The organism is Agrobacterium deltaense RV3 (assembly GCF_900013505.1).
Taxonomy (GTDB): Bacteria; Pseudomonadota; Alphaproteobacteria; order Rhizobiales; family Rhizobiaceae; genus Agrobacterium; species Agrobacterium leguminum.
Map to the genome: position 1 here is coordinate 2805708 of NZ_LT009745.1, position 57234 is coordinate 2862941.

A 57234-nucleotide genomic window follows, 5' to 3' on the forward strand; every position below is an offset into this window, starting at 1 on the left:
CACGAACACTTCGCCGAAACGGGCAGCGCGGAACCTGAATGCGCCGTCAATGAGTGTATCGTTATCGCTTGCCGCGCCCCATGTCGCGTTCACGAACCCGGCAGATCCCGACGGCAAGGCGGAGAAAAAAGCCTCGTAGGTGGAAAGATCAATTGCCGCTTCCTGCTGTTCGACACAGTCGAGCAGCGCCCGCGCGGTCTTAGGAATATCCTTGACCGTATAACCGGCCCCGGAAAGATCGTGCAGCATTTCGAGAACGCTTTGCGGCACATCGAGACCCACGGCATAACCGGTTCGCCCGGGTGCCGCACCGGGATAATCGGGCATCAGAATGACGATGCGGCGATCCCGTGGAAGGGCATTCCTCAGCCGCAGGAAAGCGGCGATGCGATTTGCCACCTGCTCGACGCGATCAGCCTCGGGTACATTGAGCAAACTCGCGCCGCCATCCACGCGCGCCTGTTTGAAAGAAATCGCACCGGCGAGAATCCGGCCATCCAGTTCCGGCAGGACGACATGCATGGCAAGATCGGAAGGATTGAGACCCCGCGCATTTTCCACCCATCCGTCGCGCCGCGTCGTCGCCATCACCACCTGAAACACCGGCACGCCGAGACGGTCGAACAGCGTTGCGCCGTTTTCATCCGTCTGGCTGGCGAAGGCGGTGGCGGCAATGATGGCGGCGGGCTTCAGATCGGGTAGCACCGTTTCGAGGAAGCGGATCGCCTCGCCATCCTTCAGGCCACTGACAAAAATCGGCAAGGGTGCAAAACCGCGCCGCGAGAGCGCCTTAAAAAGCGCGTCCACCGGTGCTGCATCTGCCGCCAGAAGCATGGAACGATAAAACAGAATGGGCAGAACGGGCGCATCGTCGGGAAAACCCGCGCAGGCTTCCGCCCTATCCACAACGCCCCTGCCGGGCCGGTAAAAACCGGCTTTCGGCAGCGGCTCGGCTTCGATATCCGGCCATGCCTCGCCTCTTGCAAGAGCGGCGAGGCCAAGAGCAAGCCGGTCCATATTCTCCTGCCCACCCTCGCGAAAGAAGGAGAGGACCGAGGCCAAAATTCGCCGATCGACGGTCGAGGCCGCTTCGAGTTTCTCGTCCCTTTCGCTGCACTCACCCGGCAAAAGCAGAAGCTTGATGCCGCGCCTGCGCGCAAGAATGGAAAGCTGATCGACACCGTAACGCCAGCGTTCCGCACCGCCGAGAATCCGGATAAGAATAACCTTGGCATGTTCCGCCGTCTTTTCGATCCAGAGATCGACCGACATGGGATGTCGAAGCTCGGCGAGGCTGGCGGCTGACAGGGAGGAGAGCACAACCTGTGTTCGCCGCCAGGCCTGTTCCAAGCCGGCCAGATCGCTTGCCGAAAAAGACAGCATCACCACATCCGACCGGGGCTGGTTGAGATCAACCGGCTCGATCAGGTCGTCCAGAGACGAGGATGTGGTAGCGAGAATGTGCATCGTCAGGCGGCCAGCATCTGTTCGATCTTTTCGCGGTTGATGCCCTTTTCGCCGATGACGACGAGGCGGCTGCGGCGTTCCTCACCCGCAGCCCAGGGCCGGTCGTAATAATGGTTGACGCGGCTGCCGACAGCCTGCACCTGCAGCCGCATAGGCTTTGCGGAAACCTCGATAAAGCCCTTGATGCGCAGGACATTTTCCGCAGCCGCCGTCTCGGCGATACGGGCTGCCAGCGCGTCCGGATCGGTCACGGCCGGCAGATCGATGACGAAGCTGTCGAAATCGTCATGCTCGTGGTCGAGTTCACCGTCATGGTGGGTACGGCGATTTTCGATGTCCTCTTCCACCGCAAGGCCAAGGCCGATCAGCACGGCGGGGTCGATGGCGCCATTGGAGGCCACGACGATCTTTGCCGCCTTCGGCAGATGTTCGAGAACATGCGCCTTGGCCTTGTTGAGGCCGGCATCGTCAAGAAGGTCGGCCTTTGTCAGCACGATAAGATCGGCGCAGGCAACCTGATCTTCGAAAACCTCTTCGACCGGGTCATCGTGATCGAGCGCCTCGTCATTGGCCCGCTGGGCGGCGAGAGCTTCCATGTCGTGCGCCACCTGCCCTTCGGCAAGGGCGGCGCCATCCACCACGGCCACGACGGCATCCACCGTCACCCGGCTCTTGATCGCCGGCCACTGGAAGGCCTGCACCAGCGGCTTCGGCAGGGCGAGGCCCGAGGTTTCGATGAGGATATGCTCCACCTTCGGCTGGCGGCTCAGAATCTGTTCGATGGCGGGCTGGAAATCATCCGCCACCGTGCAGCAGATGCAGCCATTGGCCAGTTCGACGATGTTTTCTTCCGGGCAGCTTTCAATACCGCAACCTTTGAGAATCTCGCCATCGATGCCGATATCGCCGAACTCGTTGACGATGATCGCCAGCCGCTTGCCGTCCAGCTTTTCGAGAAGGCCGCGCAGCAGCGTGGTCTTGCCAGCCCCCAGAAAGCCGGTGACGATGGTGCAGGGAACGCGGTCCAGAAGGGTGCTCATGATCTCTCCTCGGTAAAATCGAATGGGGGAATGCGCGCCACCATGCCGCGCTTTAGGGGGTCGGGGCGGCCGCGCCAGGGCATCAGGCCGTCGGGGGCGGCAGCCAGCAGCCGTGCGCCGGTCAGCAAATCTTCCGCGTCACCGGTCGTCAGCCCGCCGAAGACATAGGACCAGCCATTGGCGCTGCGCAGCACGGCACTAAGCCCGCGCTTGCAATTGGCGAGGCAGTTGACGGAACGAACGGTGACGCCCGTTTCCTCCGCCTTTGCGAGGACGGCATCGGCGAAACGCGAACCGGGGCGCGGTTCGGCATTGGGATCGGCTTCATCGCGACAGCTTCTGCAAACGAAGACGGTCACGCCGGACGCCGTTTCGTCCTGCGTGTTTCCGCCTGCACATGAAGATGTCGCTGAAATATCCAAACCGTATCGTTTCCCGCGCCTTGCAAAAAATCTCGGGGGTGCGGATGTCGAATACGGTATGCGGACAGGCGCAAACCGGATGTTCGATCTAACCGACTGACCGGAGCACCCCGCCCGGCAGACGTTTTTCCTGAAACGGCAGGTCTCCTGGCTCGCGGCTTTACACCCTGACACCGCCTTCCCGAACCCTTGAGGTGTCCAGTGGCTTTACGGTGCGGGCTTACCGCTTACAGTTGCGGGGGCAGCCACGGAATGACCCGGTAGTCGGGCTTGAACCGTGTTCCCTCTTAGCTTTTCCCGTTGCCGGGAAAAGACCGTCAGTTCGTTACCCTTAGGCTGAACGGGCGTGGGGGTCAATGCCGTGGCCCTGTGGCCCGCACATTGCCGGGTGCGGCAAATTGGGTATAGTCGCCGCTCCGAATGGCGGGGGCACCGGGTCCCGCGCCGCTGGATGAAAAGGAAAACGCGATGACACGCGACATCAGCGACAGCGAAGCCGAACGTCACCGGCAGAAAATGGTCAACCGCAAGACGGTGCAGGACGCCGAAGTTGCGGAAAAGACCATCGAAAAAGGTCTGCTGATGATCAATACCGGTCCCGGCAAGGGCAAATCCACCGCCGCATTCGGCCTTGCCCTGCGCATGCTCGGCACCGGGCGGCGGGTCGGCGTCGTTCAATTCATCAAGGGCGCATGGTCGACGGGAGAACAGCAGGCGCTGACTTTGTTCGGCGACAGGGTCGTGTGGCGCACCATGGGCGAGGGGTTCACCTGGGACACGCAGGATTTGAAACGCGACATCTCAGCGGCGGCAAAGGCCTGGGAGGAAGCCCAAATCCTGATGGCCGACGAGACCATCGGCCTGCTGATCCTCGATGAGCTGAACATCGCACTCCGTTACGATTACCTGCCGCTGGAGGACGTGGTCGAAACGCTTTCCAGCCGCAGGCCCGATCTGCATGTCATCGTCACCGGCCGCAATGCCAAGCAACCGCTCATCGACGCGGCCGATATGGTGACGGAAATGACCCTCGTGAAACATCACTTCAAGGCGGGCGTAAAGGCGCAGGCAGGGATAGAATTCTGATATGGCTGCACGCGCGCTGATGTTTCAGGGAACCGGCTCGGATGTCGGCAAATCGCTGATGGTGGCCGGCCTTGCCCGCGCCTTCGTCAGGCGCGGCCTGTCCGTCATGCCGTTCAAACCGCAGAACATGTCGAACAATGCGGCTGTGACCGCCGATGGCGGCGAGATTGGCCGCGCGCAGGCGATGCAGGCTCGCGCAGCGGGCGTGCCGCTTTCCGTGCATATGAACCCGGTGCTCCTGAAGCCACAGAGCGAGACCGGCGCCCAGGTGGTGGTGCAGGGCAAGATTGCCGGCAATGCCAAAGCGGCCGATTATCAGCACATGAAGGCCGGGCTTATGCCGCGTGTGCTGGAAAGCTTCGAGCGCCTGAAACAACAGGCCGATCTGGTGCTGGTGGAAGGCGCGGGCAGCGCCTCCGAAATCAACCTGCGTGCCAATGACATCGCCAATATGGGTTTTGCCAGAGCTGCGGACGCGCCTGTGATACTGATCGGCGATATCGACCGGGGCGGCGTCATCGCCAGCCTTGTCGGCACGAAAGCCGTACTCGAAGCTGAAGACGCGGCGATGATCGAAGGTTTTATCGTCAATCGCTTTCGCGGGGATCCGGCCCTGTTTTCAGACGGCATGCGAATAATTGCGGAAAAAACCGGCTGGGCCTCTATCGGGCTCCTGCCGCATTTTTCCGATGCCGCGAAGCTGCCGGCTGAAGATGCTCTCGGGCTTTCCGGCCCGGCTGAACGGAAACCTGGCGCGAAGATCCGTATCGCCGTACCGATCCTGCCGCATATTTCCAATTTCGACGATCTCGATCCGCTGGACATGGAACCGGATGTCGAACTGATCCGCGTGCGGCCGGGCGAAACCATTCCCGCCGATTGCCGGCTGGTGCTGCTTTGCGGCTCGAAAGCCACCATTGCCGATCTTGCCGTGCTGAAAAATACGGGGCTCGACATCGATATCAAGGCGCATGTGAGACGCGGCGGCCATGTTCTGGGCCTTTGCGGCGGCTACCAGATGCTTGGAAAAACCGTTGCCGATCCCGAAGGCATCGAAGGACCGCCGGCAACAGTCGACGGGCTCGGCCTGCTGGATGTCGACACTGTTCTGACGGGCGACAAAAGGCTGGTTTCCGTTACAGGGAAAAGTTTCGACGGAATTGATTTATCCGGCTATGAAATGCATGTCGGTGAAACCACGAGCGGAACCGACAGCTTACCGTTTTCGAAAATTGATGGGCATGAAGACGGCGCTGTGTCGCCTGACGGCCGTATCTTCGGCACTTATATTCACGGCCTGTTTTCAGATGACCGCCAACGCGGCGCGTGGCTTGAGCGGCTTGGCGGACAGAACACGGAACTGAACTACGATGCGCGGGTGGACGCCGTTCTTGATCGCCTCGCGGCGCATATGGAACAGCACCTCGATCTCGACCGTCTGCTTGCTATAGCGCGATAAGGATCGCCAGAAGTCCCAGCAGGCCGATCAACAACAGGTCGGCAACCCGCGCAAGCCGCAGCGCTGCGCGAATATCGCCGGCGACCAGCGCCGACCTGCCGCCTTCGCCCATGAAACGCGCCTCGATCATCTGCCCGCCATAGGAGCGCGGCCCTGCGAGCGCAAAGCCAAGAGCGCCGGCCAGCGCCGCCTCCGGCCAGCCGGCATTGGGGGAACGGTGATGATGGGCATCGCGACGTATCGCGGCAATGGCCCCGCCGGGTGATGCACCCTTAACAAAAAACGCGGCAACTACGAAAAGACCGCCGCTCAGCCGTGAGGCCGGCAGATTGACCAGATCGTCCAGCCGGGCGGAGGCCCAGCCGAAGGCCTCATGGCGGGGCGAGCGATGGCCGATCATGCTGTCGGCCGTATTGATCGCCTTGTAGGCCGCGCCGCCCGGCAGGCCCAAGAGACCGAGCCAGAAGGCGGGCGCGACGATGCCGTCGGAAAAATTCTCAGCCAGACTTTCGATCGCCGCCCGGCAAATTGCCGCCTCGTCCAGCTTTTGCGGATCGCGCCCGACGATCATCGATACCGCCTTACGGCCACCTTCCACACCCTCGCGCTCCAGCGCAGTGGCGACAGCCTCCACATGCTGCTCGAGACTTTTCTGCGCTGGAAGCGAAGCGCCAAGCACGGCAACCAGCAAAAGGCCGAAGGGCAAGAAAATCAGAACGGATTGCGCTAACCATGCGACAAACAGCGTGAGCCCGACAAAAACAACGAGAGCCGCCACGCCTGCCCCCTTGCGCTGTGAAAATGACGCGCTGTCCCGGTTCCATTTTTTGTCCAGCAGCGCGATAAGCGAACCGATCCAGGTGACGGGATGGCCGATGCGTTTGAACAGCCAGTTCGGATAGCCGGTCAGGCGTTCGATGACGAGCGACAGGAAAGCGAGAGCAAAGAACATGGGCGAGACAGTACCAGAAAAGGCGAAAGCTGCGATCCGTCACGGCGGCAATCTCGGTAGGGCGCGTCTTATGTTTCCTGAAGCGCCGGAACCATGGATCGACCTTTCGACCGGGATCAATCCGCACTCCTATCCGCATTCGCCGATCCCCGCCAGCGCATTCGCGCGCCTGCCGGAACCGGACGCCGCCGAAGAATTGAAACATCTGGCCGCAACCCATTTCGGTGCGCCCTCCGCCCGGCTTGTGGCGCTTTCTCCCGGCACCCAGATGCTGATGCCATTGCTGGCCCAGATCGCTATCGCCCGCGGGGCCAAGAGCGGCGCCGTGCTTTCACCAGCCTACGCGGAACATGCCCGGACCGCACGCTTGGCCGGACTGGCTATGACCGAGGTGGAAAACATCGAGGCGATGTCGGCTTATGACTACGCCGTGGTGGTCAATCCCAATAATCCCGATGGCCGCATCACGGATCGCGCCGCATTGTTGTCGCTGGCCGAAACCATGCGGCGCAAGGGTGGACTGTTCGTCGTGGACGAAGCCTTCATCGAGACGGGGCTTGTCGAAAGCCTCGCAGATGCCGCCGGTCAGGAGGCGCTGGTGGTCCTGCGCTCCTTCGGCAAGTTTTACGGCATGGCGGGCGTTCGGCTGGGTTTCGCGATTGCGCATCCCGATATCGCTGCTGAACTCGAGGCGAAGCTCGGCCCCTGGGCTGTTTCCGGCCCGGCGCTGCATATCGCGATGCAGGCTCTTGCGGACGGGGAGTGGCAATCGTCCATGCGTCTGCACCTTGCCGAAGACGCCCGGCGCATGAACGCCATGCTGGAGAAAGCGGGGCTGGCAATTGCCGGCGGCACAACGCTGTTTACTCTGGTGCGGGATACACGCGCCGCAGACCTGTTCAGCCATCTTGGCCGACATGGCATTCTGGTCCGCATTTTTGATGAAAGGCCGAACGACATGCGTTTCGGCCTTCCCGGTAGCGAAACGGAGTGGCAGCGGCTCGAGGAGGCGCTGTCATCCTTTGACTATTCCTCGAAGGTATAGGTCTCAATCGACTCCGGCTTCATTTCGATGGAGAAGCCCGGCAGTTTCGGCGGCATGTAAGCGGCATTTCTGATATCGCAAGGCTCGATGAAGTGCTCATGCAGGTGGTCGACATATTCGATCACGCGGCCTTCCTTCGTGCCTGATACGACCAGATAGTCGATCATCGACAGATGCTGCACATATTCGCAAAGGCCGACGCCGCCGGCATGCGGCCAAACCGGCAGATTGTATTTGGCGGCGATCAGCAGCACCGCCAGCACTTCGTTCAAACCGCCCATGCGGCAGCTGTCGATCTGCACCACATCGATGGCACCTTCGGCGATGAACTGCTTGAACATGATGCGGTTCTGGCACATTTCACCGGTCGCCACCTTAACGGACCCGATGGCCGCGCGGATCTTGCGATGGCCGGCGACATCGTCCGGGCTGGTCGGCTCTTCGATGAAGAATGGCTTGGCGAAAGCGAGCTTCTTCACCCAGTCGATTGCCTGATCCACTTCCCATACCTGGTTGGCGTCGATCATCAGGTAACGGTCGGGACCGATCACCTCACGGGCAATGGTGAGGCGGCGGATGTCGTCTTCCAGATCGCGGCCGACCTTCATCTTTACATGGTTGAATCCGGCATCGATGGCTTCCTGGCAAAGGCGGCGCAGCTTGGCGTCGTCATAACCGAGCCAGCCGGCAGAGGTCGTGTAGCAGGCGTAACCTTCGCTCTTCAGCGTCTCGATACGTTCCTTCTTGCCGCTTTCGGCTTTTTTGAGGATCGCAAGCGCCTCGTCACGGGTTAGCACATCGGTCAGATAACGATAGTCGACGATATCGGCGATTTCTTCCGGGCTCATATCGGCAACGAGCTGCCAGACCGGCTTGCCCGCCTTCTTGGCCAGCAGATCCCACACGGCATTGACGACGGCGCCGGTGGCGAGATGCATCGCGCCCTTGTCCGGCCCGATCCAACGCAGCTGGCTGTCGCTGGTCAGATGCCGCCAATATTTGCCGGGGTTCTCGGTGACGGTGGCAAGATCGGTGCCAACGACCAGATGACGCATCGCTTCGATGGCCATGCAGCAAATGTCGTTACCGCGGCCGATGGTGAAGGTCAGCCCGTGGCCTTTGAGACCCGGCTCATCGGTATCGAGAATGACATAAGCCGCCGAATAATCCGGGTCGGGGTTCATCGCATCCGAACCGTCGAGGCTCTGAGAGGTCGGAAAACGCAGGTCGAAAACACGCAGATCAGTAATTTTGGTCATGGCCGTTCACTCGCGGTCAGTGTCAAAGGAAATCGTTCAATCGTGGTGGAAGGTTTCTTCCATCATCGCCCACCACTCGCCTTCCTTCCGGCTTTCGAGCGGTTGCTGGCAGGGAATGGTGAAGGACCACCATTCCTGGTTCTTGGGGCTCGCGGCCATCTTCGCCATGTCGGCGCTGATATCGCTGCCGTGATATTCCCAGTAGCCGAAGAGCAGATTTTCCGGCTCGCGCAGGAAGATCGTGTAGTTGCGGATATTGCAGTCGCTGATAAGCGCCAGAATTTCAGGCCACACAGCCGCATGCAGCCTTTTATACTCCGCGATCATCTCCGGTTTGACGCCTATGACCATGCCCATGCGCTGCATGAAAAACTCCGTTATTGCTTGATGGTGGCGAGCGCAGCGCGCAGCTTCGACTGTGGCAGGCTCAATCCCAGCCGTTCCGCTGCGGCAATGATCGGGGCGAAGCGGCGACGCTTCTTTTCATCGTGGTTGCCGGCGATATCGGAGAGCCGATGCGCCAGAAAGGGGTTGCGCAAACGCTCCCGCAGCACGCCAATATAGGCCTGCGCATCATCTCCCATGCCTTCAGCGGCAAAGACCGGCAAAACCTCGTCCCGCCAAAGCGTCTCCAGACCCGCAACGAGAGCATCGTCGGCCATTGCCTGACGCACCGTCTCGTCCTTCGCACGCGCATCCTGCAACCAGCGTTCCGCCAGATAGGAATGGCCGAGATTGAGCAGGAAAAGCTTCAGCTTTTCATAGTGATCGAGATCGTCCGTCAGCACCACGGCAGGGTGCGTGCAGGGAAGGACAAGCCCGTCCTGCTTCTCGATTGCCCATAGCGCATAGGGTTCCGCCACCGCACCCACCGGGTCGATAGGCTCGGAGACGATGCGATCCACCAGACTATTGGCAAAACGGCACTTCTCATTCAGATAAAAGGCAAAACCCGCCGGCAATTGCCACTCATCGGCAAGCCGGCGAATGACCTGTTTCAGCTTTTCGCCATTGCGCGGCACGAGTTCGCAGGGGAAGATGGACACAGGTGCTTCCGGATTGCGCTGAAAACGCTCCAGCAGCAACATGCAGAGTTTCGCCGGAAAGCTTTTCGGTACAACCGTGAAATCGCCAGCAAGCCCGGCATTATCCGCCGAATCCAGCTCATAACCGCGATCGCCCGTATTGGACAGAATAACCTCGGCCTTGCAGGCAAGGCGGCGCACTTCGGCCCAGTCGGTCGCAGCCGTCAGCGCCCGCGCGACAGCCCCGCCCTGAATTTCCTCATCCACTTCCTGCCCATCGCGGATGCCACGAATACGCACGGGGTAGGGGGCGCCGCTGTTCAGCGCCGCAACACGCTTCTGGCTCTCCGCATTGCCGGTCGTCTGGACAATCGCGATGCGCCCGAGAGCCTCGCCCTTGTCCAGCGCCTGCGAAACAAAGAGATCCGCATGCGCCAGAAGAAAGCGGCTGGTGCCGAATTGCAGGATGGGCGTATCGGGCGTCATGCGACCTCCACCATGCCCTTGATAACTCCGGCCTTCGGATCGGTCAGACCAGCGAATCTGGAGGGCACATCGGCAAGCGTCATGCGATGGGTGATCAGCGCTTCCGGTACCTTGCCTTCCCGCAGCGCCTGCAGGACGCGTTCGAAATCCTGAGGCGTGGCATTGCGGCTGCCGAGCAGCGTCGTCTCCCGCTTGTGGAACTCCGGATCGTTGAAGCTGATATCGCTGGCGACGATGGAGACCAGCACATAGGAACCGCCATGGCCGACAAAGGAAAAGCCGCGCTCCATGGCTTTCGGATTGCCGGTCGCATCGAAGACCGCATCGAAAAAATCGCCGCCGGTGATGTCGGAGAGGCGATCCCTGTCGCCCTCGCCGAGCGCCACCGTGTGTGCGACGCCGAGGTGCTCCTTACAGAAATCCAGCCGGTCGGTGCGTCCGTCGATCATCGTTACTTCGCCGCCATCGAGAACCGCAAAAACCGCAACCGCCATGCCAATCGGGCCGGCGCCGACGATCAGAACCTTCTGCCCCTTCTCGACTGCGCCACGGTGCACCGCATGCGCACCGATAGCCAGAAATTCGGTCATCGCCGCCTGGTCGAGGCTCAGCCCCTCCGCCTTCAACACGAATTGCTGCGGCACGCTCAGATATTCGACCATGCCGCCATCGCGATGAACGCCCAGCACACCGATATTGCGGCAGCAATTGCTCTTGCCCTTCAGGCAGGCGCTACATTCGCCGCACGAGATATAGGGAATGACGGTGACCACATCGCCGGCGGACAGATGGCTGCCTTGCGGCGCTTCTTCCACCGTGCCGGAAAGCTCATGGCCCATGATACGGGGATAGGAAAGATAAGGCTGGTTGCCGGTGAAGATGTGCAGGTCCGTGCCGCAAACCCCGATGCGGCGAATACGCACCAGCACTTCACCTTCGCCACGGACTGGTTTCGGCAGTTCCTTGGAGACGAGTTGACCTGGGGTTTCGCAGAAAATCGCCAGCATGCATCACCTGTGGGAAAGGGAATAAAAACGGATGGCGTTACCGCCGAAAACTGCCGCATGGTCCTCTGCCGGCACGATATCGCGGCAGAAATCCAGCCATGCCTGATAATCGCCCGCCAGCCGCAACACCGGCCAGTCGCTGCCAAAAATCACGCGGTTGCCGCCAAAGAGTTCCAGGATGGTCTCGGCATAAGGCCGTACCGCTTCCGGCCGCTGCTCACCGCGCTCGGTCAGCAGACCGGAGAGTTTACAATGGACATTCGGGAGAGCCGCCAGAGCGGCCATATCCTTACGCCAGTCGCTGTAGTGACCGGTAGCAATCAGGGGCTTCGCGCCATGGTCGATGACGACCGCCAATTGCGGATGGCGGCGGGCAAAGGCGAGGAGATGCGGCAGATTAGGCGGCAGGACCAGCGCATCGAACGTCAGACCATGTTTTACCAGCGCCGCCACGGCGGGATCGAGTGCCGGATCATCGATCCAGGCGACATCCTCCATGCCCTGCAACATCGGGCGGACACCCTTGAATGCCGGATGTTTTGCCCGACGGGCGATTTCACTCGCTGCATCGGCGGATTTCATGCCCACCCAGCCGACCACACCCTTGATGAAATCGGTCTTTTCCGCCAGGTCCAGCATGAAATCCGTGTCGGCCGCCGTCTCCATCGTCTGAACTAGCACGGTGCCGGAAACGCCGGCAGCGGCCAGCAAAGGCGACAGGTCGGCGGGGAGAAAATCCCGGTAGATGGCGGCGAGCGACGGCGGCGGCCACTGCCCGGCGCGATCTTTCATCAGCCAGAAATGCTGGTGAGCGTCGATGAGCATTGACTCAGGCCTTCCCGCCGGGCACCGGCGCGCCTTCAGCAATCAGGCCGCGCCTGTGCAGTTCGGACCAGAATTCATCCGGGATAGACTGCTCGAACCATTCGATATTGGAGGCGAGCTGCTGCGCATTGCGCGCACCCGAAACGACCGTGACCGACGCCGGATGGGCAAGCGGAAATTGCAGCGCGGCCGCCTGCAGCGATACGCCGAGTTCCTCGCAAACACCCTGCAGCGCATCGACACGCGTGAGAATATCGGCAGGCGCGTCGGCATAATTGAATTTGCGGTTGCCGGCCAGAATGCCCGAATTGAATGCACCGGCGACAACGAGGGCGACACCGCTTTCAGCGCAACGGTTCATGAAAGCAAGGCTCTGCTGCTCCAGCAGCGTATAACGACCGGCGAGCATGGCGACGTCGATATCGAAGACATCCATGGCGTCGCTGACGATTTCCCACTCATTGACGCCGAGGCCGACGGCCCCCGTCGATCCTTCCTCGCGCAGCTTGCCAAGCGCGCGGAAGCCACCGCCGGTGGTCAGCTGCTCCCAGTAATGCTGGTGCTTTTCGCCATGGGTGAAGGAGCCGATATCATGCACATAAAGAATATCCGGCTTCAGAACGCCGAGCCGTTGCTGGCTTGCTTCGAAGGAACGCAGGATACCGTCATAGGAGTAATCATAGACCGGGCGGAACGGCAGGGGCGCTATATAGGCATCCTCCTCCGGACCCACGGTCTCGTCAGGCACCATCACACGGCCGACCTTGGTGCTGAGCGTATATTCGCTCCGGTCATGCTCCGTCACCATTGTGCCTATGCGACGCTCCGACCGCGTATAGCCATAAAACGGCGCGGTATCGAAATAACGCATGCCGCTTTCCCATGCCTTGTCGAACGCACCCTTGGACTCTTCATAGGGCGTGACGCGGTAGAGATTACCCATCTGGGCGCAACCGAGGCCCATGACGGTGACGTCGACGGTGCGGCGCGGCAATTTACGTGTATCGGAGACTTTCATCGCAGGGACTTTCCAGCTTGTCTTTGGAAAGACGCGCCGCCGCAAAGCGGCGCGTCATCACGCAATCAATAAAGAACGTTCTTGGCTTCCGGCTTTTCGATATTGTCCTTGGTGACAACAACGACGCCGGTGTCGACGAACTTTTCGACCTTTTCCTTGCCGATGAGCTTGGAAATGGTCTCTACGCCCTTTTCACCCATCTGATAGGAACCCTGAACCACAATACCGGCCAGCGTGCCATCCTTGACGAAGCCCTGAAGGTCCTGGTTGCCGTCGAAGCCGATGGCGACAACCTTGCCGGCCTTGCCGCTCTGCGCGAGCGCGCGACCGACGCCGATTGCCGTCGGCTCATTGGCGCCGAAAATGCCCTTAAGGTCGGAATTGGCGGCCAGAACGTCGGTCGTCTGGTTCAGCGCGGTCGCCATCTGCGACTGCGAATAGAACGGTCCAACGATCTTCAGGTTGGAGTTCATCTGGATGTAATCGGTGAAACCGCCGACACGGCCGATTTCCGAACCGGCACCGGCGACATAGGACATGACGGCGATCTTGCCTTCCTTGCCCACCTTGTCGATCAGCGCCTGCGCTGCCAGTTCACCGGCTTTCTTGTTATCGGTCGCCAGGAACGACTGGTAATATTGCTCCGAGCCCTTCGCGAGCTGCGAGTCGATCAGAACCACCGGAATACGGGCTTCCCAGGCCTTTTTCACGGCAGGCACCAGCGCGTCCGGATCGGAAGGTGCAAGAACAATGCCTGCGACCTTACGGTTGATGGCGTTTTCGACCATGTTGACCTGGTCGGCAATGGCGGACTCGGCAGCCGGACCCTGGAAGGTCATGGTGTTGCCGGAAGAGTTCTTCATTGCCGCATCAGCGCCCTTCTGGACGTTCTGCCAGAAGGTGGAGTTGACGGTTTTGACGATGACGGCGATTTCACCGGCCTGCACGGTGGAAACGCTCCACAGCGCAATTGCGGATGTCAGAAGGGCAGTCGCAATTTTCTTCATTTCTTCCTCCGTGATGTCGGCATACCGGGCCTCCCCTTGCCGATCTTTTTTGCGGAAAGGGTCCGCAGGCCCTTGATCAGCGGCGGTTGCGCAACTGGTCGATCCAGACGGTGACCAGAATGACGAGGCCGATGATGATCTGTTGTGTGAAGGCGGAGACGCCATTCATGTTGAGACCGTTGCGCAGGATGCCAATGACGAAGGCGCCGATGGCCGTACCGGAAATCGTTCCCACGCCGCCGATCAGCGATGTGCCGCCGATAACGGCGCTGGCAATGGCGTCCAGCTCGTACATCACACCCTCGTTCGGCTGGGCGGTGACGAGGCGAGACATCAGCACGCAGCCCGTCAGCCCGGCGAGCGTGCCGGACAGGATGTAGGTGAAATTTGTGACGCGGGCGACATTGACGCCGGAAAGGCGCGCGGCTTCGGCGTTGGAACCGACAGCGTAAATGTGACGGCCGAGGATCGAGCGGTTGAGCATGAAGGAAACCGCAAGCGCAATCACCACCATCAGGATGACGGGGTAGGGGATGCCGGGAAACACCACATTCGGAAAGCCGTCGTCACCGATGGTGACGATGCGGAAGAGGGCGCCATTGCCGAGTTCGCCGAAAGATTCGCCAAGCCCGGAGACGGCGCGCGCACCGGTGATCTGCAGCGCCACGCCACGGGCGATCAGCATCATGCCGAGGGTGGCGATGAAGGGCGGCAGCTTGAAACGGGTGACCAGAAGACCGTTGATGAGACCGCAGAGCGACCCCGTGAGAATACCGAGCAACATGCCGACCGGCACCGGCATGCCGAGTTCCTTCACCGCAAGGGCGGCGACGACACCGGCAAGCGCAAGCACCGAACCGACGGAAAGATCGATGCCGCCGGTGATGATGACACAGGTAGCCCCGATGCCGAGCAACGCGATGGACGTGACCTGCAACGCAATCGTCATGCCGTTATTGACGGTGAAGAAGGCGCTGCTGGTGGCGGAAAAGACCGCGACAAGCGCAAAGAGGCTGCCAAGTGCGGCAAACTTCTGGATAATGTCCTTCTGGCGGTCGCTGACTGCGAAGCTCTTCTTGGGTTCTGCAATATTGGCCATGTCGTTCCTCACTGCGCGGTCCGGCCGTAACCGGACGCATACCGCATGATTTCTTCCTGATTGGTCTTGGCGGTTTCGAGCACGCCCGTAATCCGGCCCTGGTGGAAAACGGCGATACGATCCGTCAGCCCAAGAATTTCCGGCAGTTCCGAACTGATGAGAATGACGCCGATGCCCTGCGCGGCGAGCTCGTCCATGATCTTGTAGATCGCGAATTTCGCGCCGACATCGATGCCGCGTGTCGGCTCGTCGAAAAACAGCACGCGAGATTGCCGGAACAACCATTTGCCGATGATGATTTTCTGCTGATTGCCGCCGGAAAGCAGCCGCACCGTCTGCCCGATCGAGGGAGTACGGATATTCAGGAGATCGACGTAGCGCTTTGCCACATCGTCATGTTTCTTGAAATCGATCAGCCCGAAACGGTTGGAAACCTCGCCGAGATTGGCAAGCGTCGTATTGGCCGCCACCGACATCTTGATGGCGAGGCCATCGCTTTTGCGGTCTTCCGAGAGATAGGCGATGCCCTCCTCGATGGCGTCCTGCGGCGAGCTGATCGAAAGCTCCCGCCCGTTGAAAACGATCCTGCCAGCATCAAGCGGATCTGCGCCGAAGATGGCCCGGGCGACTTCGGTGCGGCCAGCACCCATCAGCCCGGCAAAGCCAAGGATTTCGCCACGTCGCAGCGAAAAACCGACGTCGTGGAACACGCCGCTGCGTGTTAGGCCCTCGACGGAAAAAATAACATCTTCCGTGGGGCGCGATGTACGCTCGGGGAATTTGTCTTCCAGCGAACGCCCGACCATGCGCGTGACGATGTCGTCAACGGTGATCGAAGCGAAATCGTCGGTCGAAATATAACGTCCATCGCGCAGAACCGTCACACGGTCGACGATTTCGGCCATTTCATCGAGACGGTGGGAAATATAAACGATTCCGACACCGGATGCCTTGAGATCGCGAATGACCTTGAACAGGAGCCGGGTTTCCTGCTCGGTCAGCGAAGACGTCGGCTCATCCATGATGAGCACTTCAGCGTCAAGAGAAAGCGCCTTGGCGATTTCCACCATCTGACATTGGGCAACTGAAAGACCGCGGACGATCTGGTCGGGGTCGATGTCGACACCCAACCGGTCGAGACAGCGCTTGGCATCGAGGCGCAGCTTCTTGCGGTCGACGAGGAAACCGCGACGCGGTTCGCGCGCAAGATAGATGTTTTCGGCGACGGAAAGATGCGGAACGAGGTTGAGTTCCTGATGAATGATGGCGATGCCGGCAGCTTCGGACTCCAGCGGCGATGCATATTGCACCTTCACGCCTTTATGAAGGATGGTGCCGTCGCTCGGCTGATAGACGCCGCTGACGATCTTCATCAGCGTCGATTTTCCCGCACCATTCTCACCGCAGACGGCATGCACCTCGCCGGCGCGCAGATCGAAATGCACGTTCGACAGTGCTTTGACGCCGGGAAATTCCTTGCTGATATTATCCAGGCGCAGAAGCACCGCGCGCTGTCCATGCGCCATCTGTTCAGGCGAAAAATCGCCCCGAATTGTCGATGCGCCCTGCGACATCTGGAAACCTCCCACCCGTATCCCCGCTCCACCGGGGCCATGAACAGGCCAAATGGTTAGGCCGGTTTTTCAGAATGGTCAAGCCAATTAGGCCAAAATTTGCGAAGCCATATCCAAAGCGGAAGCGCCACATGAAACAATAACCAATAATAAATGATTTATTTCATATGCTTAAGTAATTCCTTGCGTATTGAGACGCATGGCGTTACGGTAAGGCCAAATACGAATTGCAGACAGGACTCGTCGAAAAACACATGAGTGGTCAGGCCAAAATAGCGGAACCGCGCAGGCTTTATCAGCAGATTGCGGACCAGATACGCGAACTCATCGATATGGGTGAATTCCTGCCCGGCACGCGGCTTCCCGCCGAACGCGAACTGGCACAGAAGCTCGGCGTATCGAGGCCTTCCTTGCGCGAGGCGCTGATTGCGCTTGAAATCGACAACACCGTCGAAATTCGCATGGGTTCCGGGGTTTATGTGTCGGCGGAAGCGTTGCAGACGACCCACCATACCAAATCGCTGGGTGACAGCCCCTCCGAACTGATGCAGGCGCGCGCCGCGCTGGAGGGTGCCACCATCGTGCTGGCGACAAGCCGGATGACCGATGAGACAATCGCGGCCCTCCGCCAGATACTCAATACCATGCAGCGGGAAATCGAGGCCGGCCGCAAGCCTCTGGATCAGGATCGGCTGTTTCACGTCACCATCGCCGAGCAATCCGGTAACAGCGTTTTGGCCCGAATGGTGGCCAACCTCTTCGATGAGCGCCACAGCCCCATTTCGGCCCAGCTTCGCGTGAAATTCGAAGACCGCGACACTTGGACCCATGCGCTTCAGGAACACGAGGCCATTCTGGCAGCGCTTGAACTGAAAGACCCGCTACTGGCGCAGGCCGCCATGCATACCCATCTGGAAGGTTCGAAGAGACGCTGGGTCGAAAACTGATCTGGAAACATAGCAGGCAATATACCGGGAGGAGGAAAACCCGTGAGTGAGAATTCCGAGGCAACCATTTTGCTGAACGCCAACGACAATGTTGCGGTGGCACGTCGGTCCATTCCGGCCGGCGGCGCGACGGGCAGGGGCGATCTGGCGGCGCTCGAGCTGATCGGGCGCGGGCACAAGGTGGCCCTCAAATTCATCAAATCGGGCGATGAGGTGCTGAAATACGGACAGGTCATCGGTATCGCAACCCAGGATATCGAGCCCGGCCGCCACGTGCACCTGCACAATCTCGCCATGGTGCCTTCCGAACACGCGCATCAGTTCAGCGTTGATATCGAAGAAAAGGGCATGGTCCCGGAAGCCGAACGCCGGACGTTCAAGGGTTATGACCGTGGCCTCGGTGGCGTCGGAACACGAAACTATATCGGCGTCATCGCTTCGGTGAACTGTTCCGCCACGGTCTCGCGTAACATCGCGGATTATTTCAACAAGCAGGGCGGCCTTGATGGTTTCGACAATGTCGATGGCGTCGTGGCGCTGACCCATGGCGGCGGCTGTGCGCTGAATACGAAATCGGAAGGTTACCGCCTGCTGATCCGCACTATTCAGGGCTATGCCCGCCACCCGAATTTCGGCGGCATTCTGCTGATCGGCCTCGGTTGTGAAACCAACCAGATCGCGCCCATTCTCGAACATTACAAGATGGAAGAGGGTGAGCGGCTGCGCACCATGACGATCCAGCAGCATGGCGGCACCCGCAAGACGATCGATGCGGCGATTGCCGAGATCAAGGCCATGCTACCGATGGTCAATGCCGCCCGCCGAACGGAGCAACCGCTTTCCAAGCTGAAGGTAGCACTGGAATGCGGCGGCTCGGATGGTTATTCCGGCATTTCCGCCAACCCGGCTCTGGGTTATGCCTCCGACCTCATCGTCCGCAACGGTGGAACCACGGTCCTCTCCGAGACGCCGGAGATTTACGGCGCTGAACACCTCCTGACGAAGCGCGCCGTCACACCTGCCGTCGCCGAAAAGCTGCTACAGCGTATCGACTGGTGGCGTGATTATACCGCCCGCAATGGCGACGAACTGAATAACAACCCCTCCCACGGCAATAAGCTTGGCGGCCTCACCACCATTCTGGAAAAATCGCTGGGCGCGGTCGCCAAGGGCGGCTCCATGCCGCTGAAGGCGGTTTATGAATTCGCCGAAACCGTAACGGAGCAGGGTTTCGTCTTCATGGATACGCCCGGCTATGACCCCGTTGCGGTCACCGGCCAGGTCGCCGGCGGCTGCAACGTCATCTGTTTCACCACCGGCCGCGGCTCGGTTTCGGGCTTCAAGCCGTCACCATGCATCAAGATCGCCACCAATTCCGAAATGTATGAACACATGAAGGAAGACATGGATATCAATTGCGGTGAGATCGTCACCGGCGCTGAAACCATCGAGGAATCCGGCAAACGAATTTTCGAGCATATTCTGGCGGTGGCCTCCGGCGAAAAGACCGTCAGTGAGATCTACGACTACGGCGACAATGAATTTGTACCGTGGCAGGTCGGCGCAGTGACCTGAACCCGTCGCACCAAGACTGTCCCACGTGAAACAAAGGCCCGGAAAGTGTTTTCCGGGCCTTCGTTATTCCTAGCTGTTTCCGCGTTTAGTGGCGGAAGTGGCGCATGCCGGTAAAAACCATCGCCACATTGTGCTCATTCGCGGCGTCAATCACTTCCTGATCGCGCATGGAGCCGCCCGGCTGGATGACGGCGGTGGCACCTGCGGCAATCGCGGCGAGCAAACCGTCGGCAAAGGGATAAAATGCTTCCGAAGCGACGGCGGAGCCGCGCGTCAACGGTTCGGCAAGGCCAAGAGCCTTGGCGGCATCTTCCGCCTTCTGGGCAGCGATACGGGCCGAATCCACACGGCTCATCTGGCCCGCGCCGATGCCAGCCGTCTGCCCGTCCTTGGCGTAAATGACGGCATTGGACTTCACATGCTTTGCGATCTTGAAGGCAAATTTCATATCTTCAAGTTCCTGCGGCGTCGGCGCACGCTTGGTGACGACCTTGAGGTCGAGATCCTCGACCATGCCATTGTCGCGGCTCTGCACCAACAGGCCGCCCGAGACGGTCTTCGCGGTAATGCCCGCCGCGCGGGGATCAGGCAGGCCGCCAGCGGCCAGAAGGCGCAGGTTCGGCTTGCGGGCAATGATGGACTTCGCTTCTTCGGTAACATCAGGCGCGATGATGACTTCAGTGAAGAGTTTGACGATTTCTTCCGCCGTTTCCGCATCGAGCGTGCGGTTCAGGGCGATGACGCCGCCAAAGGCCGACACGGAATCGCATGCCAGCGCCCGCCGGTAAGCTTCGGCAAGTGTCGGACCCGTCGCCACGCCGCAGGGATTGGCGTGCTTGATGATGGCGACTGCCGGCGCATTTTCCGGCAGGAATTCCGCCACGAGCTCGTAAGCTGCATCGGTGTCATTGATGTTGTTATAGGAAAGCTGCTTGCCCTGAAGAAGCGTGGCCGTTGCAACGCCCGGACGCTTTTCGCCGGTGAGGTAAAAACCAGCGCTCTGATGCGGGTTTTCGCCATACCGCATCTTTTCCTTCAGCGCGCCGCCGATGGCGCGGTAATCCGGTGTTTCGATCGCAAGCGCCTCGGCAAACCAGTTGGAAATCACCGCATCATAGGCGGCGGTGCGGGCATAGGCCTTGGCGGCAAAACGCTGGCGCAGCGCATAGGATGTCTGGCCGTCATCGGCCTGCAGGGCTTCAACCAGATCGGGATAGTCAGACGGATCGGTAACCACCGTGACATAGGCATGGTTCTTGGCGGAAGCGCGGATCATCGCCGGGCCGCCAATATCGATGTTCTCCACCGTCGTCGGATAATCGCCGCCCTTGGCGCGAACTTCCTCGAAGGGATAGAGATTGATGACCGAGAGATCGATTGCCTCGATGCCGTGCGCCTTCATCGCCTCGACATGCTCTGCATCGTCCCGGATGGCCAGAAGCCCGCCATGGACATTGGGATGCAGCGTCTTGACGCGACCGTCCATGATCTCGGGAAAATTCGTTACGTCGGAGACATCCGTCACCGGCAAGCCTGCTTCGGCAATGGCCTTCGCCGTTCCACCGGTCGACAGAAGCTTGACGCCAAGCTTCGACAGAACCGTCGCCAGCTCGATAATGTCAGTCTTGTCGGACACGGAAAGAAGCGCCGTGCGGATTTTGACCTTATCGGGGGCGGGGATTTTTTTGGACACGACGGCCATCAGGCATACTCCGTTTAACGGGGAGGACAGGCTGGAATGGGATTGATCCAGCAACTGCCGCCGCGTTAACACAGCTTACCGGATTAATAAACAGCGGGGATGCCGAACGGTGAAAACTATGGTGGTTTTTGACCGGCACCGCCGGAAATTGTCTAAGCCTGGCGTTCGATGAGCCAGCGGATTTCCCGCGTATTTGCGAGATTGAAGGGGAGTTCGATCTGCTGCGACGGGCGCATACCGGACGCATCGGCCATGAAGACATCCTCGGTGACGAAAAGCTCCAGCCCCGGTGCGGAAAACAGCCAGACGGTTCCATCCGCTGCCTCCAGATAGGCGGACTCCTCATCCCGCTGGTGTATCTGAATGTGGGGATGAATATGGAAACGTGAAACCGCCGTGACCGACTGCAATTGCGTTTTTACCGCACTCGCATCGGCCCGAAGCAGATCGCGACCCTTTATCTTGGTGCCGGCCGCATTCAATTCTATTTCCCGCTCATGGTGGCAGCCGAAATTCTGCAAATAGCCGTCATGAGACGCCCACAGGATGTCATTGCCGTTCGCATCCGTTCCACGCCGGCTGTCGACGTGGCTGACGCCCGATACCATGATCGGACCAAGCAGCCGCGAGCGTGACAGTCTGCACGATGATGTATCCGCAAGCGTGACGGTGGAATGCGCCGCCGTGGAACGGCTGGCCCGCTGATATTCCGGCGCGGCGTTTCGTGGAAAGCCGGAATTGACGATGAAGCGGTTCTTGCCACAGGACATTTCGAAAGACAGGCAACCCGAATGGGCATTGCGTGAAAGCTCCGCCGAGCCGGGATAGCCCGTATCCACGATGATGACCGTATCGTCCGTCGCAAGCCGGTGGTAGTTCACGTCCGGCAGAACCTTGGAGGGCCGGCCGGCCGTTTCATCATAGCGCAGCACGGAAACAAGCTCATTGGCGAGCGTCGCCGTAGCGCCGTTGAACAGCGCGAGATCGCCGCCCTGATGCCGGAAGAACCGGATCGCCGGGAACATGCGGTCTATCGCCGGCACCAGGCCGGATGGCAGATCATGGCCCAGATTGATATAACTTTGCCGAAGCGGCAGGAGATCGAGCAGCAGGTCCAGCATGACGCGTGGATTGCGGGAAACATGCCCGCCATCGGGCAGAATCTGGCGTTCCATTTCCTGAGCCAGCTTCATTCCATTCCGCGTGATCCGCGAAAGACGCGTTGGCATGGCGATGGAAGCCATGGCCAAGGCAATCCTGATCCTCAGCCGCGCTTCGCCATCGGGCGCGTGTCGGACGATTCTTTCGAGATAGCGCACGTGAAAGGCGAGGCTTTTCAGGAACCGGCGATAAAAACCGGCATCGGCCTCGTATAAAACCACGGGAGAGTGCGAAAGCCAGGCAATCAGCCTTTGCGCGGCGATTTCCGGCGACCAGGCAGTGCCTGCAAGCCGTTTGCCATGAAGCACCATCCATTCCGCAACGATACGACGCGCCCGTTTGCAGGCCTCGCTCGATTTATCGGAGCGAATATGCCTTAGCCAACTGAATGCATGCAGCCGTTCTTCAAAGACCGCCGAGGGATATTCCACCTGAAATGGCGAAGCTCCGCCGGTTTCGACGACACGCCCGGCCAGCGCGATGCGGCCCCGCAACAGTTCCTCGGCGAAATAGGGATCGATGGCTCTGAGATCGGTCGGCGCCGCCACCAGACCATCTGGCGCACGGGTGGCAAATCGCGACACATGCAGGCGCAAAGGGGTGAGGCCGACACACAGATGACGATACGCCATCCGCGACAGAAGACCGGCGGCATTCATGCTGCCTGCAAAGGACCCTAACAAGCTGTGTTTCCCGTTTCACATGTTTTGTTTTTATCAGTGAACCGCGACGACCGGAACGTTTTCGATAAATATCTAATGATTCGCGAAAGCTTGGCTTTTTTCTACTTCTTACGCAAGACACTGCTAAAAAACCCATCGACGCCGCCGAACATGTCCGGTGTCGTGCGAAGATCGCCATCGGGGCTGATAGCCGCTTCCATTCCGGGCCAATCCTCGCGGCGGACGGCAACACGCTCCACACCCGGATTTTCCGCCAGAACCTCGGCAATCATCGCTTCTCCTTCGGAAGGATCGAGCGAGCAATTGGAGAAGACCACCAGGCCGCCGGGGCCAACAAGCGTCAGCGCATGCCGCAGCATCTGGCCCTGAAGGGCAGCGAGTTTGGCAATGTCGTTCTCATCCTTGGTCCAGCAGACATCGGGATGTTTGCGAAGTGTCCCGGTGGAAGAACAGGGCGCGTCGAGGAGGACCGCGTCAAAAAGCTGTTCCGGCTGGTACTTCAGCATATTGGCTTCCACCGTTTCGGCGCGGAGTCCAAGCCGGTCGAGATTTTCCCTGAGGCGACGAAGACGGTTACCGGACTGATCCAGCGCCGTCACATTGGCGCCCGCCAGTGCAAGCTGCGCGGTCTTGCCACCCGGAGCAGCACAGAGATCTGCGACACGTTTACCCGCTATGTCGCCCATAAGCCGAACCGGCATGCTGGCGGCGAGATCCTGCACCCACCACGCACCTTCAGCGAAGCCTTCAAGCGACGGGATCTGCCCCTCGAATTCACCCAGGCGCACGCTGCCATTCGGCATGAGCGTACCGCCCAGTTTTTCCGCCCAGAGAGCAGGATCAGCCTTGATCGTCAGATCAATTGAGGAGGGTGTCAGCTGCGCCTCCGAAATCCTTTGCGCAACCTCATTGCCGTAAGCGGAAACAAGCCGCGCATGGAACCAGTCCGGCAGTACCGGAACGCCGACGACAGCCTTCTCGATATCCGCTTTTTCACGACCGAGCCGTCGAAGAACGGCGTTCACCAGTTTGACGAAACGCCGGTTGCGCGGATCGCGGTGAGCTTGCTCCACGGCGAGATCGACAGCGGAATGATCCGGCACATCGAGGTAAAGCATCTGCGCCGCACCGACGACGAGAACGTGATGCAGCGAACGCGCGCCCTGCGGCAGCGGCCCATCCAGCAGCATCGACAATGCCGTTTCAATCCGCGGGAGGTGCCGAAGCGCGCTGTTGACGATGGCTCTCACCAGCGCCCGGTCCGCAAGCGACAGGGCTCGATAGACGGGATTGCCGTTTTCGCTATCGAGCATCCCATCCAGCGAGGTCTTCTTTTCCAGAACGGCCGCCAGAATGCGGGTCGCGGCGATGCGCGCGGCGAGACCCGGCTTGTCGTGGAAAGACGAAGGGCCGTCTTCACGGCCCCTCCCATTTGCTGGTCTCGGTTTTCTGGACCGCGCCGGCTTATTCTGAATATCGGATGTCAAGACCACGGCCCCTTGCGCTCGTTTTCATTGCCGCGTCCCCAGCCTGTTTTGGGAACGGAGCCTGATTTGCGCAGAGGTCTATCACCCGATGGCGGCGGCGTCGATCCTCGCGGGGAAAACTCCTGTGCCATGGCATGCAGCGCGGCCACGCGGTTTTCCGTATTCGGATGGGTGGAGAAGAGATTGTCCATGCGCTCGCCGGAAAGCGGATTGATGATGAACATATGCGCCGTTGCCGGGTTACGCTCGGCATCGTCATTGTGGATGCGCTGCGCCATGCCCGAAATCTTCTGCAAGGCGGAAGCAAGCCAGAGCGGATTGCCGCAGATTTCCGCGCCGCGCCGGTCAGCGGAATATTCCCGCGTGCGGCTGATCGCCATCTGCACCAGCATCGCTGCCAGCGGCGCCACGATCATCGCGACCAGCACGCCGATAAATCCGAGCGGATTATTGTTGTTCTCCCGGTTGCCGCCGAAGAAGAAGGCAAAATTGCCGAGCATGGAGATGGCGCCGGCCAGCGTGGCGGTAATTGTCATGGTCAGCGTGTCCCGGTTCTGCACATGCGCAAGCTCATGCGCCATGACACCGGCCACTTCCTCGGGCGTGAGACGCTCCAGCAGTCCTGTCGAAGCGGCAACAGCGGCATTCTGCGGATTCCGCCCGGTCGCGAAGGCATTGGGTTGCGGGCTATCGTAAATATAAACCTTCGGCATCGGCAGACCGGCATTCTGCGACAGGTCGCGGATCATGTGAAAAAATTCGAGCGCATTCGCCTCGTCGATCTCCCGCGCATGATAGGCGGAGAGAACCATCTTGTCAGAGTTCCAGTAGGAAAAAATATTCATACCGGCCGCGATGACCAGGGCAATCATCATGCCGCCCTTGCCGCCAATCAGAAAACCGACACCCATGAACAATGCGGTCATGAAGGCCAGAAGCATTGCCGTGCGCATCATGTTCATCCGTTAAACTCTCCTCGTCACTCACCGGGAATATTCCGGGGTTTATAAAGCCCCTCGGATTATATAATCTGGTGAGCGGCAAACGTATTTCAATATCCCGTCATAGGGAGGATTTCATGCAGAATGCGGATAATGACAACGCCACAGACAGTGGCGCGGAAAGTGTAAAGCGACTTTCACCGGCGGCGCAGCGAGCGTTGAAAGAAGCGGAAGAACGGCGCAGGCAACAGGCCGATCTCCAGCTGCCGCCGGAAACCGGCGGCCGGGGCGGCGCGGAACCCGTGCGTTTCGGCGATTACGAAATAAAAGGCCGGGCCATCGATTTTTGAGCGCCACAAATAAAAATACCCGCCAAAGGCGGGTATTTTATATTTTAAAACAAATAGTTATTTATTTTTGCTCCAGAAGCCGGCATACCGCTTCAAGCTGTTCCAATGTGCGGTAACCGATACGGATTTGCCCTGATCCGCCCTTGTGGCTGATCTTCACATCCAGCCCGAGAGCATCGGACAGGCTGCGTTCGAGCGCGATCGTATCGGAATCCTTTTCCGCCGCAGGTCGCTTCTCCGCAACATCGCCCTGCGATCTGATATCGTTCTGCGCCAGGCGCTCGGCGTCACGCACCGAAAGTCCCTTGGATACGATTGTTTTCGCGAGCGTCGCCGGATCGGAGGTGGAAACAAGCGCGCGGGCATGACCTGCGGAAAGCGAGCCATCCGCCAGCATATCCCGTACCGGATCGGGAAGCTTCAAAAGCCGCAGGCTGTTGGCAACGTGGCTTCGGCTCTTGCCGATGATTTCGCCGAGATCATTCTGCGTATAGCCGTGTTCGGCGATCAGCTGCTCATACCCCATAGCTTCTTCAAGCGGATTGAGGTCGGAACGCTGTACGTTTTCGACAATTGCCAGTTCCAGCGCCGTGCGATCATCCACATCGCGAACGATGACGGGAACATCGGTAAAGCCCGCCAGCTGCGCCGCACGCCAGCGCCTCTCGCCCGCAATAATCTCGTATCGGTTGACTTCAACCGTTCTTACGACCACAGGCTGAACAATTCCATGCTGACGAATGGAGGCAGCAAGATCCTGCAGCTCGTTCTCATCGAAATGACGCCGCGGGTTCCTCTGGCTGCGAGCGATGAATTCGATGGGAATGGTACGATCGGCGTTAACAGCGCGCTGGGGCTCACCCACGGGCACAGGCTGGTCCATTTCTCCGATCAATGCGGCAAGACCGCGCCCCAGCCGACGCTTGGAAAGATCATCACTCATAAGATATTACTCCATACATTCCGGCAAACGTCAGGCGGCTTTACGCAGACGCTCTCTCTGAATCACTTCGGACGCCAGTTGCAGATAGGCCTGGCTGCCGGCACATTTCAGATCATAGAGAATTGCCGGTTTACCATAGGACGGCGCTTCGGAAACACGCACATTGCGTGGAATGAGGGTGTGGTAAACCTTTTCGCCCAGATGCGTGCGCACATCCGAAACCACCTGCTGTGCAAGATTATTGCGCGCATCGAACATCGTAAGAACAATGCCCTGTATGTCGAGTTGCGGGTTCACCGATCCACGAATCTGACTGACCGTATCCAGCAACTGGCTTAGGCCCTCCAGTGCAAAGAACTCACATTGCAACGGCACGAGCACGGAATGTGCGGCCGTCATGGCATTCATCGTCAAAAGATTGAAAGAAGGGGGGCAGTCGACGAGAATATAGGAATAGCCTCTGGCTTCCTGCGTCTCCATGGCCGCACGCAGCAAGAAAACGCGGTTGGAAACATTCGCAACCTGCATCTCGAAACCGAGCAAATCCATTGTGGAGGGTACGATGTCGAGATTGGGAACGGCGGTAGGAACAGCAACTTCCGCTACCCCATGATCTCCAACCAGAAGATCGTAGGACGAAAGCTTGCGCTCCTTGCGGTCGATTCCAAGCCCGGTACTCGCATTACCCTGCGGGTCCAGATCCACGATCAGCACGCGCTCGCCAATAGCCGCCAGCGCGGTCGCCAGATTAATGGCGGTTGTTGTTTTACCAACACCGCCTTTCTGGTTTGCAACTGCGATAATTCGGTTTTTTTCCAAAGTCATGCCGCACCTGGCCAGCTTATCAGCGCCTCAAAGCGAGGTTGCTGATTTCAAGAACAACAGAATCTGCCTCAATGGCACTCTGATGTTTTACCAGATCAAACTCCCAGCGACCATGTGCTTTCTGCACTTCAGAATCATAATCCCGGCCTTTATTAAAATAGGCCTTGAGATTTGGGTTATTCTGCGCCCAGGGATGAATATAATCGAAAAGCAGATCCAGCTCGGCGAGCGCGCGCGCTGAAACGGCCTCGCAATTTTTGATGATTTCCGGTGCTTTCTCGATCCTGACGGGGTGGACTGCACCTCTTGCACCCGTTTCCTTCAGTGCAATTCGCAAGAATGCCGCCTTTTTATTGTTGCTTTCGACCAGATCAACCCAACCTTCGCCAAGCTCCGCCAGAAAAATCGCGGTGACGACCCCGGGAAATCCGCCGCCGCTTCCAAGATCAATCCACTTTTTTGGCTGAGGAGAGAGCTGGAATATCTGCGCGCTGTCGCCCACGTGCCGGTTCCAAAGCTCGGCCAGAGTGGAAGGCGCTACCAGATTTGTGGTTCTGTTCCACTTCTTAAAAAGCTCGACAAAATGCTCGAGCCTTTCCTGTGTTTCACGTGAAACACTCTGGCCGTTTATCGTCATAATCCGACTCGCTATTGGTGCATGCGTAATTTTTCACTTCGCGTTGCGGAATCCTTCCGCAGAAGTGCGAGCAGCAGCGATATCGCAGCCGGCGTCATGCCGTCAACACGAGCTGCCTGGGCAATATTCTCAGGACGGGCTTTTTCCAGCTTTTGTTTAAGCTCATTGGAGAGGCCGGACAAACTCTTAAAATCAAAATCATCCGGGATTTTTCTGTCTTCGTCCCGCTTGATATCGATGATATCGGCGCTCTGTCTCTGCATATAGACCGCATAACTCGCCTCGATCTGCAAAACCTCGGCAACTTTTCCGTCAATAGCGCCCAATTCCGGCCAATGTGCGGTAAGGACTTCGAGAGTCATATCCGGATAGGCCAGCAATTCATAAACAGACCGGCGTTGGCCGTCCTGATTAAGTTTCAACCCCTGCTTCGCCGCCTGGGACGGGCTGATGGAAATCGCCTTCATCAGCTCTCGACCGCGATCCAGATCGGAAATGAAGTTTGCAAAGCGTTCCTGCCGTTCACGGCCGATAATGCCAGCCATCTGACCGATTGGTGTAAGCCGCAGATCCGCATTGTCTACGCGCAGCGAAAGACGATACTCGGCTCGGGATGTAAACATGCGGTAGGGTTCGCTGACACCTTTCGACGTCAGGTCATCAATCATGACCCCGATATAAGACTCGGTTCGGCTAAAATAGATAGGATCGGCATTGCCCGCATAAAGCGATGCATTCAAGCCGGCAACGAGACCCTGAGCGCCCGCTTCTTCATAACCCGTCGTGCCATTAATCTGACCGGCCAGAAACAATCCCGGAATCTTGCGGCATTCCAGCGACGGCTTCAGCTCACGCGGATCGACGTAGTCATATTCGATCGCATAACCCGGCTGCAGGATCGTCACCTGTTCAAGGCCCGGTATCGTTCGGATAAATTGCTCCTGAACGGAAGCGGGAAGGGACGTCGATATACCGTTTGGGTAAATGGTGTGATCGTCCAGACCTTCCGGCTCGAGGAATATCTGGTGACCGTCCCGTTCACCGAACCGGGTGATCTTATCCTCAATCGACGGGCAATAACGCGGACCGACCCCTTCGATCTGTCCAGAATACATCGCCGACAGATGAATGTTGTCCTGAATGATCTTGTGGCTAGCCGGGGCGGTGCGAGTTACACCACATTCTATTTGCGGATTGAGAATACGATCCGTCATAAAGGAAAATGGGACAGGATCCTCATCGGCGGCCTGCCGATCCACCGCATTCCAGTCAATCGTGCGTCCGTCCAGTCGCGCAGGGGTGCCGGTTTTCAGGCGACCCATAACGAGACCCAGCCTCGAGAGCGTGTCCGAGAGGCCGACAGACGGCATTTCTCCCACACGTCCCGCCGGAATCTTTTCGGAACCGATATGAATGAGACCGCGCAGGAAGGTACCGCTCGTCAGCACAACCGCGCCACAAGGAATCCGGCTACCGTTCTTCATGATAACGGCTGCCACGCGATCATCTGCCATCTCAATATCGAAAGCATCGCCTTCAATAATGGTCAGGTTTTCAATCGCATCGATTTCGCGTTGCATGGCTTCGCGATAAAGCCGCCGGTCGGCCTGCGTGCGCGGACCACGGACGGCCGGTCCCTTTTTGCGATTGAGCATGCGGAATTGTATGCCCGCTGCATCGGCAACCCGACCCATCAAGCCATCCAGCGCGTCGATTTCCCGAACGAGGTGTCCCTTTCCCAGACCGCCGATGGCAGGATTGCAGGACATGACGCCGATCGTCTCACGCTTGTGGGTAACAAGGGCGGTTTTTGCACCATGCCTCGCAGCAGCCGCCGCGGCTTCGCTGCCCGCGTGGCCACCGCCAATAACAACGACATCGAATGACTGGTGCATATCCCTGCGCCCTGTTCTCTCAGCATCGACATCGCCGCCTCGGCCGCCGATGTTTCACGTGAATCATTTTCCTATGCAGAATTCCGAGAAGATCACGCTTAGCAAATCTTCTACATCAACGCGGCCGGTGATCCGTCCGAGCGATGTCGCCGCGAGTCTTAAATATTCCGACCTTATCGCAAGGTCCAGGGCCTCGGAATCGAGCGCATCACTAACATAGTTCAGCGTCTCTTCAAGTCGTTTTTTATGTCTGGCGCGCGCCGGAACCAAGGTCTGGCCCGCACCGACGCGTTTTTCTATCTCCTGCTTCAGCATCGAACGCAGTTCGCTCAGGCCTATTCCTTCCTTTGCTGAGATAGACAAATCAAATCCATCATCCAAGACAGGGGAATGAAGCGCTGTTTTCGTTCTAACTCGCAAGTAGCTCTGGTTCTTGAATGATTCGAAATTTTGTTTCGGAAACGAATCATTATCCTGCAGCAGCAGAATAAGATCTGCTGTTTCCGCGGTCAGAACCGCGCGACGTACACCTTCGAGCTCCACGATATCCTGTGTTTCCCGTATTCCTGCCGTATCGAATATCCGGACGAGATATCCTTCCAGATTGATGTCAACGCTCAAGACATCTCTCGTCGTGCCGGCAATATCGGTAACGATCGCAACATCGCGGCCGCTAAGAGCGTTCAAAAGAGTGGATTTGCCCGCATTCGGTTCACCGACGAGCGCGACCTTGAACCCGTCGCGAATGATTTCTCCGCTTTCGCCACCCTGGAGATGATCCCGGATTTCCTTTTGGAGAAGCGCCATGGCTTCCCAAACCTGAGCCGCCACGGAATCCGGAACATCCTCCTCGTCGGCAAAATCCAGTTCCGCTTCGATGAGCGCGCGAGCGCGCGTCAAGCGGCTGGCCCAGCCATCATAGAGCGCCGACAATTTGCCACTGCTCTGTTCCACCGCCAACCGCCGCTGCATTTCGGTTTCAGCCTGCAATAGATCGGCGAGGCCTTCGACCTCAAGGAGATCCATCTTCCCATTCTCGAAGGCCCTACGGGAGAACTCACCGGCATCGGCAGGCCGAAGTCCTTCGAGATTTTCAAGCTCGGCAAAAATCGAAGCCATGACCGCGCGACTGCCATGGCTATGAATTTCAACACAATGCTCACCCGTGAAAGAATTTGGAGCCGGAAAGACGATTACCAGCGCTTGGTCGATGATCTCATCGTTTCGATTCCGAATCGAGCAGAGCCTCGCCTTTCGTGGTGAAGGAAGTTCCCGGCCCGTCAACATCTCCAAGGCATCGAAAGCCTTGGAGCCGCTGATCCTGATAACAGCCACACCGGCCGGCAGAGCACCGCTGGAAAGCGCATAGATCGTATCGGCGGAAGCTGGCATCATTCACCTCGGTCTAAAACAGTCAAGCCGCATCCGAATAAACGGATACGGCTTTAATGCTCTTATGATGAATCCGGCTAAAGTTCGGATCAGGTATTCATCGATTCGAAGAAATCCGAATTATTCTTGGTCTGCTTCAGCTTGTCGATCAGGAATTCGATGGCGTCCATCGTGCCCATCGGCGCGAGAATACGGCGAAGAACGAAAATCTTCTGCAGATCCTGACGCGGCACCAGCAGGTCTTCTTTGCGCGTACCGGATTTCAGAATATCGAGTGCCGGGAAGATGCGCTTATCGGCAACCTTGCGGTCGAGCACGATTTCCGAGTTACCGGTACCCTTGAATTCTTCGAAGATGACTTCATCCATACGGCTGCCGGTATCGATCAGCGCAGTCGCGATAATGGTCAGCGAACCGCCTTCTTCAATGTTGCGAGCGGCGCCGAAGAAGCGCTTCGGGCGCTGCAGCGCGTTGGCATCCACACCACCCGTCAGAACCTTACCGGAGGAGGGAACAACCGTGTTGTAGGCACGGCCGAGGCGCGTGATGGAATCGAGCAGGATGACGACGTCACGACCATGTTCGACCAGGCGCTTCGCCTTTTCGATCACCATCTCGGCGACCTGCACGTGACGAACGGCCGGTTCATCGAAGGTAGAGGACACAACCTCACCCTTCACCGAACGCTGCATGTCGGTCACTTCTTCCGGACGCTCATCGATCAGGAGAACGATCAGGTAGCATTCCGGATGGTTTGCCGTGATGGAATGGGCGATGTTTTGAAGCAGAACGGTCTTACCGGTGCGTGGCGGCGCGACGATCAATCCGCGCTGACCCTTGCCGAGTGGTGCGACGAGATCGATCACACGCGACGACAGGTCCTTCGAGGTCGGAACATCCAGTTCCATCTTGAAGCGCTCATTCGGATAAAGCGGCGTCAGATTGTCGAAGTGAACCTTGTGGCGGATCTTTTCCGGATCGTCGAAATTGATCGTATTGACCTTGAGGAGCGCGAAATAACGTTCGCCTTCCTTGGGGCCGCGGATCGGGCCTTCGACTGTATCGCCGGTCTTCAGCGAGAAGCGGCGGATCTGCGACGGCGAGATATAGATATCGTCCGGACCGGGCAGATAGTTTGCATTTGCGGATCGCAGGAACCCGAAACCGTCCTGCAGGACTTCAACGACGCCCTCGCCGATGATTTCGATGTCCTGGCTCGCGAGAACCTTAAGGATTGCGAACATGAGCTCCTGCTTGCGCATGGTGCTCGCATTTTCAACTTCCAGGGATTCGGCAAAAGTCAGCAAGTCGGTAGGCGATTTGCTCTTAAGTTCCTGAAGCTTCATTTCAGCCATGAAGAGAAGACCGTTTGATAATGTAATGTCGGGGGAGGGCGTGTTCGCGAATCAGATGCTGTGGGAGATACCGCAGATGACTGAATAATTCACATGCCACGAAGATGAGTGGCCCGAAAATAGCGATTGAACACGGCCGCTGCAAGAGGAAAGCACGAATTCCGCGAAATTTATCGTCGCAACGTCTTAACCGAAGGGTTTCACAACCACAAGTATGACGATGAGGATCATCAGCACCGTCGGAACCTCGTTCATCAACCGCCAGTGACGGGCAGGCCGCGTATTTTCATCCCGCGTGAAACGTTTTGCGCTGCGCGTGAAATAAACATGGGTCACAGTCAGAAGCACCACCAGCGCGATCTTTGCATGCAGCCAGCCACCGGAAAAACCATAAACCGACCAGGCGAGATAAAGTCCCAATATCCAGGATATCATCATCGCCGGGTTCATGATCACCTTGATCAGCCGCTGTTCCATCACTTTGAAGGTTTCGGATTGCTGCGAACCGGCGGGTGCATCGGTGTGGTAGATGAAGAGCCGCGGCAGGTAAAAAATCGCCGCCATCCAGGAAATAACGGCGATAATATGCAGCGCCTTGATCCAGAGATAGAGATCGGCCGGATCGGCATAAAATAACAGGGCGACGAAGGCAGCAAAGACACCGAGCGCGATGCCGGCGCGCAAAGCCGCCCGGTTTCCGGAACGAGCGGAGGTCTGTTTTTCGCCGCTCATGCCCCGGCTCCGCCGGCACGCACCCTCTGCACCAGCCGGGTGACGTTTTCCGGGTCAGCCTGCGGGGTGATGCCATGGCCGAGATTGAATATCAGCGGACCCTGTGCAAGAGCCTGCAGCACGGCATCTATACCATCCTGTAACGCCTTCCCTCCTGCCACCATCAGCATGGGGTCGAGATTGCCCTGCACGGGCCCTTCCTTCTGCAAGTCCCTGGCAAAGCTCAGCGGCACCGACCAGTCGAGCCCGATTGCGTCGGCGCCCGTCTTGCGACGATAATCCTTGAGAAGATAACCAGCCCCCTTGGCGAAGGCGATGATTTTTGCCGAAGGCCGACGGGCGCGCACCGATGCGATAATGCGGGCAACGGGTTTTATCGCATAATCCTCAAATTCCTTCTCACCGAGCACGCCGGCCCAGGAATCGAAGATTTGAACCGCATCCGCGCCTGCATCGATCTGCGCGACCAGATAATCGGCGGAAACGTCGGCGAGGAAAGCCAGCAGCTTTTCCATGGCCACCGGCTCCTGATAACCGAATAGTCGCGCCGGGGCCTGATCCGGCGTTCCGTGTCCCGCGATCATATAAGTCGCAACCGTCCACGGCGCGCCGCAAAAACCGAGAAGCGTCGTTTCATTGGGCAAAGAGGTGCGCAGACGGGAAACGGTTTCGAAAACGGGAGAAAGATGCGCCATGACATTTGTGGCATCCAGCTTCTCGATACCGCTGACATCGATCGGGTCCATGGCCGGACCTTTTCCCTCGCTGAAAGACACGTTGCGGTGAAGCGCATCCGGTATCACCAGAATATCGGAAAAGAGAATGGCGGCATCCAGCCCGAACCGGCGAATGGGTTGGAGAGTAACCTCCGTCGCCAGTTCGGGATTATAACAGAGATCGAGGAAACTACCGGCGCTCTTACGCGTTTCCCTGTACTCGGGAAGATAACGCCCAGCCTGTCGCATCAGCCATATGGGCGGCGGTGTGACCGTCTGCCCGTTCAACACCGTCATAACCTTGCGTTCGCTCATGGCACCCAGCTTCTAAAAAATAAAATCAAAGAGATTTAAAAGATTTTCTATTTCTTAGAGTCTGTGGGTAGCAAGGATTAAAATCATTCCAGTCGAAATGCCGCAGTCACAAAGTTTCAAGCGCGCCTGTCGATGTTATCGATCCGCTTGCTTTGGAATAATCGGGAGAATAGAAATTTTATAAATAATTTCAGTTATTTATGACGAACCAGAAAAACAGGACAACTGTGGATAATCTGGGGAAAATTTTGAATGGTTTCACATTCTTCCAACAATTCACAAGCACGTCGGAGACGATTGAAGCTACTTGCGGATTGTGGAAAAACACCACCTTATTCACGTCGCGGTTCGACCCGCAGGACAATTCGGAGATTTGTCCCGGTTTATCAACAGCGGGAGAAAAACAGCGTGGAGAACAAAAAAAGCTTCTTCCATCTGCACCTGATTTCGGACTCAACGGGAGAGACTCTGATGTCGGCCGGTCGGGCCGTTTCGGCACAGTTCCACGCTTCCATGCCGGTGGAACATGTCTATCCGATGATTCGAAACCAGAAACAGCTCGCACAGGTCGTCGACCTCATCGACAAGGAACCGGGCATTGTTCTCTATACGATCGTCGACCAGCAGCTGGCAGAGTTTTTGGATCTGCGGTGCCATGCGATCGGGGTGCCCTGCGTAAATGTCCTTGAACCCATTATCGGCATCTTCCAGACCTATTTGGGTGCGCCGTCCAGGCGGCGCGTGGGCGCGCAACATGCCTTGAATGCAGATTATTTTGCCCGGATCGAGGCGCTCAATTTCGCCATGGATCACGACGATGGGCAAATGCCCGAAACCTATGACGAGGCTGATATCGTCATCATCGGCATCAGCCGCACCTCCAAAACACCGACCAGCATCTATCTCGCCAACAGGGGAATAAAGACCGCCAATATACCGGTCGTTCCCAATGTGCCTTTACCCGACAGCCTCTATGCGGCCACGCGACCGCTGATCGTCGGGCTGGTCGCGACATCCGACCGGATATCGCAGGTGCGTGAAAACCGGGAACTCGGCGCGACGGGTGGATTTGACAGCGGCCGCTACACGGACCGCGCCACCATTATGGAAGAGCTGAAATATGCGCGAGCGCTCTGCGCCCGCAACAATTGGCCGCTGATCGATGTCACGCGCCGCTCCATCGAGGAAACGGCGGCGGCGATCCTTGCCCTTCGTTCGAGGACACGATAATCCGAATCGCACCATTCGGAGCAGACAGTCGATGCAACAAGAATTGATTCTCGCCTCGTCCAGCGCATCCCGCCAGATGCTGATGCGCAATGCGGGGCTGACATTTTCGGCCATCCCCGCGGATATTGACGAACGTGCGCTCGATGAACAGCTGGAACGAGACGGCGCCAGTCCGGAAGAGGTTGCGCTGGAACTCGCCAGGGCCAAGGCTCTTGCGGTTGGCGCGCTTTATCCAGAAGCACTGGTTCTCGGCTGCGACCAGACCATGGCACTCGGCACCCGCGTTTATCACAAGCCGAAAACCATGGCGGAGGCCGAAGCGCATCTGCTGTCATTGTCCGGCAAGGTTCATCGCCTGAACAGCGCTGCCGTTCTCGTCCGACATGGTGAGGTGGTATGGCAGATCGTTTCCAGCGCCGAGTTGACCGTCCGGACCTTGAGCACCGAATTTGTCTCCCGCCACCTGCAACGGGTGGGAGAAAAGGCCCTGAGCAGCGTCGGCGCGTATCAGCTCGAAGGAGAGGGAATCCAGCTATTCACCTCGATTGAGGGCGATTATTTCACGATTCTGGGTCTGCCGCTTCTGCCGCTTTTATCGAAACTGCGCGACATGGATGTCATCGATGGCTGATTCACGTGAAACATTAACCATAAACGCCTTCGTTGTCGGCTATCCGATCAAGCATTCGCGATCGCCTATTATCCATTCCTACTGGCTGAAGAAATTCGGCATTGCCGGTTCGTATAAGGCCGTGGAAATTCCTCCGGACGATTTCGCGAATTTCATTGCAACGCTGAAGCAGGGCAAGCCGGGCACGGCCGTCGGCGGCAATGTCACCATTCCCCATAAGGAAGCGGCTTATCGGCTGGCAGACAGACCAGATGCTCTGGCGGAAGAACTCGGCGCCGCCAACACTGTCTGGATGGAGGAGGGTGAGCTTCACGCTACCAATACGGATGGTTATGGTTTCGTCTCCAATCTCGATGAGCGGCATCCGGGCTGGGACAGGACAGAGCGGGCAGTGGTTATGGGTGCCGGCGGCGCTAGTCGGGCGGTCATTCAGTCGCTGCGTGATCGCGGCATCGCCGAAATCCACGTCCTCAACCGTACCGTCGAACGGGCGCGCCAACTGGCCGACCGTTTTGGGTCGCGGGTTTTTGCCCATCCCCAGGCAGCGCTTCATGAGGTCATGCAGGGTGCCGGGATTTTCGTGAATACGACGTCGCTCGGCATGGATGGAACGGAAGCGCCACATATTGATTTTTCGCCGCTGGCAGATCAGGCCGTCGTAACCGATATCGTCTATGTGCCGTTGAAAACACCGATCCTGAGAATGGCGGAAGAGCAGGGCGTCGCAACCGTCGATGGGCTCGGCATGCTGCTTCATCAGGCTAAACCCGGTTTCAAGCGATGGTTCGGCAAAACGCCGGAAGTCGATGAGGCCCTGCGTTCGCTCATCATCGAGGATATGGAGAAACATTGATGATCGTCATCGGTCTCACCGGCTCGATTGGAATGGGAAAAACGACGACGGCGAAGCTGTTTGCCGGGGAAGGAGTTCCGGTTCTCGATTCGGATGAGGTCGTGCACGGGCTTTACCGGGCGGAAGCCGCCCCGCTGATCGAAGCGGCCTTTCCGGGCACCACCGTTTCCGGTGCGGTGGACAGGCAGAAACTCGGTGAGATCTTGCGGCAGAATCCGGCTAATTTCAGCAGACTGGAAGAGATCGTGCATCCGCTGGTGCGCGCAACGCAGGAGGCGTTTCTGGCGCAGGCGAGGACAGAGGATCGGCAATTCGCCCTCCTCGATATTCCGCTGCTGTTCGAAACCGGGGCGGAAAGCCGGGTCGATAAAGTCGTTGTCGTCAGTTGCGCGCCGGAGATTCAGCGAGAGCGGGTTTTATCCCGACCTGGAATGACGGAAGAGAAATTCGAAATGATCCTCGCCCGGCAGATGCCCGACGCCGAAAAGCGCCGGCGTGCCGATTTTATCGTCGATTCCGGAAATGGTGTCGAAGCGGCACGGGATCAGGTAAGACAGATTCTGCAGAAACTGGCCGCTCAGTCGCGCCCCGGAGAGATGAATGCGTGAGATCATTTTCGATACGGAAACCACGGGCCTTGAATCGAAGCTGGACCGCGTGATTGAAATTGGCGGCATCGAGCTGATCAATCACTTTCCCACCGGCCGCACGCTGCATCTCTACATCAGCCCGGAAGATCGCAAGGTTCACCCCGACGCACTTGCCGTTCACGGGATTACCGACGAGTTTCTGAAGGATAAACCCAAATTCGCCGAGGTCGTCGACCAGATTCGCGACTTCTTCGAGGGCGCGCGCTGGGTGGCGCATAACGCCACATTCGATATGGGCTTCATCAACGCGGAATTCGCCCGTCTCGGCATTGAGCCAGTTGCCGCCGATCTGGTGACGGATACGCTTTCGCTCGCCCGTCGCAAGCACCCCATGGGACCGAACTCGCTGGACGCACTTTGCCGTCGTTACGGTATCGACAATTCCCACCGTACCAAGCACGGCGCTCTTCTCGACTCCGAGCTGCTCGCCGAAGTTTATATTGAAATGATCGGCGGGCGCCAGACGGCGCTCGGTTTCGGTTCCGCCGCCAAGCAGGAAACCATCATCGTCGAGGAAGACGTTGCGCTTGAGCCACTGCAAAGGCCGCGGGCTTTGCCCTCGAGGCTGGATGCGGAAACGGTCGCGGCCCATGGCAAACTCGTTCTCGGCATGGGTGACAAGGCGATTTGGAACCGTTACCAGAATTGATGCCTGTCCAGGCACCGGAAACGGTGCATGCCGTCAAAGAAAAACCCGGGCATGAACCCGGGTTTTGTTTTGTCTGAATTCTGCAGCGCAGAGCCGCGTCACTTAGTTCGGTACGGCCTGAACCTTGGCCTTTGCCTGTTCCTCGGCAACGCGCTGGGCGAACATCTGCGCAAAATCGATCGGATCGATCATCAGCGGCGGGAAACCGCCATTGCGGGTAACGTCCGCAATGATCTGGCGCGCGAAGGGGAACAGCAGGCGCGGGCATTCGATGAACAGCACCGGCAGCATATGTTCCTGCGGGAAGCCGGCGATGCGGAACACGCCGCCATAAACCAGCTCGGCCGCGAACAGCACCTTGTCGCCATCCTTGGCTTCAGCATTCAGCGTCAGCACAACATCGAAATCCGAACCCGAGATCGGGTTTGCATTGACGTTGACATTGATGTTGATCGACGGCGCATTGTCACGGGCCTGAAGCGAGCGAGGAGCACCCGGATTTTCGAAGGAAAGATCCTTGATGTACTGGGCAAGAATGTTGAGGGAAGGACTTACTGCGCCCTGTGCACCATTTTCAGCGGTCATTACATTTCCTCACGGCGTGAATTCGTGGAAGGCGGTCTATCATTTCGACCCGGGGCTTACAACCCTTCGTGATCGGGTCATCGCGATCCATTCCGCCCGGGATCAGGGTTTGGGCAGATCGCGATCATCCGGGTTGCGCGACCATGGCGAACCCTTTGGCTCTTCGCGATGAAACTCCTCCTCGTCGAGATCCACCACCTTCGAATTGCGCGCATGTCCCGGATCATTCCGAAAGCCGGAAAAATCACCGGGCTGAGGACCGGATTGCTGGCCGGATTGCCGAAACGAACCCGCAACGACGACGCGCGGCCCGAAGGCTTTCCAGAAAAAGCGCCGTACGGTGGGCGAGAGAAGCAGAAGGCCGAGAATGTCGGTAATGAAACCGGGGATGAAGAGCAGGATCCCGGCAACGACGCGCATGGCGCCATTTACCAGCTCATCCGCCGGCTGCGCACCGGTACGCCCCGCATCCTGAAGATTTCTCACCATGCCGATGCCGCCGAGCCGCAGGATGAGCAACCCCAGAAACGAGGTGAACAGGACGAGCGCCAATGTCAGCCACAGGCCTATCGCCTTGCCGACGATGATGAAACCGGCAATTTCGAGGATGGGCATCATCAGGATGACGATGGGGAGAAAGGAAAAACGCATCTTCTAGCCTTGCGTGTGCATCTCTGGCAGATTGCCGCTTCCCGGGACACCGATGATTGAATCTGCACATTTGAATGATGATAAGATGCAGACTATATGATGGTGTGGTTTTCGAATTTAAATGGCGGTTTTGGTAAAAGATGGGCTTCAGCGACTTTATCACATTGTTTTTTCTCGTTGCAGCGGTGCTGATCTTCTTTCAGCTGCGCAGTGTCCTCGGTCGCCGCACGGGCAATGAGAAGCCGCCATTCGACCCCTATAGCCCGCGAGATGTGGCCAAGGGTCCCGTTGCAGACGATAACAAGGTCGTGACCCTGCCGAGGCGCAGCGAGGGTGACGAAGAAAACCGTTTTGCCGAGGCGGATGCGCTTGCCCCCGTCGATACGCCGCTCAATGCGTCGCTGCGTGAGGTGATGACCAGGGACCCGTCCTTTGGGCCGAAGGAATTCCTGAACGGCGCCCGCATGGCCTATGAAATGATTGTCATGGGCTTTGCCGATGGCGACCGCAAGACGCTCAAGAACCTTTTGTCGAAGGAGGTTTTCGACGGTTTCGAGGCGGCCATTTCCGAGAGGGAAGGTCGTGGCGAAGTGGTGAAGTCCACCTTCGTGGGTATCGAGAAGGCAGATATCACCCAGGCCAGTGTGCGTGATTCTGAAGTGCAGATCACGCTGAGGATCGTCAGCCAGCTGATTTCGGCGACCTATGACAAGGATGGCAAGCTGGTGGATGGCGACCCGGATGCGGTTGCGGAGGTGGACGACATCTGGACCTTCTCGCGCGATATCCGCTCGCGCGATCCGAACTGGAAGCTGATCGCTACCGAATCCGAGCAATGACCGCGCCCTTTTCGATCGAAGAAGTTTCTTTCAGCGACCTGCCCGGATGGCGGCAAGACGATCCGGGCAAGCTTTTTCCGGCGATGGCGACAATCCTGTAGCATCTTCGGAATGCGAAACCCTACAGGACCGGCGCGCTCGGGGTCACGGCGGCGGAACTGGTCTCGCTTCTGGAAAGCGCAGAGAAAAACCAGACAAGCAGCCCGGAACAGGCGCGCCGGTTTTTTGAAACCAATTGCGTGCCTTTCAGGATTTCTCCAGCTCAGGGAAAAAGCGGTTTCGTGACCGCCTTTTACGAACCCGAGCTGGAAGTATCGTCCGAGCCCGACGACATCTGGCGTTATCCGATTTACCGCCGGCCCCCGGAGCTGGTGGATATCGACGACGCCAATCGTCCTGCCGGTTTCGATACGTCCTATGCTTTCGGCAGGCAGGATGAAAACGGTATTTCCTATTTTCCCGACCGCCGGGAGATCGATGAAGGGTATCTGGAGGGCAGGGGCCTTGAGATTGCCTGGGCAAGATCGAAGGTCGACCTGTTTTTCGTTCATGTGCAGGGTGCGGCGCGTCTGGTGTTTCCCGACGGCGCGGTGAAGCGCATCACCTATGCGGCCAAGGCCGGGCACGCTTTTTCGCCGATTGGCCGTCTGCTTCTCGATCGCGGGGAACTCGATCCGAAAACCGTGTCGATGCAGACGATCCGCAAATGGCTCGCTGACCATCCGGATGAGGTGGATGGGGTATTATGGCATAACCGCTCCTATATTTTTTTCCGGGAGGCGGATGTGGCCGATCAGGACATGGGGCCGGTTGCAGCTGCTAAGGTTCCGTTGGTCGCAGGGCGAGCGCTTGCGGTGGACAGGCTCATCCACACTTTCGGGCTTCCCTTCTTCATCCATGCGCCGTCGCTTACCCATCTCGATGACGGAAAACCTCTCGCGCGGCTGATGCTGGCGCTCGATACCGGCTCGGCCATCGTTGGCCCGGCGCGTGGCGATATTTTCACCGGCTCCGGTTTCGAAGCGGGAGAGCTGGCCGGTACCGTGCGCAATGAGGCCGATTTTTATATACTGATACCGCAGGTGGCTGCGCAGAGGTATAGGCGATGAAGAGCAGTCGCAAGCTCGGTAAGGAAGAGCGCATTCTGTGGGGAAAGGTCGCAAAAACCACGCGGCCGATCTCCGGCAGACTGGAAGACCTGCTGGCTTTCGATGACATAGAGGAGCCTCCGGTGGAGCCCGATGTTCCGCAGGCCGGCAAAGGCGCTTTTCCGCGCATGCTTTTGGAGCCGGCCGAGTCGTCGCCACCGGCTCCGGACAAGAAGCCGAAGATTCATCAGCCTATGGAAAAACCGGTCAAACGCAAGCTCACCCGTGGCCGGTTGCCGCTGGAAGGGCGGATAGATCTGCATGGCATGTTCCAGAGCGAAGCCCATGCGGTGCTGCTTGATTTTCTATTGCGCGCGCATGAACGCGGTCTGAGACACGTGCTCGTCATAACGGGTAAGGGCCGCTCCATCGGCAGCGACGGCGCGTTGAAAAGGGCAGTGCCCATGTGGTTTTCCAAGCCGGAATATCGCCACCTGATTTCATCCTATGAGGATGCATCCGCCAATCACGGCGGCGACGGCGCGCTTTATGTGCGGTTGGCGCGTCGGCGGGGTGAAAAGTCATGACGCCCTTTGCGGAGGCCGTGCGGCAACTTCGCGAGCGCAAGGGCGTGACGCAGAAGGAAATGGCCGCCGCAATCGGCGTATCGCCGGCCTATCTCTCGGCGCTGGAGCATGGCAAGCGCGGCAAGCCGAGCTTCGATCTCCTCCAGCGCATCGCCGGATATTTCAACATCATCTGGGATGAGGCGGAGGAATTGTTCTTTCTGGCCGGTTCTTCCGACCCGAAAGTGGTGATCGACACCATCGGCCTGCCGCCGCAATATACGGCTTTCGCCAACCGGCTGGCACGGGATATTCGCAAGCTGCCGCCGAGTGTGGTAGAGGAACTGTCAGCCGTGCTGCAAAAAAGCCGTTCTTGCGATTGAAACCCCTCTATCCCCTGCTTTATGCAGCATCCTGAAGCATGCGGCCTTTGGGATTGGGTGTAGAATTTCTATAGTCGCATGTCGGATTTGAGTGATTCGCTGGCTTCAGGCCCCCTCACTGGAAACCTGGCCCGAGAAAACTTTGGAAAGAGTATTTATGACCGAAACATCGTCAAGCGAAGTCGGCGCGAACGCGGAATATGGAGCCGATTCGATCAAGGTCCTCAAGGGCCTTGATGCCGTGCGCAAACGGCCCGGCATGTATATCGGCGATACCGATGACGGTTCCGGCCTGCACCACATGGTCTATGAAGTCGTCGACAACGCCATCGACGAGGCGCTTGCCGGTCATGCCGATCTGGTGACGGTGACGCTGAACGCCGATGGCTCCGTGACGGTGACGGATAACGGACGCGGCATTCCGACCGACATCCATTCTTCCGAAGGCGTTTCTGCCGCCGAAGTCATCATGACGCAGCTGCATGCGGGCGGTAAGTTCGACCAGAATTCCTATAAGGTCTCGGGCGGCCTGCATGGCGTGGGCGTGTCGGTGGTCAATGCGCTCTCCGTCTGGCTTAAACTCAGAATCCGCCGCAACGGCAAGCTGCACGAAATCGGCTTTACGCATGGCGTTGCCGATGCGCCGCTTTCCGTCATTGGCGAATATGAAGGGCGCTCCGGCACGGAAGTAACCTTCCTTGCAAGCCCTGAAACCTTCACCATGACGGACTACGATTACGGAACGCTGGAGCATCGCCTGCGCGAACTCGCATTCCTGAATTCCGGCGTCCGCATCCTGCTCACCGACAAGCGCCATTCCGATATCAAGCAGGAAGAGCTGCTGTATGATGGCGGTCTCGAAGCCTTCGTTCGTTATCTCGATCGTGCCAAGAAGCCGCTGGTGGACAAGCCAGTCGCCATCAAGGGCGAAAAGGACGGTATCACTGTCGAGGTCGCGCTGTGGTGGAACGATAGCTACCATGAAAACGTGCTGTGTTTTACCAACAACATTCCCCAGCGCGACGGCGGCACCCATATGGCCGGTTTCCGCGCGGCTCTGACCCGTCAGGTGACCTCCTATGCCGAAACCTCGGGCATCCTGAAAAAGGAAAAGGTGAGCCTGCAGGGTGAGGACTGCCGTGAAGGTCTGACGGCCATTCTTTCCGTCAAGGTTCCCGATCCCAAGTTTTCCTCGCAGACGAAAGACAAGCTCGTTTCGTCCGAAGTGCGTCCGGTCGTGGAAAGCCTTGTCAACGAAGCGCTCTCCACCTGGCTGGAAGAACACCCTTCCGACGCAAGAATCCTCGTCGGCAAGGTGGTGGAAGCGGCGGTCGCCCGCGAAGCTGCCCGCAAGGCGCGCGAACTGACGCGCCGCAAGGGTGCGCTCGATATCGCCTCTCTGCCCGGCAAGCTTGCGGACTGCTCCGAGCGCGATCCGGCGAAATCCGAACTCTTCCTCGTTGAGGGTGACTCCGCTGGCGGTTCGGCCAAGCAGGGCCGCTCGCGCGAAACCCAGGCGATCCTGCCGCTGCGTGGCAAAATCCTGAACGTCGAGCGCGCCCGTTTCGACAAGATGTTGTCCAGCCAGGAAATTGGCACGCTGATTACGGCGCTCGGTACCTCCATCGGCAAGGACGAGTTCAACGCCGACAAGCTGCGTTACCACAAGATCATCATCATGACGGATGCTGACGTCGACGGCGCCCATATCCGTACCCTGCTTCTGACCTTCTTCTTCCGCCAGATGCCGGAGCTGATCGAGCGTGGCCATCTCTATATCGCCCAGCCGCCGCTTTATAAGGTCACGCGTGGCAAATCCGTGCAGTACCTCAAAGATGAAAAGGCGCTGGAAGAATACCTTATTTCCATGGGTATCGAGGAAGCGTCGCTGACCCTCGGTTCTGGCGAAGTGCGTATCGGGGCCGATCTTCGTGAAGTCATTCTGGATGCGGTGCGCATGCGCTCGCTGATCGACGGTCTGCATTCGCGTTACAGCCGCTCGATCGTTGAACAGGCGGCAATAGCCGGCGCGCTGAACCCCGAGCTTTCGGCCGATGCTGCCCGCGCCGAGGAAACCGTTGCCGAAGTGGCGCGGCGTCTGGATATGATCGCGGAAGAAACCGAACGCGGCTGGTCCGGCACCGTACTGCAGGATGGCGGCTTGCGCTTCGAGCGCATGGTGCGCGGCGTCAAGGAAGTCTCGACGCTGGATATGGGCCTGCTCGGTTCGGCCGATGCCCGCCATATCGATCAGCTCGCAGCCCGCACGCGCGATATCTACGCTACGCCGCCGGTTCTGCAACGCAAGGATGGCACCATGGAATTGGCCGGTCCGCGAGCGCTTCTGGATGCAATTTTCGCCGCTGGGCGCAAGGGTCTTTCCATGCAGCGCTATAAGGGTCTTGGCGAAATGAATGCCGAGCAGCTCTGGGAAACGACGCTTGACGCCAATGTTCGCTCGCTGCTGCAGGTAAGGGTGAGTGACGCAACGGACGCCGACGGCCTGTTTGCCCGCCTGATGGGCGACGAGGTGGAGCCGCGCCGCGACTTCATTCAGGAAAATGCGCTAAGCGTCGCCAACCTCGACATTTAATCCTGTGGGGTGTTTCGCGTAACGATTCACGTGAAACGAAAATTTAACAAAAGGCCCGGCGGTCAATTTCCGCCGGGCCTTTTCTTATTCGGAGAACATCAATCACCCTTGCCGGTGAAGCGCCCTTCGAAGGCCACATCCGAAAGCGGCAGACGCTTGCTCGGCACTTCCCGCTCCGCCAGATCGTCAGGGAGAACGGACTTGTCGGTCAGCGTGCCGATGGCGACCGCGGCCTCCACCCTGTAGCCTTCCGGGATGTTCAGTTTTTCAACGATCTTGTCTTTCAATATGCCAGCCATGCCATGGGCGTGGTAACCGAGCAGGTGAGCCTGCATGGCAAGCGAAAACCAGGCAGCGCCGGCATCGAAGGAATGGGTCGCGGATGGTTTTTTCTCACCGTCGCGCGAGATGTTATAGTCGCGGGAAATGACAAACAGCAGCACGGAGGCGTTTTTTGCCCAGCGCTGGTTTCCCTCCATCAGCAGTTCCACGAAGAGCGGCCAGTCTTCGCTATCCTTGTGCGCATAGACAAACCGCCATGGCTGATAGTTGGAAGCAGACGGCGCCCAGTGTGCCGCATCCAGAATGGTCATCAGATGCTGGGACGGCATGGCATGGCCATCGAAGGCGCGCGGAGACCAGCGATCGAGGAAGAGGGGATCGACGGGATATTCTGATTGCCGGGAATTGCTGTTCGTCACGGGCCATGTCCTTTTGATTGACGGGAAGGAAAAGGTATTTTTCGAAACTTGGCGCAGTCAAGGGGTGACAAGTATGAATGCATCGTTCATATATGCATCACCTTGTCTGACAACCGGGAGAGAGTTCCATGAAATTGATGCGTGTCGGCCAGCCCGGCCAGGAAAAACCTGCAATCCTCGATGCGGAAGGAAAAGTCCGCGATCTGTCCGCCCATGTCAAAGACATTGGCGGCGAAGCCATTTCTCCCGAGGGCCTCAAGAAGATCGCCGCGATCGACCTCGGCACACTTCCGGTGCTGAACGAAGAGCGCATCGGCGCCTGCGTTGCCGGAACGGGAAAATTCATCTGCATCGGCCTCAACTTTTCCGACCATGCTGCCGAAACGGGTGCCACCGTACCGCCGGAACCGGTCATTTTCATGAAGGCGACCTCGGCCATCGTCGGCCCGAATGACAACGTCACCATTCCGCGCGGTTCTGAAAAGACCGACTGGGAAGTCGAGCTCGGCGTCGTCATCGGCAAGACCGCCAAATACGTCTCGGAAGCCGAGGCTCTCGATTACGTCGCGGGTTACTGCGTTTCGCATGATGTGTCCGAACGCGCCTTCCAGACGGAGCGTGCGGGGCAATGGACCAAGGGCAAGTCCTGCGACACATTCGGTCCCATCGGCCCCTGGCTGGTGACGAAGGACGAAATCACTGACCCGCAGAACCTCGGCATGTGGCTGAAGGTCAACGGCCAGACCATGCAGGACGGCTCCAGCAAGACAATGGTGTATGGCGTCGCCCACGTTGTCTCCTACCTCAGCCAGTTCATGTCGCTGCATCCCGGTGATGTCATTTCCACCGGCACCCCTCCTGGCGTTGGCATGGGCCTGAAGCCGCCGCGTTACCTGAAGGCTGGTGACGTCGTGGAACTCGGCATCGAGGGTCTCGGTTCCCAGAAGCAGACTTTCGTCGCCGACATCTGATCACCGGCAGGCATTCAACGAAAAGTGAGGCGCCGGCGGGAAACCGCCGGCGCCTTCGATTTTGTGCACCTGCGAAAAGCTGCTATGGTTGAAAAAAAGAGCGTGATCGCGAGGGAGGCGTCATCAGTGTTCTACCACCTCTATGAAATGAACCATGCGGCCATGGCGCCGCTGCGCGCCGGCGCCGACATGATGCGTCAGGCTTGCAACAATCCGCTCAACCCGCTTTCCAGCACGGCTTTCGGAAGAAGCCTCGATGCCGGTTTTGAGGTCTTTGAGCGCATGACGCGCCGTTACGCTAAACCGGAATTCGCTCTTTGCAGTACGATTGTCGATGGCCACACCGTCAATGTTGTCGAAGAGACCGTCTGGTCGCGTCCGTTCTGCAATCTGCTTCATTTCAAGAAAGAACTCGATCCAGCCCGCCAGTCCGATCCGAAGGTGCTGCTGGTGGCGCCGATGTCCGGCCACTACGCCACCCTGTTGCGGGGAACGGTGGAGGCCCTGCTGCCTTCGGCGGATATCTACATCACCGATTGGACCGACGCCCGCACCGTGCCGGTGAGTGAGGGCACCTTCGATCTCGATGATTACATCAGCTATGTCATCGAGATGCTGCGCGCGATCGGACCGGGGGCGCATGTGGTAGCCGTCTGTCAGCCATCCGTGCCAGTACTGGCCGCCGTTTCCCTGATGGAGGCTGATGGGGATAAATTCGCGCCGGCATCCATGACGCTGATGGGTGGTCCGATTGACACGCGCATCAATCCAACGGCTGTCAACGGTCTTGCCAAGGCGAAACCCATTGAATGGTTCCGCGACAATGTCGTCATGCAGGTGCCGTGGCCGCAGCCCGCTTTTGGCCGCAATGTCTATCCGGGCTTCCTGCAACTCTCCGGTTTCATGTCCATGAACCTCGACAAGCACATGACGGCGCACAAGGATTTTTACCTCAACCTCGTCAAGAATGACGGCGATTCCGCTGAAAAACACCGCGAATTTTACGACGAATATCTGGCCGTGATGGATCTGACGGCGGAGTTCTATCTGCAGACGGTGGAAACCGTCTTCATCGACCATGCGCTTCCGAAAGGGAACATGCTGCACCGGGGCAGGGCGGTCGATCCCGCAGCCATTCGCAACGTCGTATTGTTTACGGTGGAAGGTGAGAACGACGATATTTCCGGTGTCGGCCAGACAAAGGCGGCGCATGATCTCTGCCGGAACATCCCTGAAGACAAACGAGCCCATTACATGCAGCCCGATGTCGGGCACTACGGCGTCTTCAACGGTTCGCGCTTCCGCAAGGAAATCGTGCCGCGCATGCTGGATTTTATCCGCAAACATCAGACAGCTTAAGGACAAGACGGCCGGCCGTGCCGCGCATTTGCATGGCCAAGCGACGGACGAATCGGTTATGAAGAGTTCATGTTTTCGCTCCTCAGAAAATCCCTGAAATCGCCGGCCCCAAAGAAGGCGCTGCCCAGCCAGCGCACCGTCGCAGTGGCGGGCAGGCAGGTGCCGATTACGGTCAGGGAAAATCCGCGTGCCACGCGCATTACGCTGCGCATCGAACCCGGCGGCCGGGCGCTGAAGCTGACGATCCCGATGGGCCTGCATCACCGCCAGGTGGATGATTTTCTCGAGAGGCATCAGGGCTGGCTGGAAGGCAAGCTTGTGAAATTCAGCCCCGACGACGGTTTGCGTTCGGGTGCGACCATCGATATTCGTGGCATAGCCCACCGCATTGACCATACTGGCAGCCTGCGAGGGCTGACATATGTCACGAAAGACGCCGATGGGATGGCCGTTCTGAAGGTCAGCGGCGCGCCGGAACATCTGGGACGGCGGATAGCGACCTTCCTCAAGAAGGAAGCGAAGGCGGATCTGGAACGGCTTGTTGCTGTTCATGCACGCACCGCCGGCCGGCCGGTCCGCTCCATCAGCATGAAGGATACCCGCAGCCGGTGGGGCTCCTGTTCCCATGATGGAAATCTGAGCTTTTCCTGGCGCATCGTCATGGCCCCGGAAAAGGTCATCGACTATCTCGCCGCCCATGAGGTCGCGCATCTGAGGGAAATGAACCACGGCCCGAAATTTTGGGCATTGTGCGAAAAGCTCTGCCCGCACACGGAAGAAGCCAAGAGCTGGCTGAAACGCCATGGTTCCAAACTTCACGCCATCGATTTCGATTGAAACCGGCGGCGCGGATCGCCATCTGGATTCACGTGAAACATTCCATCGGGAATGGATGCGATTTGGCTCGACTCTTGTCGCATTTCATGTCAGGTCGCGGGTATGAAACCGGATATCAAGATTTGCGGATTGAAGACACCGGAAGCGCTCGAGCGCGCCGTCAGGCGTGGTGCGTCCCACGTCGGTTTTATTTTCTTTGAAAAAAGCCCGCGCAACATCGAGCCGGATCTTGCCGGCAGGCTGGCGGAAGGCGCTCGTGGCGCCGCCAAGGTGGTTGCCGTCACCGTCAATGCCGATAATGATTATCTCGATGAAATCGTCGATCTCGTCAAACCGGACATTCTGCAGCTGCATGGCAATGAAAGCCCGGAGCGGCTGCTGAACATCAAGGCGCTGTATGGCCTGCCTGTCATGAAGGCGATTTCCATTCGCGATGCTGCTGATCTTGCCAAAATCGACCCTTATATTGGAATAGCCGACCGTTTTCTGCTGGATGCCAAGGCGCCTGCCGGTTCCGAGCTTCCGGGCGGCAACGGCGTCTCCTTCGACTGGACCATCCTGCGATCACTTGACGGAAGTGTGGATTACATGCTTTCCGGGGGATTGAACAAGGACAATGTCGCCGAGGCGCTGGCGGAGACCAGGGCAAGCGGACTAGATTTATCGTCCGGTGTGGAAAGTGCGCCGGGCGTCAAGGATTTGTCCATGATCGACGCATTTTTCGATGTGGTGAATGATTGGTCGAAAGGCCCAAAGGGAGCTTGAAGTGAACGACGCGCCAACACCCAATTCTTTTCGCGCTGGTCCCGATGAGGACGGCCGTTTCGGCATTTACGGAGGTCGCTTCGTTGCCGAAACGCTGATGCCGCTCATTCTGGATTTGCAGGCGGAATGGGACAAGGCCAAGACCGATCCCGCGTTTCAGGCGGAACTCAAGCATCTCGGCGCACACTATACCGGCCGCCCGAGCCCGCTTTATTTTGCGGAACGCCTGACGGCGGAACTTGGCGGCGCCAAGATTTATTTCAAGCGCGAAGAGCTGAACCACACCGGCTCGCACAAGATCAACAATTGCCTCGGCCAGATCCTGCTTGCCAAGCGCATGGGCAAGACCCGTATCATCGCCGAAACCGGTGCCGGCCAGCACGGCGTTGCCTCGGCTACCGTCGCTGCACGCTTCGGTCTGCCCTGCGTCGTTTATATGGGCGCGACGGATGTTGCCCGTCAGGCCCCGAATGTGTTCCGCATGAAGCTCCTCGGTGCCGAGGTGAAGCCGGTCACGGCTGGCCATGGCACCCTGAAGGACGCCATGAACGAGGCCCTGCGCGACTGGGTCACCAATGTCGAGGACACCTATTATCTGATCGGCACTGCCGCCGGCCCGCATCCCTATCCGGAAATGGTCCGCGATTTCCAGGCCGTTATCGGCGAGGAAGCCAAGGCGCAGATGCTGGAGGCGGAAGGTCGCCTGCCGGATCTGGTTGTCGCGGCTGTCGGCGGCGGTTCGAACGCCATCGGCATCTTCCATCCTTTCCTCGATGACAAGAATGTCCGTATTATCGGCGTCGAAGCCGGCGGCAAGGGTCTTTCGGGTGATGAGCATTGCGCTTCCATCACCGCCGGTTCGCCGGGTGTGCTGCATGGCAACCGCACCTATCTGCTGCAGGATGAGGACGGTCAGATCAAGGAAGGCCATTCCATCTCCGCCGGCCTCGATTATCCCGGTATCGGCCCTGAACATTCCTGGCTGAACGATATTGGCCGCGTGGAATACGTGCCGATCATGGACCATGAGGCGCTGGACGCCTTCCAGATGCTGACGCGCCTTGAAGGCATCATTCCGGCTCTTGAGCCGAGCCATGCCCTGGCCGAGGTCATCAAGCGCGCACCGAAGATGGGCAAGGATGAAATCATCCTGATGAACCTCTCCGGTCGCGGCGACAAGGATGTCCACACCGTCAGCAAGTTCCTTGGAATGGATGTATAAGATCATGACTGCACGTATGGACAAGCGCTTTGCCGATCTGCGCGCTGAAAATCGCCCGGCCCTGATTACCTATTTCATGGGAGGCGACCCGGATTTCGCAACCTCGCTCGGCATCATGAAAGCGCTGCCGGAAGCCGGTGCCGACGTCATCGAACTCGGCATGCCCTTTTCCGACCCGATGGCGGATGGCCCGGCCATTCAGCTGGCCGGTCAGCGCGCGCTGAAAGGCGGCCAGACGCTGAAAACCACGCTCGATCTCGCTCGCGAGTTCCGCAAGGGAGATGACGCGACGCCGATCGTGATGATGGGCTACTACAATCCGATCTATATCTACGGCGTCGAAAAATTTCTGGACGACGCAATCGCCGCCGGCATCGATGGCCTGATCGTTGTCGATCTGCCGCCGGAAATGGACGATGAACTCTGCATCCCCGCTCTTGCGCGCGGCATCAACTTCATCCGTCTGGCGACGCCAACGACGGATGGCAAGCGCCTGCCTGCCGTCCTTAAAAATACCTCAGGTTTCGTTTATTACGTCTCGATGAACGGTATCACCGGTTCAGCACTTCCCGATCCCTCGTTGATCTCGGGTGCTGTCGGTCGTATCAAGGCGCATACGGAACTGCCGGTCTGTGTCGGTTTCGGTGTCAAAACGGCGGATCATGCAAAAGCGATCGGTGCCGTTGCGGATGGCGTTGTGGTCGGTTCGGCCATCGTCAACCAGATTGCGGGCAGCCTGACCAGGGACGGGCAGGCGACCGCCGATACCGTACCGGCCGTTACGACGCTGGTAAAAGGACTTTCAACGGGCGTGCGTGCATCGCGCCTTGCCGCTGCGGAATAAGCGCGCGGCCCAGTCAGGAGTAGTCAGTTGAACTGGATCACCAATTACGTACGGCCCCGGATCAATTCCATGCTTGGCCGCCGCCCGGAGGTTCCGGAGAACCTGTGGATCAAGTGCCCGGAAACGGGCGAGATGGTCTTCCATAAGGATCTGGAAGACAACAAGTGGGTCATCCCGGCTTCCGGCTACCATATGAAGATGCCGGCCAAGGCACGTCTTGCCGATCTTTTCGATGGCGGTATCTATGAAGCACTGCCGCAGCCGAAGGTAGCGCAGGACCCCTTGAAGTTCCGCGATTCCAAAAAATACACCGACCGCCTGCGCGACAGCCGCACGAAGACCGAGCAGGAAGACACGATCCTTGCCGGCGTCGGCCTCCTGAAAGGCCTGAAGATCGTCGCCGTCGTGCATGAATTCCAGTTCATGGGCGGTTCGCTGGGCATTGCCGCCGGCGAAGCGATCGTGAAGGCCTTCGAGCGTGCCATTTCCGAGCGTTGCCCGCTCGTGATGTTCCCGGCCTCGGGCGGTGCGCGCATGCAGGAAGGCATTCTGTCGCTGATGCAGCTGCCGCGCACCACGGTTGCGGTGAACATGCTGAAAGAAGCGGGAATGCCTTACATCGTGGTTCTGACGAACCCGACGACCGGCGGCGTCACGGCCTCCTACGCCATGTTGGGCGATGTGCATATCGCCGAGCCGGGTGCCGAGATTTGCTTCGCAGGCAAGCGCGTGATCGAGCAGACCATTCGCGAAAAGCTCCCCGAAGGCTTCCAGACTTCGGAGTACCTGCTGGAGCACGGCATGGTGGACATGGTGATCGACCGCCGCGAAATTCCCGACACGCTGGCCAATCTGCTCAAGATCATGACCAAAGCGCCTGCTGACAACGCAAATGCTGTCGTACCGCTGGCCGCTTCGGCCTGAGGAAAAAAATATGTCGCCCGGAGGCATAAACTGCCTTCGGGATGATGCTATACGTTGCATGATTTCATCTTTGGTGCGGCGGACAAATGGCAAGCAAAACGCCTGAAAGGCGAACGGAAGACATGACGAAGCCCGCGATCGGTGAGGCCGAGAAGATCATTGAAGAGCTGATGCAGCTCCACCCCAAGGGGTTCGATCTTTCGCTCGACAGAATTTCCCGTCTTCTTGAAAAACTCGGCAATCCCCAGAACAGAATGCCACCTGTTATCCATGTTGCTGGCACCAATGGTAAGGGTTCCGTCACGGCCTTTTGCCGAGCACTTCTGGAGGCGGCAGGCCTTTCCGTGCACGTCCATACCTCTCCACATCTGGTGAACTGGCACGAACGTTATCGTATCGGCGTTTACGGGGAAATGGGCCGTTATGTCGAGGATGCTGTCTTTGCGGATGCGTTGCGCCGTATTGAAGCTGCCAATGCAGGCCAGACGATCACGGTTTTCGAAATCCTGACTGCCGCGATGTTCGTGCTTTTTGCGGAACAGCCCGCCGATGCAGCCGTCGTGGAGGTTGGTCTGGGTGGGCGTTTCGATGCGACCAATGTGATCAACAATCCGGCCGTCTCCGTCATCATGCCGATTTCGTTGGATCATCAGGCCTATCTTGGTGATCGGGTGGAGCTGATCGCCGCCGAAAAGGCAGGCATCATGAAGTCCGGTTCCCCCGTCGTCATAGGCCATCAGGAATATGATGCGGCGCTCGAAACGCTTGTCACCACGGCGGAGCGGCTCGGTTGCCCGGTCTCGGTCTATGGGCAGGATTTTTCCGCCCATGAAGAATTCGGCCGCATGGTCTATCAGGATGAGTTCGGCCTGGCCGATGCGCCGCTGCCGCGTCTTCCCGGCCGCCATCAGCTTGCCAATGCCGCCGCCGCGATCCGCGCCGTGAAGGCCGCCGGTTTCGAGGTGACGGAACGGATGATCGAAAAAGCCATGACCTCCGTGGAATGGCCCGGCCGTCTGCAGCGGATCCTGACCGGCAAAATCGCTGAAATGGCCCCAAAGGATTCGGAAATCTGGATCGATGGCGGCCATAACCCCGGCGCGGGCGAAGTCATTGCCGAAGCGATGGCCGGCTTTGAGGAAAAGACGCCACGCCCGCTGTTCATCATTGCAGGCATGATCAATACCAAGGATCCGGTCGGCTATTTCAAGGCCTTCGCCGATATTGCCGAATATGTCTTCACCGTCCCGATTGGCGGCACGGATGCGGCGATTGATCCCGTTGTACTTGCCCATGCGGCCTTCGATGCCGGTCTCGTGGCGGCCCCCACCTCGTCTCTCACGCATGCGCTGGAAGAGCTGTCGCGCCGCTTCGACCCCGAAGGACCGGCGCCGCGCATCCTGATCGGCGGCTCGCTTTATCTTGCCGGCAACGCGCTCGCCTTCAACGGCACCGTTCCTCAATAAAAAAGCCCGGCATCGCTGCCGGGCTTTTTTCATTCCACTGATATTGCTTATGCGGCGCCCGAAATCCAGGCGGACAGCGCTGTCTTGGGAGCAGCGCCAACCTTGATGTCGGCCACTTCGCCGCCCTTGAACATGGCGAGCGTCGGGATGGAGCGCACGCCGAACTGGGCAGCCAGTTCCGGGTTTTCGTCGATGTTGAGCTTCGCGACCTTGACCTTGCCGGCAAGCTCGGACGAAATTTCCTCAAGGCTCGGCGCGATCATCTTGCACGGGCCGCACCATTCGGCCCAGAAATCCACCACGACGGGTTCGGCGGATTCGAGGACTTCGGACTGGAAGTTGGCGGCATCGACTTTTACGGTAGCCATATCTGGCTCTCCTTTCAGCTAAACTTTTCCGCTATCGATGTGATGCGGGCGCGTCGGAATTTCAATGCCCCGGTATCTCACTTTGTCTTTATTGCGGCAAGGGCCTGCGACATTGCATCATTGTCAACCCGCACAAAAGCGGCATTTTCCGTATAGATCAGCGCGCAGACGAATTCCTTGCCCGGATAGAGCGGTGCAAGAATTTCGCGATAGATGGCAAGCTGCGCGGTGTGGGAGAAAGGTATCTCGCGTGCCGTACGCGGCGGAACCCGGTTCGTCTTGTAGTCTACCAGAATAACGCGATCACCGTCCACCGCCAGCCGGTCGACACGGCCGGAGACGGCATAGTGCTGCCGGCCGATGGTCATCGTGCCCATGATGGAGATTTCCGCGCGGCTGTTGGCGGAAAAGGCCGGTTGCACCGCCGGTTCGGAGATGACCCGCAGAACCGCGCGGATCAAATGCTCACGTTCGGCCGTAGGCCAGAAACGGGCCGCTCGCTCCGCATAGCGGCGGGCAGCCTCCTCCCGCTCCGCCTCGGCAAAATCCGGCAGTGCCTGCAACATGCGATGCACCAGCCGGCCACGCTGCAGCGCCAGCGAAGAGACATCGGCCTTCTCGCCGAAAAGCGGCGAACGCACGGCAAGATCATCCGCACCATCATCGATGATAGTACCTGCTCCGGAAGGGCTGAGCGGCCTTGGCAAGGAGGGCAGGGCAGGCAGGGGGGCAAGCAGCCCGGCCGGAAGAGTATGTTCTTCGTCCTGTTGCTTTTCCGGCAGCCTTTGCGGGAGAGATGTCGCGCGAGCCTCGGATTTACGCCAGACAAGCCCCTGCCATTCCTCGCCATCGGCCGTGAAAAGCTGCGGCTTGCAATGGTCTTCATTGTTGGCAAGCGCCGCCTTGACGATGGCATGCCAACATTCGGGGTTTTCCTTCTGGCCGCGATAACCGCAGACGACGAGGTGATCGGCGGCGCGCGTCATCGCCACATAAAGCAGCCGTCGATATTCGTCTTCGGCGGCCGTCTTCAGCCGTTCCTCGTCGGAGCGAATGAGATGGTTGGAAAAGCCGCTGCCGGGCAGCCAGACCGGGAAGGCGTCCTCACCCGCTTCGACGAAGCGCAGTTTCGGTACATGGCTGTGATTGAAGGCTTTCGAACCGCCATCGACGACAAAAACCACCGGCGCTTCCAGGCCCTTGGAGGCGTGCACGGTCATGATACGTACTTCGCCACGATCCTTGTCCTGCTCGCGTTTCACCTCCGGTGAATCGGTTTCCAGAACGGAGAGAAAGGCCTGAAGGCCGGGCAGACCGGTCCTCTCGTGATCCAGCGCAAAGGACAGGAACTCATCCAGAACGTCGCTCGCCTCATTGCCAAGCCGGCCGAGAAATTTTTTGCGCCCGTCATGCAGGGTCAGGACCGCCGCAAAGAAATCATGCACGGTGGCCGTTTTAGAAAGCGCGATGAAACCTTCCAGCTTGGCGGTAACGGCGGAAAGATTACTATTCTCTTCCTGCGAAAGGATTTGCAGCCGTTTCCAGACGCTTTCCGTTTCCGATCGTATGGCGGCGATGTTGAAAACGTCATCTTCGGTCAGGTTGAAAAGCGGGCTCTTCAACAATGCGGCGAGCGAAAGATCGTCTTCGGGCAGGACAACGAAATGTCCGAGCGCCAGAAGGTCCTGCACGGCAATGTGGTCGGTCAGGCGAAGGCGGTCGGCGCCGGCAACGGGAATATTCTTGCGTCGTTTCAGCTCGCGCGTCAGCGCATTGACAAAGGCATGACGTTTTCTGACGAGAACCAGAATGTCGCCTGGCTCCACGGCGCGCTCGACGCCCTTTTCGATGATGGTCTCGCTTCCGATCATATCGGCGATGCGCGCGGCGATCCGGCGGGCGACGATGATGGCCGGCGCGCTTTCCCGCAGCGCATCGAAGGGCGCTGTCCAATCCTCTTCGTCTTCGGCGGTTTCCGGCGCCACCATGTCCCACACCTCCACGGTGCCGGGATGGCCGGCACGGTTGGATCGGTGCTCCACCGGCTCGTTATCGGCACTGAGGCCGCTGGCGTTATTCGGGTCTGAAAAGACCTGATCGACGGCGGCCAGAACATCCTCCGTGGACCGGAAAGAAAGCGGCAGGCGGATACGGTGAAAGGCCTGATCGACGGAATCGACGCGCTTTTTGGTCTCTTCGCGCTCCTGCGAAAACCGTTCCGGCCGGGCGCCCTGGAATGAATAGATCGACTGTTTTTCATCGCCCACGGCAAAAAGCGTGCGCCGCCCCAGGCGGGCGCTCTCGCCGGTGAAGAAATCCGCCGCCAGCGACTGGATGATCGACCATTGCACCGGGCTGGTATCCTGCGCCTCATCGACGAGAATATGGTCGATGCCCTGATCCAGCTTGTAGTGCACCCAGGCGCCGGCCGTATCGCGGTTGAGAAGGTTGGCCGCGCGCTCGATCAAGTCTTCGAAATCGAGCTGGCTTCGCTGTTTCTTCAGGTCTTCGAAATCGCCGATCAGCCTTTCGGCCAGAACAAGGGCGCATTTTGTCGCCGCCAGCATCCGCACCAGACGATATCGGTTGCGGCAGGAAACGACATGGTCCCGCGCCAGCGTCAGCGCATCGA

53 protein-coding genes, 1 pseudogene and 1 riboswitch (2 of these 55 running past the window's edge) are annotated in these 57234 nt (G+C 58.6%); of the genes and pseudogenes, 24 read left to right on the plus strand and 30 right to left on the minus strand.

Features of this window, described 5'->3' with window-relative positions; all coding sequences use genetic code 11:
- The 3 genes in view from cobN to AGR7B_RS14045 are tightly spaced (at most 2 nt apart) and all read right to left on the minus strand, a layout consistent with a single transcriptional unit that may run on beyond the window.
- Positions 1-1467, minus strand: the start of a protein-coding gene (gene cobN / locus AGR7B_RS14035; protein WP_080856891.1) for a cobaltochelatase subunit CobN. Its footprint begins 1884 nt before the window's first position; 1467 of the gene's 3351 nt are visible here — the first part of the coding sequence; it begins with the start codon at positions 1465-1467; its stop codon lies off the left edge, out of view.
- Between the two features lie 2 nt (positions 1468-1469).
- Positions 1470-2507 carry a cobalamin biosynthesis protein CobW gene (gene cobW / locus AGR7B_RS14040; RefSeq protein ID WP_065656848.1) on the minus strand — a complete coding sequence of 346 codons (1038 nt, stop codon included), beginning with the start codon at positions 2505-2507 and terminating at the stop codon, positions 1470-1472.
- Complete coding sequence (locus AGR7B_RS14045; protein WP_080856892.1) at positions 2504-2929, minus strand: DUF1636 family protein; 426 nt, start codon at positions 2927-2929, stop codon at positions 2504-2506. The genes cobW and AGR7B_RS14045 overlap by 4 nt, the downstream gene beginning before the upstream one ends.
- A gap of 120 nt (positions 2930-3049) precedes the next feature.
- A riboswitch (cobalamin riboswitch) is annotated at positions 3050-3263 on the minus strand.
- Positions 3264-3397: 134 nt separating this feature from the next.
- Here AGR7B_RS14045 and cobO point away from each other — a divergent pair.
- Together cobO and AGR7B_RS14055 are read left to right on the plus strand one after the other, a co-directional pair.
- On the plus strand, positions 3398-4015 hold the full coding sequence (cobO, locus tag AGR7B_RS14050; protein WP_078052442.1) for a cob(I)yrinic acid a,c-diamide adenosyltransferase: 618 nt from the start codon (positions 3398-3400) through the stop codon (positions 4013-4015).
- A 1-nt stretch (position 4016) separates the two neighbouring features.
- Positions 4017-5474, plus strand: coding sequence for a cobyric acid synthase (locus AGR7B_RS14055; RefSeq protein ID WP_080856893.1), 1458 nt, complete (start codon positions 4017-4019; stop codon positions 5472-5474).
- Here the strand turns inward: AGR7B_RS14055 and cbiB are convergent.
- Positions 5461-6426: an adenosylcobinamide-phosphate synthase CbiB gene (cbiB, locus tag AGR7B_RS14060; RefSeq protein WP_080856894.1), complete on the minus strand. Its 966-nt coding sequence runs from the start codon at positions 6424-6426 to the stop codon at positions 5461-5463. The two genes, AGR7B_RS14055 and cbiB, sit on opposite strands and share 14 nt — an antisense overlap.
- Between cbiB and cobD the strand changes: the two genes are divergently transcribed.
- Positions 6425-7471: a threonine-phosphate decarboxylase CobD gene (gene cobD / locus AGR7B_RS14065; protein WP_080856895.1), complete on the plus strand. Its 1047-nt coding sequence runs from the start codon at positions 6425-6427 to the stop codon at positions 7469-7471. The genes cbiB and cobD overlap by 2 nt on opposite strands.
- On the opposite strand, the gene AGR7B_RS14070 is transcribed toward cobD, so the two are convergent.
- The 9 genes from AGR7B_RS14070 to AGR7B_RS14110 form a co-directional block, all read right to left on the minus strand.
- On the minus strand, positions 7453-8730 hold the full coding sequence (locus tag AGR7B_RS14070; protein ID WP_065656843.1) for an L-fuconate dehydratase: 1278 nt from the start codon (positions 8728-8730) through the stop codon (positions 7453-7455). The two genes, cobD and AGR7B_RS14070, sit on opposite strands and share 19 nt — an antisense overlap.
- 36 nt (positions 8731-8766) lie before the next feature.
- Positions 8767-9096, minus strand: a complete 330-nt coding sequence (locus AGR7B_RS14075; protein ID WP_080856896.1) for an L-rhamnose mutarotase — start codon at positions 9094-9096, stop codon at positions 8767-8769.
- Positions 9097-9107: 11 nt separating this feature from the next.
- Positions 9108-10241: a mannitol dehydrogenase family protein gene (locus tag AGR7B_RS14080; protein ID WP_080856897.1), complete on the minus strand. Its 1134-nt coding sequence runs from the start codon at positions 10239-10241 to the stop codon at positions 9108-9110.
- Positions 10238-11248, minus strand: coding sequence for a zinc-binding alcohol dehydrogenase family protein (locus tag AGR7B_RS14085; RefSeq protein ID WP_080856898.1), 1011 nt, complete (start codon positions 11246-11248; stop codon positions 10238-10240). Before AGR7B_RS14085 ends, AGR7B_RS14080 begins: the two co-directional genes overlap by 4 nt.
- 3 nt (positions 11249-11251) lie before the next feature.
- Positions 11252-12073, minus strand: coding sequence for an amidohydrolase family protein (locus AGR7B_RS14090; protein ID WP_080856899.1), 822 nt, complete (start codon positions 12071-12073; stop codon positions 11252-11254).
- 4 nt (positions 12074-12077) lie between these two features.
- Positions 12078-13091, minus strand: coding sequence for an aldo/keto reductase (locus AGR7B_RS14095; protein ID WP_080856900.1), 1014 nt, complete (start codon positions 13089-13091; stop codon positions 12078-12080).
- Between the two features lie 65 nt (positions 13092-13156).
- Positions 13157-14098, minus strand: a complete 942-nt coding sequence (locus AGR7B_RS14100; protein WP_003520222.1) for an ABC transporter substrate-binding protein — start codon at positions 14096-14098, stop codon at positions 13157-13159.
- A 76-nt stretch (positions 14099-14174) separates the two neighbouring features.
- Positions 14175-15197, minus strand: a complete 1023-nt coding sequence (locus AGR7B_RS14105) for an ABC transporter permease (RefSeq protein ID WP_065656837.1) — start codon at positions 15195-15197, stop codon at positions 14175-14177.
- Positions 15198-15205: 8 nt separating this feature from the next.
- A complete protein-coding gene (locus AGR7B_RS14110) occupies positions 15206-16771 on the minus strand; it encodes a sugar ABC transporter ATP-binding protein (protein WP_161987780.1) in 1566 nt (521 codons plus the stop codon).
- A gap of 254 nt (positions 16772-17025) precedes the next feature.
- Here AGR7B_RS14110 and AGR7B_RS14115 point away from each other — a divergent pair, with 254 nt between their 5' ends.
- Positions 17026-17718, plus strand: a complete 693-nt coding sequence (locus AGR7B_RS14115; protein WP_080856901.1) for a FadR/GntR family transcriptional regulator — start codon at positions 17026-17028, stop codon at positions 17716-17718.
- Between the two features lie 42 nt (positions 17719-17760).
- Positions 17761-19293: a UxaA family hydrolase gene (locus tag AGR7B_RS14120; RefSeq protein WP_080856902.1), complete on the plus strand. Its 1533-nt coding sequence runs from the start codon at positions 17761-17763 to the stop codon at positions 19291-19293.
- Positions 19294-19378: 85 nt separating this feature from the next.
- Here the strand turns inward: AGR7B_RS14120 and purH are convergent, their stop codons facing one another.
- From purH to htpX, 4 genes are all read right to left on the minus strand, one after another.
- Complete coding sequence (gene purH, locus AGR7B_RS14125) at positions 19379-20995, minus strand: bifunctional phosphoribosylaminoimidazolecarboxamide formyltransferase/IMP cyclohydrolase (RefSeq protein ID WP_078052276.1); 1617 nt, start codon at positions 20993-20995, stop codon at positions 19379-19381.
- 152 nt (positions 20996-21147) lie between these two features.
- Positions 21148-22815: a heparinase II/III family protein gene (locus AGR7B_RS14130; protein WP_162934161.1), complete on the minus strand. Its 1668-nt coding sequence runs from the start codon at positions 22813-22815 to the stop codon at positions 21148-21150.
- A gap of 125 nt (positions 22816-22940) precedes the next feature.
- The gene (locus AGR7B_RS14135; protein WP_080856903.1) at positions 22941-24326 is read right to left on the minus strand and encodes an RsmB/NOP family class I SAM-dependent RNA methyltransferase; all 1386 of its coding nucleotides are present in this window, start codon (positions 24324-24326) and stop codon (positions 22941-22943) included.
- Complete coding sequence (gene htpX / locus AGR7B_RS14140; protein ID WP_080856904.1) at positions 24323-25288, minus strand: zinc metalloprotease HtpX; 966 nt, start codon at positions 25286-25288, stop codon at positions 24323-24325. Before htpX ends, AGR7B_RS14135 begins: the two co-directional genes overlap by 4 nt.
- Positions 25289-25404: 116 nt before the next feature.
- Here htpX and AGR7B_RS14145 point away from each other — a divergent pair, with 116 nt between their 5' ends.
- A complete protein-coding gene (locus tag AGR7B_RS14145; protein ID WP_080852934.1) occupies positions 25405-25617 on the plus strand; it encodes a DUF1674 domain-containing protein in 213 nt (70 codons plus the stop codon).
- 61 nt (positions 25618-25678) lie between these two features.
- On the opposite strand, the gene AGR7B_RS14150 is transcribed toward AGR7B_RS14145, so the two are convergent.
- The 8 genes from AGR7B_RS14150 to hemE form a co-directional block, all read right to left on the minus strand.
- On the minus strand, positions 25679-26560 hold the full coding sequence (locus tag AGR7B_RS14150) for a ParB/RepB/Spo0J family partition protein (RefSeq protein WP_080856905.1): 882 nt from the start codon (positions 26558-26560) through the stop codon (positions 25679-25681).
- Between the two features lie 30 nt (positions 26561-26590).
- A complete protein-coding gene (locus tag AGR7B_RS14155) occupies positions 26591-27385 on the minus strand; it encodes a ParA family protein (protein ID WP_003521142.1) in 795 nt (264 codons plus the stop codon).
- A 19-nt stretch (positions 27386-27404) separates the two neighbouring features.
- Complete coding sequence (gene rsmG, locus AGR7B_RS14160) at positions 27405-28022, minus strand: 16S rRNA (guanine(527)-N(7))-methyltransferase RsmG (protein WP_080856906.1); 618 nt, start codon at positions 28020-28022, stop codon at positions 27405-27407.
- Positions 28023-28033: 11 nt separating this feature from the next.
- Positions 28034-29917, minus strand: coding sequence for a tRNA uridine-5-carboxymethylaminomethyl(34) synthesis enzyme MnmG (gene mnmG / locus AGR7B_RS14165; RefSeq protein WP_080856907.1), 1884 nt, complete (start codon positions 29915-29917; stop codon positions 28034-28036).
- A 63-nt stretch (positions 29918-29980) separates the two neighbouring features.
- Positions 29981-31312 (minus strand): tRNA uridine-5-carboxymethylaminomethyl(34) synthesis GTPase MnmE, encoded by a 1332-nt coding sequence (gene mnmE, locus AGR7B_RS14170; RefSeq protein ID WP_162934140.1) that lies wholly within the window; start codon positions 31310-31312, stop codon positions 29981-29983.
- 86 nt (positions 31313-31398) lie between these two features.
- Positions 31399-32664 (minus strand): transcription termination factor Rho, encoded by a 1266-nt coding sequence (gene rho, locus AGR7B_RS14175; protein WP_004444236.1) that lies wholly within the window; start codon positions 32662-32664, stop codon positions 31399-31401.
- 186 nt (positions 32665-32850) lie between these two features.
- Positions 32851-33396, minus strand: coding sequence for a protoporphyrinogen oxidase HemJ (gene hemJ, locus AGR7B_RS14180; RefSeq protein ID WP_162934141.1), 546 nt, complete (start codon positions 33394-33396; stop codon positions 32851-32853).
- Positions 33393-34427, minus strand: a complete 1035-nt coding sequence (hemE, locus tag AGR7B_RS14185; RefSeq protein ID WP_078052270.1) for a uroporphyrinogen decarboxylase — start codon at positions 34425-34427, stop codon at positions 33393-33395. Before hemE ends, hemJ begins: the two co-directional genes overlap by 4 nt.
- A gap of 408 nt (positions 34428-34835) precedes the next feature.
- Here hemE and AGR7B_RS14190 point away from each other — a divergent pair, with 408 nt between their 5' ends.
- The 5 genes from AGR7B_RS14190 to dnaQ are packed head-to-tail and all read left to right on the plus strand — an operon-like array spanning position 34836 to position 38440.
- Positions 34836-35657 carry a pyruvate, water dikinase regulatory protein gene (locus AGR7B_RS14190; RefSeq protein WP_003521149.1) on the plus strand — a complete coding sequence of 274 codons (822 nt, stop codon included), beginning with the start codon at positions 34836-34838 and terminating at the stop codon, positions 35655-35657.
- Between the two features lie 31 nt (positions 35658-35688).
- Positions 35689-36288 (plus strand): Maf-like protein, encoded by a 600-nt coding sequence (locus AGR7B_RS14195; RefSeq protein ID WP_078052269.1) that lies wholly within the window; start codon positions 35689-35691, stop codon positions 36286-36288.
- Complete coding sequence (locus AGR7B_RS14200) at positions 36281-37141, plus strand: shikimate dehydrogenase (RefSeq protein ID WP_078052268.1); 861 nt, start codon at positions 36281-36283, stop codon at positions 37139-37141. The genes AGR7B_RS14195 and AGR7B_RS14200 overlap by 8 nt, the downstream gene beginning before the upstream one ends.
- Complete coding sequence (coaE, locus tag AGR7B_RS14205) at positions 37141-37749, plus strand: dephospho-CoA kinase (RefSeq protein ID WP_078052267.1); 609 nt, start codon at positions 37141-37143, stop codon at positions 37747-37749. The genes AGR7B_RS14200 and coaE overlap by 1 nt, the downstream gene beginning before the upstream one ends.
- A complete protein-coding gene (gene dnaQ, locus AGR7B_RS14210; protein ID WP_065656821.1) occupies positions 37742-38440 on the plus strand; it encodes a DNA polymerase III subunit epsilon in 699 nt (232 codons plus the stop codon). The genes coaE and dnaQ overlap by 8 nt, the downstream gene beginning before the upstream one ends.
- A 102-nt stretch (positions 38441-38542) precedes the next feature.
- On the opposite strand, the gene secB is transcribed toward dnaQ, so the two are convergent.
- On the minus strand, positions 38543-39025 hold the full coding sequence (gene secB / locus AGR7B_RS14215; protein WP_003521154.1) for a protein-export chaperone SecB: 483 nt from the start codon (positions 39023-39025) through the stop codon (positions 38543-38545).
- A 102-nt stretch (positions 39026-39127) separates the two neighbouring features.
- Positions 39128-39676 carry an FxsA family protein gene (locus AGR7B_RS14220; protein WP_065656820.1) on the minus strand — a complete coding sequence of 183 codons (549 nt, stop codon included), beginning with the start codon at positions 39674-39676 and terminating at the stop codon, positions 39128-39130.
- A 140-nt stretch (positions 39677-39816) separates the two neighbouring features.
- Here AGR7B_RS14220 and AGR7B_RS14225 point away from each other — a divergent pair, with 140 nt between their 5' ends.
- The 5 genes and pseudogenes from AGR7B_RS14225 to gyrB all read left to right on the plus strand — a co-directional run bounded on the left by AGR7B_RS14225 (position 39817) and on the right by gyrB (position 45145).
- A complete protein-coding gene (locus AGR7B_RS14225) occupies positions 39817-40515 on the plus strand; it encodes a Tim44/TimA family putative adaptor protein (protein WP_137004140.1) in 699 nt (232 codons plus the stop codon).
- Positions 40512-41624 (plus strand): annotated as a pseudogene (mltA, locus tag AGR7B_RS14230) (murein transglycosylase A). The gene AGR7B_RS14225 and the pseudogene mltA overlap by 4 nt, the downstream one beginning before the upstream one ends.
- Positions 41621-42190: a Smr/MutS family protein gene (locus AGR7B_RS14235; RefSeq protein WP_080856908.1), complete on the plus strand. Its 570-nt coding sequence runs from the start codon at positions 41621-41623 to the stop codon at positions 42188-42190. Before mltA ends, AGR7B_RS14235 begins: the two are co-directional and overlap by 4 nt.
- Positions 42187-42552 (plus strand): helix-turn-helix domain-containing protein, encoded by a 366-nt coding sequence (locus tag AGR7B_RS14240; RefSeq protein ID WP_003521160.1) that lies wholly within the window; start codon positions 42187-42189, stop codon positions 42550-42552. The genes AGR7B_RS14235 and AGR7B_RS14240 overlap by 4 nt, the downstream gene beginning before the upstream one ends.
- Before the next feature lie 157 nt (positions 42553-42709).
- Positions 42710-45145, plus strand: coding sequence for a DNA topoisomerase (ATP-hydrolyzing) subunit B (gyrB, locus tag AGR7B_RS14245; RefSeq protein ID WP_078052265.1), 2436 nt, complete (start codon positions 42710-42712; stop codon positions 45143-45145).
- Between the two features lie 98 nt (positions 45146-45243).
- On the opposite strand, the gene AGR7B_RS14250 is transcribed toward gyrB, so the two are convergent.
- Positions 45244-45846: a nitroreductase family protein gene (locus tag AGR7B_RS14250; protein ID WP_080856909.1), complete on the minus strand. Its 603-nt coding sequence runs from the start codon at positions 45844-45846 to the stop codon at positions 45244-45246.
- Between the two features lie 128 nt (positions 45847-45974).
- On the opposite strand from AGR7B_RS14250, the gene AGR7B_RS14255 reads away from it, so the two are divergent.
- From AGR7B_RS14255 to AGR7B_RS14290, 8 genes are all read left to right on the plus strand, one after another.
- Entirely contained in the window at positions 45975-46817 is an 843-nt protein-coding gene (locus AGR7B_RS14255; RefSeq protein ID WP_080856910.1) for a fumarylacetoacetate hydrolase family protein, read from the plus strand.
- A 126-nt stretch (positions 46818-46943) separates the two neighbouring features.
- Positions 46944-48176, plus strand: coding sequence for a polyhydroxyalkanoate depolymerase (locus AGR7B_RS14260; protein ID WP_162934142.1), 1233 nt, complete (start codon positions 46944-46946; stop codon positions 48174-48176).
- A 69-nt stretch (positions 48177-48245) separates the two neighbouring features.
- The gene (locus AGR7B_RS14265) at positions 48246-49013 is read left to right on the plus strand and encodes a M48 family metallopeptidase (RefSeq protein ID WP_080856912.1); all 768 of its coding nucleotides are present in this window, start codon (positions 48246-48248) and stop codon (positions 49011-49013) included.
- A gap of 102 nt (positions 49014-49115) precedes the next feature.
- Complete coding sequence (locus AGR7B_RS14270) at positions 49116-49778, plus strand: phosphoribosylanthranilate isomerase (protein WP_065656811.1); 663 nt, start codon at positions 49116-49118, stop codon at positions 49776-49778.
- A 1-nt stretch (position 49779) separates the two neighbouring features.
- Entirely contained in the window at positions 49780-51000 is a 1221-nt protein-coding gene (gene trpB, locus AGR7B_RS14275; protein ID WP_065656810.1) for a tryptophan synthase subunit beta, read from the plus strand.
- Between the two features lie 4 nt (positions 51001-51004).
- A complete protein-coding gene (gene trpA, locus AGR7B_RS14280; RefSeq protein WP_080857117.1) occupies positions 51005-51844 on the plus strand; it encodes a tryptophan synthase subunit alpha in 840 nt (279 codons plus the stop codon).
- A 27-nt stretch (positions 51845-51871) separates the two neighbouring features.
- Positions 51872-52768, plus strand: a complete 897-nt coding sequence (accD, locus tag AGR7B_RS14285) for an acetyl-CoA carboxylase, carboxyltransferase subunit beta (RefSeq protein WP_080856913.1) — start codon at positions 51872-51874, stop codon at positions 52766-52768.
- 86 nt (positions 52769-52854) lie between these two features.
- Positions 52855-54234 (plus strand): bifunctional folylpolyglutamate synthase/dihydrofolate synthase, encoded by a 1380-nt coding sequence (locus tag AGR7B_RS14290; RefSeq protein ID WP_208616038.1) that lies wholly within the window; start codon positions 52855-52857, stop codon positions 54232-54234.
- Between the two features lie 47 nt (positions 54235-54281).
- On the opposite strand, the gene trxA is transcribed toward AGR7B_RS14290, so the two are convergent.
- Positions 54282-54602 carry a thioredoxin gene (gene trxA / locus AGR7B_RS14295; RefSeq protein ID WP_003505361.1) on the minus strand — a complete coding sequence of 107 codons (321 nt, stop codon included), beginning with the start codon at positions 54600-54602 and terminating at the stop codon, positions 54282-54284.
- A gap of 77 nt (positions 54603-54679) precedes the next feature.
- A protein-coding gene (addA, locus tag AGR7B_RS14300) for a double-strand break repair helicase AddA (protein WP_080856914.1) crosses the window boundary here: on the minus strand, positions 54680-57234 show its 3' portion. The gene runs 1003 nt beyond the window's last position; the window shows 2555 of its 3558 coding nt (coding positions 1004-3558); its start codon lies off the right edge, out of view — the gene reads right to left on this strand; the stop codon is at positions 54680-54682.

Excerpts from the sequence above, each read along its gene's own strand:
- purH (WP_078052276.1), bottom strand. The coding sequence starts at position 20,995 with ATGGCCGTCGTGTCCAAAAAAATCCCCGCCCCCGATAAGGTCAAAATC.
- coaE (WP_078052267.1), top strand. The coding sequence starts at position 37,141 with ATGATCGTCATCGGTCTCACCGGCTCGATTGGAATGGGAAAAACGACG.
- mnmG (WP_080856907.1), bottom strand. The coding sequence starts at position 29,917 with ATGCACCAGTCATTCGATGTCGTTGTTATTGGCGGTGGCCACGCGGGC.
- AGR7B_RS14235 (WP_080856908.1), top strand. The coding sequence starts at position 41,621 with ATGAAGAGCAGTCGCAAGCTCGGTAAGGAAGAGCGCATTCTGTGGGGA.
- AGR7B_RS14090 (WP_080856899.1), bottom strand. The coding sequence starts at position 12,073 with ATGCTCATCGACGCTCACCAGCATTTCTGGCTGATGAAAGATCGCGCC.
- AGR7B_RS14255 (WP_080856910.1), top strand. The coding sequence starts at position 45,975 with ATGAAATTGATGCGTGTCGGCCAGCCCGGCCAGGAAAAACCTGCAATC.
- AGR7B_RS14115 (WP_080856901.1), top strand. The coding sequence starts at position 17,026 with ATGAGTGGTCAGGCCAAAATAGCGGAACCGCGCAGGCTTTATCAGCAG.
- AGR7B_RS14240 (WP_003521160.1), top strand. The coding sequence starts at position 42,187 with ATGACGCCCTTTGCGGAGGCCGTGCGGCAACTTCGCGAGCGCAAGGGC.
- AGR7B_RS14195 (WP_078052269.1), top strand. The coding sequence starts at position 35,689 with ATGCAACAAGAATTGATTCTCGCCTCGTCCAGCGCATCCCGCCAGATG.
- gyrB (WP_078052265.1), top strand. The coding sequence starts at position 42,710 with ATGACCGAAACATCGTCAAGCGAAGTCGGCGCGAACGCGGAATATGGA.
- AGR7B_RS14100 (WP_003520222.1), bottom strand. The coding sequence starts at position 14,098 with ATGAAGAAAATTGCGACTGCCCTTCTGACATCCGCAATTGCGCTGTGG.
- htpX (WP_080856904.1), bottom strand. The coding sequence starts at position 25,288 with ATGAACATGATGCGCACGGCAATGCTTCTGGCCTTCATGACCGCATTG.
- cobW (WP_065656848.1), bottom strand. The coding sequence starts at position 2,507 with ATGAGCACCCTTCTGGACCGCGTTCCCTGCACCATCGTCACCGGCTTT.
- AGR7B_RS14290 (WP_208616038.1), top strand. The coding sequence starts at position 52,855 with ATGGCAAGCAAAACGCCTGAAAGGCGAACGGAAGACATGACGAAGCCC.
- AGR7B_RS14055 (WP_080856893.1), top strand. The coding sequence starts at position 4,017 with ATGGCTGCACGCGCGCTGATGTTTCAGGGAACCGGCTCGGATGTCGGC.
- dnaQ (WP_065656821.1), top strand. The coding sequence starts at position 37,742 with ATGCGTGAGATCATTTTCGATACGGAAACCACGGGCCTTGAATCGAAG.
- AGR7B_RS14130 (WP_162934161.1), bottom strand. The coding sequence starts at position 22,815 with ATGAATGCCGCCGGTCTTCTGTCGCGGATGGCGTATCGTCATCTGTGT.
- AGR7B_RS14270 (WP_065656811.1), top strand. The coding sequence starts at position 49,116 with ATGAAACCGGATATCAAGATTTGCGGATTGAAGACACCGGAAGCGCTC.
- rsmG (WP_080856906.1), bottom strand. The coding sequence starts at position 28,022 with ATGACGATAAACGGCCAGAGTGTTTCACGTGAAACACAGGAAAGGCTC.
- mnmE (WP_162934140.1), bottom strand. The coding sequence starts at position 31,312 with ATGATGCCAGCTTCCGCCGATACGATCTATGCGCTTTCCAGCGGTGCT.
- hemE (WP_078052270.1), bottom strand. The coding sequence starts at position 34,427 with ATGAGCGAACGCAAGGTTATGACGGTGTTGAACGGGCAGACGGTCACA.
- AGR7B_RS14080 (WP_080856897.1), bottom strand. The coding sequence starts at position 10,241 with ATGACGCCCGATACGCCCATCCTGCAATTCGGCACCAGCCGCTTTCTT.
- AGR7B_RS14145 (WP_080852934.1), top strand. The coding sequence starts at position 25,405 with ATGCAGAATGCGGATAATGACAACGCCACAGACAGTGGCGCGGAAAGT.
- AGR7B_RS14155 (WP_003521142.1), bottom strand. The coding sequence starts at position 27,385 with ATGACTTTGGAAAAAAACCGAATTATCGCAGTTGCAAACCAGAAAGGC.
- AGR7B_RS14220 (WP_065656820.1), bottom strand. The coding sequence starts at position 39,676 with ATGCGTTTTTCCTTTCTCCCCATCGTCATCCTGATGATGCCCATCCTC.
- AGR7B_RS14200 (WP_078052268.1), top strand. The coding sequence starts at position 36,281 with ATGGCTGATTCACGTGAAACATTAACCATAAACGCCTTCGTTGTCGGC.
- AGR7B_RS14110 (WP_161987780.1), bottom strand. The coding sequence starts at position 16,771 with ATGTCGCAGGGCGCATCGACAATTCGGGGCGATTTTTCGCCTGAACAG.
- AGR7B_RS14225 (WP_137004140.1), top strand. The coding sequence starts at position 39,817 with ATGGGCTTCAGCGACTTTATCACATTGTTTTTTCTCGTTGCAGCGGTG.
- AGR7B_RS14265 (WP_080856912.1), top strand. The coding sequence starts at position 48,246 with ATGTTTTCGCTCCTCAGAAAATCCCTGAAATCGCCGGCCCCAAAGAAG.
- AGR7B_RS14070 (WP_065656843.1), bottom strand. The coding sequence starts at position 8,730 with ATGACCAAAATTACTGATCTGCGTGTTTTCGACCTGCGTTTTCCGACC.
- trpA (WP_080857117.1), top strand. The coding sequence starts at position 51,005 with ATGACTGCACGTATGGACAAGCGCTTTGCCGATCTGCGCGCTGAAAAT.
- trxA (WP_003505361.1), bottom strand. The coding sequence starts at position 54,602 with ATGGCTACCGTAAAAGTCGATGCCGCCAACTTCCAGTCCGAAGTCCTC.
- AGR7B_RS14150 (WP_080856905.1), bottom strand. The coding sequence starts at position 26,560 with ATGAGTGATGATCTTTCCAAGCGTCGGCTGGGGCGCGGTCTTGCCGCA.
- rho (WP_004444236.1), bottom strand. The coding sequence starts at position 32,664 with ATGGCTGAAATGAAGCTTCAGGAACTTAAGAGCAAATCGCCTACCGAC.
- cbiB (WP_080856894.1), bottom strand. The coding sequence starts at position 6,426 with ATGTTCTTTGCTCTCGCTTTCCTGTCGCTCGTCATCGAACGCCTGACC.
- AGR7B_RS14095 (WP_080856900.1), bottom strand. The coding sequence starts at position 13,091 with ATGAAAGTCTCCGATACACGTAAATTGCCGCGCCGCACCGTCGACGTC.
- AGR7B_RS14105 (WP_065656837.1), bottom strand. The coding sequence starts at position 15,197 with ATGGCCAATATTGCAGAACCCAAGAAGAGCTTCGCAGTCAGCGACCGC.
- AGR7B_RS14085 (WP_080856898.1), bottom strand. The coding sequence starts at position 11,248 with ATGCTGGCGATTTTCTGCGAAACCCCAGGTCAACTCGTCTCCAAGGAA.
- AGR7B_RS14075 (WP_080856896.1), bottom strand. The coding sequence starts at position 9,096 with ATGCAGCGCATGGGCATGGTCATAGGCGTCAAACCGGAGATGATCGCG.
- cobD (WP_080856895.1), top strand. The coding sequence starts at position 6,425 with ATGGGCGAGACAGTACCAGAAAAGGCGAAAGCTGCGATCCGTCACGGC.
- secB (WP_003521154.1), bottom strand. The coding sequence starts at position 39,025 with ATGACCGCTGAAAATGGTGCACAGGGCGCAGTAAGTCCTTCCCTCAAC.
- cobO (WP_078052442.1), top strand. The coding sequence starts at position 3,398 with ATGACACGCGACATCAGCGACAGCGAAGCCGAACGTCACCGGCAGAAA.
- hemJ (WP_162934141.1), bottom strand. The coding sequence starts at position 33,396 with ATGAGCGGCGAAAAACAGACCTCCGCTCGTTCCGGAAACCGGGCGGCT.